This window comes from Pelomonas sp. Root1217, from assembly GCF_001425705.1.
Taxonomy (GTDB): domain Bacteria; phylum Pseudomonadota; class Gammaproteobacteria; order Burkholderiales; family Burkholderiaceae_C; genus Pelomonas.
The window spans coordinates 514,741-558,988 of the sequence record NZ_LMDC01000027.1 but is presented as its reverse complement, the minus strand read 5'-3'; the positions used below and the strand labels follow the sequence as shown (position 1 = coordinate 558,988).

Sequence of the window (44,248 nt, the reverse complement as noted above, 5' to 3'; positions counted from 1 at the left end):
CGTTGGCCAGAGCCACCGCCGCCGTCGAGACGCCGGGCTGGCGCGCCAGCTCGATGACTCGTGCCTTGAACTCTGCCGAGTGCCGGCGCCAACTCCGCCCGGCCGGTGTCGTCGGTTCCCCTGTGCTCAAGTCTGAAGTGCCCATATGTCCACGCATGTCGTCGTGGACACAAGCATCCAAGTCCGCCTACCGGACATCAAGGTGACTTGGGCGGACGCATACAGAAGTGACACGAAATCCTCGCGAGGGTCGGCAAAATCTTGTTGACCTTACCGTCGCGTGTGTAGTCTGGGTTCTTGAGTACGTCGGCGCGAAGCGTTGCGTAGCGCTGCTGGTCTGCGGTGATGCCGGCAAACGTCACCAGTTCGACAATCATCCGCAGCTGTAGCCACAGCATCTCGTTGTCGAGTTCGGTGCGCAGGCTTCGTGGCTTCGTTGCGCTGACGATCAGGTCGATCGCGGCGAACCGCACCGAGATCTCTTGCATCTGCCGCTGGTACCGGAAGTCAGCCTCATTCATCTCACGATGGTATCGACGGCTCTTGACAGTGCGATCCACAGCATCACCCAGTACGAAGCTGCATCCGGGACTCGGCTTCTTTTCCTCAGTGTTGCCGCATGGAGCCTTGGCCTCAATAAACCTCGACAGGACATCGGGCGCAGTCGCTGACTTGCCGATTCCGCCTCCTGTTGACGTCGTACGGACGCCGGCGTCTACCCGCCAGCAAGCTGCCGCGGCTGGCGTCCAAATGCCAGCTCTCAGCCTATCCTGCACTCACCAATGAACCCAGTATTGGGCTGATCCAAGGCCTTCACGCCGCTGGATTCAGGGCCCGAATCCAGCACAGTCAACGGCGCGCTCAGCGCCGAATATGGGTCCAGGCGGGTCAAGGTGAATCGCCTCCGGGTCCAGACCGGGTCGAAGTGAATAGGAAGTGGGTCGAAAGCGGGTCAGAAGTGAATCCAGGTGAACCGAACCCGAACCAAACGAGCCGCGAGCGCGTCCAGGATGTCATCGATGGCCGCGCGGAAGAGGCTTCGTCGCCCGCCCGCCTTCAGCCGAAGCAACCACCAGGCCAACGGTCGCGCAAGGCGCGGCGGTTCGCCGACGAGATCCAGCGGCTCCACGCGGAGGGCTACTCCCTCGACAGCATTCGCGAGTCGCTGGCGGACGCCGGCATCGTGGTCAGCTGGAGCACGGTCCAGCGGGAAGCAGCGCGGCATGCGCATGGGCTGCCTCCCAGAGACGTCGCGAAGCCGCAGCCGGACCTGCCGGCGTCGGCTGTGCGCCGGCCCGTCGACGCCTCTGCCCAGGCGGTTGCGCCGAGTGCCGCAGCACTGCGTCAGTCCGGCAAAGAGGTCGCCCAGGCGTTCTTCGAGGCCCACAACTCCAACCCGCTCCTTCGAAAGGACAAGCGATGAAAGTAGCTGTGATCAACTTCTCCGGCAACGTCGGCAAGTCCACCGTGGCCAAGCACCTGCTGAAGCCAAGGATTCCCGACGCCGAGGTCATCACGATCGAGAGCATCAACGCCGACGAAGGCGAGGAGCAGGCGCTGCGCGGGCGGCAGTTCGCAGAGCTGCAGGAGTATCTGCAAATCACGGACAACGTCATCGTCGACATTGGCGCCAGCAACGTCGAAGAGCTGCTTTCCTCGATGAAGCGCTACCGAGGGAGCCACGGCGACTTCGACCACTTCATCGTGCCGACCGTCGCCGCGCTCAAGCAGCAGCAGGACACCATCGCCACCCTCGTCGAGCTTGCTCAGCTCGGTGTGCCGGCGTGCAAGGTCCGAGTGCTGTTCAACATGGTGGAGGACGGCGAGGATCTTGCGCAGGTATTCGACGCGATCCTCTCCTTCCTTGTCGCGCACCCGGTGGCCCAGGCGGATCCGGCCTGCCGCATTGGCGCCAATGAGATCTACGGCCGCATCAGGCGAACCGGCGTGGAACTGTCCGCGTTGCTGGCCGACGAGACCGACTACAAGGCGCTGATTGCGGCCGCCAAAGGTCAGGCAGAGAAGATCAGGTTGGCGCAACGGCTGGCCGCTCGCAGGCTGGCCGCCGGCGTCGTCCCAGAGCTCGACGACTGCTTCGCTGCGTTGCGCCTGGATGACCGGCCGAGGACGTCTGCAGCAGTGTGAGACGGAAGGACGCGATGAGCCAGCCATCCAGCGCACGCGAAGCGCTGATCGCCGAACTGATGGGCGAGGTTTCCACGCTGCTGGACCGCGTGGACGCATTGGTCCCCGCGCTGAACGCGACTTGCGATGCGCTCACTCGCGCCTGCGCGGACACGGACGCGAGGGCCGCCCACGCGGAAAGCAGCATCGCTGCACTCACCGAGGCAGCGAAGACGCAAGCCGTCCGACACATCGCGCGCCGAACGCAGGAACTGGCACGGCGCACGGCCGAAACCCAGACCAGCGCCATGCAAGTGGCGGCGCAGCAGGTGTTCCGAACCGAGCTGGCGCGTGCTGTCGGGCAGCTCAAGCTCCTGTTCGGATTCAGAAGCCAGTGGTGGGCCCATGCAGTAACTGCCGCGAGCTCATCCCTGATAACTGCCGCGTTGACGAGGTACCTCTTGACGCCGTGATCACGGCTCGCAACCGAACCTAGCCCAGCGCCGAATCGATCCTGAGGCCCAACTCGCTCGCTAGGAGGATCGCCGCCTTGGTGCCGGAGTCAGCTCTGCCGGTGCCAACGTAACGCTGCGCGACCCGAAGCGCTAGCCGAAGTTGCTGGGTCGCTTCGCTCACCTCGGTAGATGCTCGATTCAACGAGACTGTCAGCCGCAAAATCTGCGTGAGGCGATCAATTTCCGCCAAGTACAACAGAAGCTGCCGCTGCCAGGGTTTCGAAGATGGCAAAGAGTCGAGCACTGCCTGAACCAGCTCGGTGAGATCAGTGATGGCCTTGGCGACCTTCTCCGCCTTCAGCGCGGCCTCATCTTTGATGGTCTCCATGGCCGGCAGGATAAAACATAGTCAGGCGCATACGACTGCTTTCCCCCACGGCGCCGCAGCGTCCGCGGCCGATGTGCCAGCTCCGCCTGGCGCAGCGCCTGCAGAGAAGGCGCACCACGCATCCCATCAGCAGCGGCGGCCTCGCGGCCGGCGTGACACGAAGCGGAGCGGCTGGCGCGACGGTCGAGCCGCTGCGATCAATTCAGAAGGGGCCCGGCTTCGGGCGTGGCGGGTGACCGAGGTGGCGATCTGGCCGGCAAGGCGCGCAGCGCAGCTCATCAGCGCCGGCCTGTTCGCCAAGCGGGCCTTTCACGCGCCGCGTGAAGGCAAAAGGCCTGCGTCCCTCGATCACGGGCGGGCCGCATCCCACAGCAATTGCAGATGTCCGAAGCCAGCTCAAAACGTCGTCAGGTATGACCGAACTCAGTGTGTACTTCGCGAATTGGCGAAGGATCCCGGCTCAGGCCGGCACGGTATAGCGCCTGCGCTTGATGGTCACCACCGGCGCTGTGGAGGGAGCGGGCGGGCTTGTCGCACACTGAGCACGGCCCTGCAGCCGCGCCGGCCGCACACGGCCAAGCGCAGCTTTAACGTGATGTGGGTTGAGCAGCTCGATGACGTCGCCATTGACCTTCACGTAGCTGCCGTCCTGACACCGTACGAGCGCGCCAATCTCCAGCCCTCGCCTCACGACGCCGACGAGCGCGCCGCCCGCAGGCAACTGAGGCACATACAAAGCCGGGTTGGCCGTCAAGGAAACGCTCAGCCGGCGGGAGGTCTTGCTCATGGAATGGCAGCGATTGCCGCGCGTTGCACAACAACTCCATTGGTGGTCGTTGCGACCAGGTCGAACTGCCAAGCCGCCACAGCGTCCTCACTGTTTCGGGACATGTCGCGCGAGCCATTCGAGGCCAGCCTGATCGTCGTGCAGCAGGCACATCTCTTTCAGCCACGCGTGAGTGCGGCGTCGCTCGAGCCATCCGATGAGCAAGATCCCGAGCGGAAATCCGAGCGACATCCCCTGCATAAATCCTTGTTGCTCGTCTTGAAGCACCGGGATCCATCCACCGGCAATGGCAATGAACAAGAAGAGGCTCAAGCCGATCAAGACAGCACGGAGGCCCCCGGCACGCGTCCAGGCCCAAGCAATTGCAGCTCCAGCAGCACCTCCCAAGAGCCAATTGGGACTGCCGACCAAATGAAAATTCAGGGCCGCAAGCACCACCGGCCATCCGGTCGCAAACGCCGCGGCGAGGGCGATATTGCGCAGCAGGCCCGCCCTAGGAAGCCGCATTGTCGACCCCATTCAGAACCGGCATGCGCGCACGTGTTTCAACACTGCTTGGTGGCTGAGCCATGGGATCAGGTCCATGAAGGATCTCCTTCACGATTGGCCAACTCAATGGTAGTCATCTTCAAGTTGATGACGAACAGCCAAGACGGTCACCGTCGCCGCGTCCTCGATCTCGAACAGCACGACGTAGCCGCGCCGACCGAATGGAATCAACAGTTCACGTAAGAACGGGTCTGAGCCAGCCTTGCGATAGATGAACGGCGCCCGGCAAAGGCTTCTGAAGCCGTCGTCGATTGCCGCCCGGGCTCGCTCGGCGTCGTCCAGTTCCTCGACCGTCGTCGAGCGGTCCAACAGGTAGTCGTACAGCCGGGTTAGATCGTCGCGAGCCGCCGCTGTGAAGCGCACCTCATAGCTCACGGACGAGCCTTCTTGGCGCCCTTCTGGCCGAGAGCGGCGCGTGCCTTCTCCAGTCTTTCGGAAAGGTCGGCGAGGACCACATCGGCAGAAATGTAGACACCCGTACGCTTGGCCTCCTCGCGTGACGCCAGGCCGCGGGCGATGAACTCCGCCCGTGTCCGGCGACGCTCGATGGTCTCGCGGACAGCGCCTTCGATAAAGCTGGAGAGCGTCTCGCCCTCTTGCAGCACGCCCTCGGCGGCCTCGCGCAGTTCCGGATCGACACGTAGGGAAGGGAAAGTGGCGGATTTCATGGGGAAGGTCCCATGCGTTGCAGTTGCGACGCATCATACTGCTCCGTTCCCTGCACACCAGAAGCGGGGTTACTCGACGCCGCGGCCTGGACGCAAGGCGAACCCGAGACGGACCCACTCACGTCGGATCGCCGTGCGAGTGGCAGCCTCGACTTCAGATTGCGCCGCCGCCGGCAGGTGCAGGTCGACCAGGATGCGATCCATGAACCGACCCTTTGCTTCTTTGAGCAGCAGCGCCACGATGCCAACTACACCAATGACGGGGCCCGCCCAGGTGGCCATGATTCGCAGCACCGGTCCCATTTCAACAGTGTCGTAGTCGAGAGGAACCAGAACAGGGAACGCCAAAAAGAAGACGACGTACGCCAGTGCTGACAACAGAACCATCCTCTGCTCTCGCACGACCTGCAGACGTTCCACAAAATAGCCGGATACCTGCGCAAGCTGCAGCTGACTGAGGCCGAGCCCTTCGACGCTGCGCGGCAACCCAGCCCTTCGAGCTCGGATCGACATTTCTGGTGACTTGTTCATTGAGTTTGCAGGGGGGTCGAGGCGGTCGCCCGCGCCGAATATTAGGGCGGCTTGTTCGGCCGCTCCGTTGACGGACCGGGTCTTGCCAGTTTCCTGAGACGTTGATGATCCTGAGGTGGACATAAGGCACTCCGTCGGAGGTTGACGAGGCCGCCCTTCCGGAACTGATGCTCGTTGCTGCGGCCATGATTCGCGCGCTGGATTCAGTGCCGAATCCAGCGCACTGTGCGTCGCTCAAGCCTTGAGCCGGCGCATCTCCTCCGCGAGCATCCAGAGTGCACGGTTGAGGCTCACACCTCGGTCGATGCTTTGCACCGGCCGTGTGTGCATGCGGCGCCCTTGGGCATTGCGCCCCGGCTGCCCGCCGCGAATCACGTTCTCCTGCACGCGCTGGAATGTGGACCAGAGGCTCGCGCCCAGATCTTCGGGTCGCCGGGCCTGGATGAGCTGCTCGGCCGTCACCGGCGGCGGCCGATGTACACCGCCCTCCCCGTCCTGACCTTCACCGAAACGCAGCGCGAGGGCCGATGTGGCAAACGCAACCTGCTCGCGCGGCTGAAGCTGCAAAGCCTTCATGGCCTCGGCGTGTTCCTCCACGGTGTTGAACTCCTCGAGGATGCGGACCGCGCCTTCGATGACCTCGCCCTGAATGTCGCCCCGGTGCGGAACGCGGATGTCTTTGACGACGTCTCCGACGACAAGCCCGTTGCAGCAGATGAAGCGGAACTATGTCCCGCGCCAAACTATGTCCAGTAGCAGGCCTTTTCCCCAGATGCACCTGAAGAACGTTGGACATAGTGTCAGGTCCGAGGGGCATCAACGTAGCGAACCAACGTTCCCATGGGAAACCGAGCCGGCTTGGGCGGCCTCAAGACATCGACGGTGCAGGTAAGTCGGCCAGGCAACAGTGAAAAGTCACAGCAAGCCAAGTGCCGGGCCCTCTTAGCATGCAAGAGGCGACCGCGAGGCGCCGGCCCGCACGTTCATCACGTTGGCCAATGACTACGGAGGCTTCATGAAATTTGGCTGCTGCTTGATCGCCGTTCTGACGGCGGTCCTCTCGTTCAACGGGTCAGCGTACGCTGTTGAATGCAAGACCCAGATTGATATTCCGCAGCGCCTACTCGACAGCCGTTTGACCCTGCTGGGCGAGCTTCATGGAACGAGCCAAATTCCTGACTTCGTTGGCGCCTACGTGTGCAACTTGGCGTCAAGGGTACGGAGCGTTGCTCTGGCGCTTGAGTACGAGGAGGAAGAGCAGCCGCTGATCGACGCCTATTTGGCAAGCGACGGCGGGATCAAGGCACGACGAGCGTTGCTTGGCAAGGGCAGGTGGGCGGTGCCGACTCAAGAACAAGATGGGCGGACTAGCAAAGCTATGTTCGCCCTGCTTGAAGGAGTTCGCCAGTACAACCAAGCCGCGCCTGATCGAACTATCAAGGTCCGCGCTATTTCCGGCCCAGACGATGCATCCATGAGCCGCAACGTTCGAGCGCTGACGTTAGAAAACCAGTCCGCTCACATCGTCGCGTTGACCGGAGAACTTCATGCGAGCAACGGAAAGGGGAATGTCTTCGATCCTGCCGCAGAGCCTATGGGCTACCTGCTTCGAGACCTCCGGCCGATATCGCTAGTGGCCGAATACGACGAAGGTATGGCTTGGAACTGCATGGGAGCCGGCCAGTGTGCGCCCCACTTGTCGTTGAGCATGCAGATAGAGCGTGGCGCGCGATTCTCGATCTCGATGCGCCCGCCGTCTGAGCGCCCAGGGTTCGATGGGAGCTTCTACGTTGGGAAAATCGAGGCATCAATGCCTGCAGATTGAAAGCGGTGAAGGCGTACCGACTTGCTCGCCGCCACGCCCTGTGGTTGCCCATTGTGGCGTTGCATGCAGCGATACTTCTTTTAGCGCCACGAGAACGCCAGCCCGAGCCCCGACCAACCGTGGTCATCGCCGTGCGCCTGATCGTGCCGCCGCCGACACGAAACGAACCGTCTCGGCCACCCATGGCCGCACCGCCATTCGCCCCCGTCGTGCGCGAAGCGCGGCGTCGTGAGATTGCGGTACCGGTTCAGGCCGCCACCGCGATCTCATCCACTACGGCACCGACCGAACCGGCCATTGATGAAGCGCCCGCGCTCCCGAAACTTGCGCCCGTCCCCTTGCTGCACAGCGACGCTACGCGCCGCGCCATCCGGGAGGCCGCCCGTCAACCGCTGTTGTCCGAGCGGGCGGCTTCAGCGTCGCAAGATCTCGGCCGCGAGAACGCCCAGTTACGGCTGGGCCGTGAGATCCAGCAGGCCGGCACCACGGACTGCCTCAAGGGCGACTTCCTCGGCGGAGGTGGAGGCCTACTGAGCTTGCCGTTTTGGATGTTGGCCGAGGCCCGTGGCAAATGCAAACGCTGACCAGCGCACCCAGGGTCGTAGGGAGTAGGTAGAGCGGTCGCGTTGGCCGCTCATCTTGCGACTTCGATTTCCCATGGGAAACTACGTAAGCCTTCCAGGAGCGCTAATGGCGGACACTTTCGAAAATTTTGTTCAGAGCGGCCGCTTGCAAAAGAACTTTGACGACGCCGTTCAAAAAGCTGCCGCCGAGGCTAGACGGCGAGGTCTGCGGGGCCCAGTCAAGCCTGCGCTGCCGGAGTCAACTGTTCCCACAGCCGACACGGATCCCTCGGCAGAGCCAAGCTAGCGGCGTCTGTGAGTGGCCGTGGCGACGACTGTTGCGCGAGCCACGGCACGGTGGCTTGCCTCTTGATTGCAGCGCTTCGGGAACGGCCCTAACGGCAGCATCGTTCGTGAGGCCGGCCGGTAAGTCTCACTGTGGTCCTGCTATAGACCCTTGAGAAACATCAGCAGCTTGTCATCGGGCCGATACCGCCCCGGCTTGCTGTCGGGCGGCGTGGTCTTCGCGAGCACCTTCTCCTTCATCTCCAGGTTTGCATCAAGGTAGATCTGTGTCGTCTCGATCGACTCGTGCCCGAGCCAGAGCGCGATGACCGACTGCTCGACTCCTTCGTGCAGCAGGTCCATGGCCGTCGTATGTCGGAGCACATGCGGTGACACCCGTTTGCGCGCCAGAGACGTGCAGTGCGTACCTGCTGCGGCGACATGCTTGGCCATGAGGTAGTGCACGCCGTGCGGGCTGAGCGGACCTCCGCGCGCGTTAGGAAACACCGGCTGACTCGGCGCCAGGGTCGGCTCTCCCAGCCATGCGCCCAAAACTGCGCGCGTGGCCTTGCTCAAAGGCGTGCAGCGCTCCTTGCGCCCCTTGCCGATGACGCGCACGTGTGAGCCAGTACCTAGTTGCACGTCGTCCCGGCGAAGTCCGATCAGCTCTGACAGCCGCAGCCCAGTCTGTACCGCCAGCAGCATTAGCGCGTGGTCGCGGCGGCCGGACCATGTGCATTGATCCGGCGCCGCCAGCAGCGCGTCGACCTCGGCCCGAGTCAAGAAGCCCACCAACGCGCGGTCAAACTTCTTCGCTGGAATGGCCAGCACACGGGCAATTTGCGCAGCGTGCGTCGGCGCTTCGTAGGAGGCGTAGCGAAAGAACGAATGCACCGCCGTCAGCCGGAGATTGCGGGTGCGCGCCGTGACCCCGCGAACTGCCTCCAGATCGTCAAGAAAGGCGGCTACCAGCGGTGCATCGATGTCCTCAAGCGTGAGCGATGAAGGCGCCTTGCGCAAGCGCTTGTGAGTGAATTGCAGGAGCATCCTGAAGGTGTCACGGTACGAGGCGATCGTGTGCGCGCTGGCCTGGCGTTGATTCATCAGGCGTTGCGTGAAGAACGCCTCCAGCAGCGCGGCGAAGCTGGCCCGGCGCGTCATGGCGCCACCTCCCATCGCCGCTCCAGGCGCGACATCGCCCCCGCCATCAGCTCCGGCCACGCGCTCAAGTACCAGTACGTGTCCTGCACGCGCGCGTGACCGATGTAGGTCGACAACACCGGCAGCAAGCGCGCGGCGTCCTCGCCCGCTTGATACCACTGCGTCAGCACGCGAACCGCGAAGCGGTGGCGCAGGTCGTGGATACGGGGCCCGTGGCTGGCATGCGGTCCTCGCAGGCCGATCTGACGCGACAGTGCGTAAAAGGTCCGGTGCACCTGAGCCTGATCCAGGCGGTTGCCGGTGGTCGAAACGAAAACGTAGGGCGAGATCCCCTGGTGACCGAAAGCCTCACGCCTGCGCAGGTAGTGCGCGAGTACCTGGCCAGTCGTGGCATGCAACGGAACCAGCCGCGTCTTACCCAACTTGGCGCCGCGGATTGTCAAGAGCGACTGGTCGAGGTCTACATCTGCGACATGCAGGCTCAGCGCCTCCGAGATGCGGATACCGGTCGCGCTCAACAGACCGAACAGGCAGTGGAACACCCACGGGCGCAGCGGCGTCGAGTGCCAGGTGGTAGGCAGCATCAACGCGGCATCGAGCAGCCGCTGGACTTCATCGTCCGAGTAGAGATACGGCCGAGCCCGGGTGGAGCGGTGGGGCAGCAGGCCCGGCGGCGGAACTTCGGTCAGGGCGTCGGTAGCGCTGCGATGACGAGCGAAGCCGCGCACATAACCCAGCCGCCGAGCCCATTCGGCCGGCTGAACCGAGGCAGACTGCTGCGCCCATGCGAGCGCCAGCGTACTGGTGATGTACGTGCTGCCGTGTTCCTCAACGAAGGCAACGAAGCGCGGCAGCTGCAGCGCGGCGTCCTTCAACTTGAAGCCCAGGCTCCGGCGAAGATCAAGATACTCGGGTAGAGAGTCGCGCAGCGTATTCATGACGCGCTCCCGGGCCACGGCAGCGCCAGCAGACGCAGCGCCGCGATATCCACCTTGGCGTAGATCGACGTGGATACCGCATCGCGGTGGCGCAACACCTCGCCAATCTCGGGCAGCGACGCGCCTCCCTTCAGCATGTGCACCGCCAGGGCATGTCGAAACTGGTGCGCTCCCTTATGCGGCGCATCGACACCAGCGCGTTCTAAGGCATTGCCGACGATCGAGCCGATACCGTCGGAGCCATGCAAGAGGCCTCTGATCGGTGCGCGAACGCGCAGGAACAGGTGGCGGTCGGCACTCTGTGGCCGGCCGTGCTGAAGGTACGCCGCGATAGCCTCGCCGACGTCAACCGGCAACGGCATCAAGCACTCGCGGCCGTTCTTGCCATGCACTCGTAGGCGACCAGCATCCCAGTCGATGTCGTCCAGCATTAGGGTGAGGACTTCGCCACCGCGCAACCCCAGGCGCGCCAACAGCAGCAAAACCGCCCGATCACGCTTGCCAACAGTGGTGCCGGGGTCGCAGCTGTTGATCGCGCTACGCGCGTGATCGGCCCCAATGGCTCTCGGCAGCGGTGGCGTTGTGCTCCATAACGCCACTGCGGGAACAGCTTGTGTCAGCGCCGCGTTGATCTCGCCGCAATACTCTCCCCAGCGAAGAAAAGCACGGAGCGCCGTGACGAGATGCTTGAGCCTGTGCGGTCGCGTGCGACGTGGCTGGCCTTGCAAGAAGCGGATGACGTCAGTGGCGCGCAGCGCGCCGAGGTCCACGCGCTCGTTACCGAAGCGGTCGACGAGGAATTCGCGCACGGCCGCGCGGTAGCCGCTTGTCGTGCTGGCAGCCAGGCCGCGGTCTCCAAGCAGGAACCCCTCGAAGTCGGCGAGCAGCGCGTCGGCGGGGAGCGTGTCTACCGCTGGCATGGCGCAAAGCCCGTGCGCTTGCAGGTAGCGCAGGAGCTGTTGCAGTGCCGGCGCCTCATGGCGGCGCGGTGTACTCCGACAGTCGCTGCGAGGCCGATAGTCGCGACGCGTGAACTGCTCGATGTGCGCTTCGGACAGATCCGTTAGCCGGACACCTTCCTGGCCGAGCCAGGCGTCGAACGCAGCGGCGTGCCAAGCCTTGGCACGTAGGGAGATAACGGTGTAGCGCTGTTCAACTAACGATGCGATGAACGCTGAGAGATGCGGCGACAGAGGCCCTGTCGCCGTTTGCGCGAGCGCCATCGCTCCTTCGAGAGTAGGTTCCAAGATGCTCTCCTTGCGGGCAAGATGCCCGGCAAGGAGGATTGCTATGTCCAGCAGTGCTGTCGAGTGGCCTCGGAGGAATCAGGAGAAAAGTCGACAGCGGGACATAGTTCGACGCAGGACATAGTTCCGCCTATGTCCAGCTGTACATAGGCGGAACATACCCGCCAGCATCTGGTACGAGCTGGCGCCGTCGTGGCTGTTGATCAGGATGATTTCGTGGGCCTCCGGCCGCGCCTGAACCTGTGAGGCATGGCGCATGCGGATCATGTGCTTCGTGAACTCGGCCTTTCCCTCGACGCGGCTTGAGCCCTGCGCGACCATGAAGGGCTCGAACCCTTCCTTGCGCAGGCCGCGCAGCACGTCGATGGTCGGGATGTAGCTGTACCGGTCGGAACGGCTGGTGTGCTTGCCCTGCGCAAAGATGGACGGCGCCGCTGCGCGCATCTGCTCTTCGGTAAGCGGCTCATCGCCGCGAACAACGCGGGTGGTGCCACCGGCGAACCGTGTTGCAAGCGTGGGATGGTTGTGCATGATGATTCCTTCGATCGTTGGATGGCGATGAAGGGCGGGCAAGGTGTCGCGTGCCCGCCCGGTCCAGGTCAGGCCTCGGCACGTGCCGGACGCTTTGCGGTGCGGGGCTTGGCTTCGGGTCCGGCTGCTTCCTGCGAACCTCCACGTCGCGCCTCGCTTTCGGCACGGCTGTCCAGGTAGTCGATTTCCTCGACCGTGAAGCCCCATGCGTAGACGGTCTCTCCGTCTCTCTCGTAGTTGTTGTTGCGCAGGCGCCCAACGATGTTCACGTGCGACCCACGCACCAGATAGTTGGCGGCGTTTTCGGCCTGGGCGCCCCACAGCGTCCACTGGATCGCGGTCGCCTCCTGCTCGCGCGCGTCCCCCGACCCGCGCACGTTGTTGCTGATCGCCGTCACCGTCGCCTTGGCGAGGCGCCCGTCCTTGCCCGAGACGTATTCGAGCTTGACCGCACCCGCGAGGTGAGCATTGCGCTGGATGACTTGAACGTTGGCCATGATGATCTCCTTGCGAGAGATACCAGCCGGAGCCCTCTTGAGCGTCCTGAAAACTGATCCTCTCGCTCGGACTTCCTCGCTCCCGCCCACGGGCGGGCGGGGGGTGGGCATGGCCCCTTCCGGCGGGAAGGGGTTGGGGATGGGACCGGGTTTGAACGCAGCCGAAGCAGTGCGCCGGTTTCCCGGCCCACCGCATTGAAGATCCCCCCACAAGTCCCCCTCGCCCCAGCACGGGGGCTTCATGGGGGGAGCGCGGTGGGACGACCGGCGCACAGGCTGCCTCACCACGGGCGTCGCAGCGCCGCAGCCGATGTGCCAGCTCGCCTGGCGCAGCGGTTGCAGCGAAGTCGCCCGCATCCACCGAGCAGCGGCGGCCCTGCGGCCGGCGTGACACCAAGCGCAGCGACTGGCGCGACGGTCGAGCTGTTGCGAGCACTCGTCGGCAATTTGCGGCCCGGCTCCGGGCATGGCGGGTGCGCGGGGTGGCGATCTGGCCGGACTCGTGCGAAGCGCAGCCGATCAGGACCGGCCTGTTCGCCAAGCAGGCCCGTTCACGCGCAGCGTGAAGGAACAGGCCCGCGATCCCTGCGCACGGGAGGGCCGCGCCGACAAGACTAGCGTGCGACGCACGCCACGCTGTCGCGCAGCGGAGCGGTGCGCAATGGACCATCGCTACGGCGCGCGAGTACCTGACGTCCCTGCAGGTAAACCCCTGGGCGGCGTACTGGAAAAGCAAGCAGAGCCTGACCAAGGCGCTGAAACTTCTGAAAAGCGCCTAGGCTCGGACTGGGTGCCAGGCGATGCTGCGCCGCAGCATCAAAAATCGCCCGGCCAAGATGTAACGGAGCATCAAAGGCGCATGCACACGGTGGCATATTGAGGCGTCAGCCCGGGAGACGCCATGAGCCCCAGCCCGCTCTTGCAAGCGAACCGTCGCGTTCAATCCGCCCAGCGAATCTATAACCTAGCGTTTGAGCGGATGCGTCCGGGCGATGCCGCCTCATTCGCCAGGTTGAGCAGAGCGTCTTTCGTTCTCGGCATGGCGAGAGAGCGGTATGTGCAGCTTGCAAAGCGGCGCACGCTAGGCGCTCGTCCAGGCTAAGCGGCTATAAACGACGACGTTTCGAAGGTCAATGCGGCGAGGGTGCAAGCCTATGAGCTGAACGTCGATGTGATCGACATCCCGGCGAACATCTCGTACACGGACTTCGGTCAGCTCTTCAAGGACGCGAAGGCCGGCGGCAAGGAGTTCAAGAACCCATAGCGGCCAGTGAGCCTCCGCTCCGTCAGCTCGCTGACAGCTGGATAGGCCGTTACGACGCCATCGCCTGCTGCTGGCGGTAGCGCGAGGGCGAGCAGGCCATGACGCGTTTGAAGGCCTTGCTGAAGGCGCTATCGGAGTCATAGCCCAGGCGCTCGGCGACGGACGAGACGCTGCAGTCGGCCTGCCGCAGCTCGCGCGCAGCGAGCAACATGCGCCAGCGCAGCACATATTCGAGCGGCCCCATGCCCATGGCCTGCTTGAAGCGCTGGGCGAAGGTCGATCGCGATACCGCGGCTAGCCGGGCCAGGGTCTCGACCGTCCAGCGCCGCTCGGGGTTGGTATGGATGGCCTGCACCGCCGGCCGCAGAGTGTCGTCGCCCAGCACGCGCAACCAGCCGGGGCCCATCGGCTCCGCCGTGAGGTAGAGCCGCAGGAACTGGACGAGCATCAGGTGGGCAAGGTTCTGCACCACCAGCGCCGTACCGGGCGATGGTTGCGACATCTCCTCGCCCAGCCGCTGCAGCGACCACTGCAGCACCTCCGCCTGCGGCGTGCTGCCCGGCAGCAGAGCCAGCGGCGGCAGGCTGCCGAGCAACAGGCTCAGGTCATCGCGGAAGTCGAAGCGTCCGCCGATGAGGAAGAACTCGTCGCCCGCCCCCAGTTCCAGCACGTTGTTCGTCGCGCCGGCGAACACGCCCGGCCCGTCGAGCGGCGTCACGTCGGGGTGGCTGGCCAGGGTGTAACCCGAGCGTCGGGTGATCAGGTAGCAGTCGCCGGCCCGCACTTCGCGCCAGCCCGGTACACCGTCGACGGCCAGCCAGCAGGCCCCCTGGAGCACGGCATGGAACTTGAAACCCTCGGGCGGCGGAAAGCGCACCGCCCAGCTCCCGGCCGCCTTCACGCCCGCGAAGAAGGAGTGCTCGGTGTTTAACAGCGACAGCACCTGGGACAGGGGATCCATGGAGAAGGTCCGGACGATCGCGACAGAAAACCAGACTCTAAGTCATTCAATCGTCCAGCGGACGTGTCGAGAATCTGCACCAACGAAAAGGAGCTGCCCCATGGACCGCCGACATGCCTTGCAAACCCTGATGCTTTCCTGCGGCCTTGTCTCGGCCGGCTGCGCGCCCACCCGGGGCACGCTGCCCGATGCCCGGCTGCGCGTGATGACGGTGAACGGCTGGATCAACGCCGCCGACCTCGGCGTGACGCTGGCGCACGAGCACCTGTTCGCCGACCTGCGGCCGCACAAAGAGCAGGCCGCCCAGCCGCTGGCCACCGACCTCGACGAAGCCGTGCAGGTGCTGCTGCCCCACCTGCAGCAGATCGCCAGCCGCGGCTGCCGCAGCCTGGTGGAGTGCACGGCCACCAATCTCGGCCGGCATCCGCGGCTGATCCGACGGCTGTCCCAGGCCAGCGGCCTGCACATGCTGACGGTGACCGGCGGCTACGCGGCGGCCGGCCGGCGCTTCGTGCCGCCCTACCTGATGGAGCAGTCGGCCGGGCAGCTCGCCGCGCGCTGGACGCGCGAGTGGAACGTGGGCATCGACGGCACCGACATCCGCCCCGGGCTCATCAAGATCGGCGTGGACGAAGGGCCGATCGAAGGCCTGGAGCTCAAGCTGCTGCAGGCGGCTCTGCAGACCCACCTCGACACGGGCCTCACCATCGCCTGCCACATCGGCGCCTGGGTCGAGAAACACACCGAGGCCGGCCGCTCGGCGCTGCAGCAGCTCGGCGCCATCCGCCAGGCCGGTGTGAGCCCGTCGGCGTGGATCTGGGTGCATTCGCAGCATGAGGACGATCTGCAGCACCATGTCTCGATCGCGCGTCAGGGCGGCTGGATCTCCTTCGACGACTTCCGCGTCGAACGGCTGGCGCTCTACGTCGAGCGGCTGCAGACGATGCGCCGCGAAGGCGTGCTGCACCGCGTGCTCGTGTCGCAGGACGCCGGCTGGTACACGGCCGGCCAGCCGCGCGGCGGCACGATCGTGCCTTACGAACCGCTGTTCACGTCGCTGCTGCCGGCGCTGCGCGCGGCGGGCTTCGGCGAGGCCGATATCGACACCCTGATGGTGACCAACCCGGCGCAGGCTTTTGCCGTACGGCTCAGGACGGGTTAGCCCGGTCGCTTGCTCTCAACGGGCATGCCGCGATCCGGACCGCTCGTGTATCGGCACACCGATGTCTGTGTCGCCAGGTCGAGGAGTTGCTACCTCACCGGCGGACGCCCCAATGAGGCAGAACGCCAGCAGGGCATCTATTGTTCTTGCCAAATAGAGTCGTAAACGCCCCTCATTGCCTGACAAGGACCTAGACGGTGTCGAACAAGGCATTGCGCTCGCAAGTGTCGTAAACGGCACTCTAGGCCCGTCTGCAAGCTGCTCCCAAACGTCGGCGGCCTGGGCGACCTCAGGAGCGCGGCACCGCCTTATTCGCCAGGTAGCCGGCATGGCTGATGCCCAACAGCGCGATGGTGCTGTCGTCCAGTGCGGGGAAGTCGGTGATGCCGTCGGGCTGGGCATACTTGAAGGTGCGCCACAGCGCAAAGGCGTAGGCCGCGACGATGGCAATCGTGAAGAACAGCATCTGCACCTTGGCCAGGTCGACGTGGGCGCCGTTGCTGGTCTCGTCGCCGGTCACCATGTCGCCCCAACGGGCCATCTTCGGATCGCTATTGCCCAGCAGCTGTCCCTCGACCCTGTCGCCGCCGGGCAGGCCCGCGCGCGCCAGCTCGATTTGTGTCGCGCCCAGCGCCATGGCGTCCGGGGCCTTGTCCTTCTTCGGCGCCAGCAGCAGGGGCGTGCCCACGAGAGAGGTGGTGCTGATGCCCATGGCGAGCCACAGCTCCTTGGGCACGCCAATGGCCAGCGGCTCATCCACGCCGATGTAGATGTTGTAGAACGCGGCCGTCAGGTAAGCCGATACCAAGACCAGCGTCCACACAATCATCTGGAACCGCGCGAGGCTCATCACGTTGCGCTCGTTGATCAGGATGCCGTGCCAGCGCCCGATGATGGACTTGCCGGCGATGGCGGCGAAGATCGTCATCAGCACCGCAACTCCCACCCATGTGGGCCGGTAGCTGTGCTGCGAGACGCCCCACCAGCCGATGACCGGAATGGCGATCAGCGAAAGAATGGCAGCACCGGTAAATGCCCTGGACATAAGACCTCCCCTGCGCCGCGACGGCGCCGTTCATTGACCCGCGACAGGCGCGCTCTTGCCGTCGAGCAGCTCGGTCACGCTCTTCCACAGCGGCTCGTTGTCCACGATGAAGAACAACCCTCCCCGGCCGTTCTGACTGCTGCCGCATTTCGGGTCGGACAGCGAGCCCTGCTGGTTCATGTCGCCGAAGATGACGAAGCGATGCTCACCTGACGTCGACACCCCCACCTTGGCGTGGTTGAAGTCGGGGCCTCCGCCGCCCTTGAGCCCAAAGCCCGTGCCTTTCCAGCTCCCGGAGGTGGCGATCTCCACTGCGCCGGGCTTAGGCAGGCTCGCGTCCCAACAGTCAATGGGCGTGTTGGTCTTGGTGGAGGCGATGGCCGGGTTGGCCCACCAGGTCGCAACGCGCAGCGACACGCTGTCTAATTGCGACGAAACGAGCTGCCAGGGTGGCACCAGCAGCTTGGATGGCTTGGACAGCACGCCCACGCCTGAGGAGAGCTGTGTCTTGAAGACCTTGGTGCTCTTGGACTTGACACCCAGCTCCTTGACGGCGTCTTGGATGTCCTGAGGGCCACCATTGTTCACGAGCTGAGCATTGCTCGGGGCCGTCACGACGCTGGCATTGCCCAGTGCTCGCAACACCTGCAAGACGTCTGCCGCGGTCAACTTCACGGAGAAGAAGGACTGGCTGACAAGGATGTTGTCGGGGCGCGGGATGCAGCCGAGCGTGTTGCCGCTCGTGCGCGCTGGCGTCAGCCGCCCTGCCCCCGGCCACGAGGGCGTCGTGACCTGGATGAGCACGCCGCTGCCGCTGGCGTCCCAAGCCATCACCCCCTTGGAGTGCCCCCACGGCGCCGAGCACGAGTCGCTGCAGCCGGGGAGGTCGGGATCGCCGTAGAACTGGTCGTTCCAGACGACGTAGAAGTGCTTGCCGTTGACGATCTCGCCAAAGGTGGCCCCCAACGGGTCGGCGCCCGTTTCGCCCACACAGGTGCTGCCCATCGCCAGCTTGGGCTGGGCGTTGCTCGCGAAGACGAAGGTCTGCCCGCGCGTGTAGCTTTGCGCCTCGGCGCCGAAGGGGCACTGCATTTGCGCGCCCGCCGGGCATTGCGGAAAGGACTTGGCGTTGAACTTGAAGACAAACCACCAGTCCACCGGCTTGCCGTCCTGCACCATCGGCGCGGGCGCGGCGGCGGACTGGGCCTGCGCCGGCGTCGCGGCGCCAAGAAACAGCGCAGCCAACGCGACGACCAGTGTCAAAGTCCTCCTGATCGGAACCTGTTCGAACGGCACGGGACCCTCCAAGGCATGCGCCATACAGGCTGGGCCACCTCTCCTCAGGGTGGAACGGCGGCCGGAGACTTCAGCCGCGGCTGACGGACGCTAACAGCGTGGCCGCGCAGAACCACCCTCAATGTTGTGGGTGCGACAGCTTTGCGAAGGCGACGCTGCGAATGCCCAACTCCGCCGCCTAACCAGGCCGCCGAACCTTGCTGTCCAACGCGAAGGCTGGCCGCATCGTGGCAGAGCCCACCGACGGGGCCCATCGACACATGCACTGTCAACGCATTGCGGGTGCACTAGGCGCTCAGGCACGCATGATGCTGCTCAGCTCGGGCAAGGGCGTACGCCACATCCTCAACCAGCCGGGCAAGCCGACGCAGAATGCCTACATCGAGAGCTTCAACGGCGAGTTCGCGACGAGTGCCTGAACGAGCGCTGGTTCCAGAGCCTGAAGCAGGCCCGCATCGAGATTGCGCGCTGGCGCACTGACTGCACCGAGGTGCGGCCACACAGCAGTTGCGGGCGCATGCCACCAGCGAAGTTCGCAGCGCTACATCGCGTGCCCTTTTAGTCCGGCTGCGGCAGATCCTTCGAGCTTCCCCACTCTCGCATCCTCCGAAGCGCCGCATGGTGGAGCTGCGACACACGGCCCTTTGTGAGGTCCATGTCGAGTGCAATTTCTTCGAAGGTGTGAAGCTGAAAGTAGTGGGTGAACACGACGCGTCGCTCCGATGCTGGCAAACGCTCGACGAAGTGAACGAGTTGGCTTTGGATTTGCATCTGCTCACGGTGTGCATAGGTCGCGTCGGGCGCCGCGGGCTCCTCTCCTGCAATGTCATCGCCTGCTTCTTCCTCATCGGATTCCGCAATGATGGATCTAACGGGAGGCGTGGTCATGGCCGCGAGTTTCTGCTGCTTGCCCAGTTTGCTCGATTGGGGCAAAGCCCGATTTGGGCTAGTGCAACCTGCCGGCCTACTTACTGCTCTTTCCGGTCTGTCCTGCTCGGGAATTCCGAGACAGTAATTCCGAGCAGGTCAGTTGAGCCTCCTCGGAAGCCGGGGCGATTCAAGTTCCGCGCTGAGTGCCTGAACGAACACCCGTTCCAGAGCCTGAAGCAGGCCCGCGTCGAGATCGCACGCTGGCGTAGTCCCTTCTTCAATGATGGTGAGACAGCCGATACAAGGCGTCGGCATCAGTCTTGCAACTGGCGAACGTCGAATGAGGTCTCTTCCCACTCTGCCCAGCTGGAGTCGCGGACTTCGACGCCGGCCAGGAATGCCTCTGCATTGCGCCCATCAGCGGGCAGGCTTGTCGCCGTCGCGCGGCGGATGGCATCGCGGAGCTGGAGGACCGAGGCCTGAGCGAGAGTGGCTAGTTGCATGTGCATGACGGCTCCTGTTTCGATGCCGCCAGTCTCTGGGCCGGTCGCGCCGGGGGATATCGCCCTTTAGGGGTGTCTAAGGGGGATATGGCGAACCGCATCCCCCTGGATCCCCCCAAAAGGGGGAGACACCTCCTTCAGCCCCCCTCCTCACCAGGGGCTGTTCTGCAGCGGTTGCCGTCTTCGGCGGTCAGCCGCCGAGTTCACGCTGCCTCGCATGAAGCAGTCGCTGGCGCACCCGGCCGATTGAGGGCTTCAACGACTGGTGTTGAGGGGGGCTGGGGCGTCCGACCTGGAGCCCGGTGTTGTCGCCGTCGACTCGCGCCGGAATGTCCGCTGCTCGAAGAGTTGGCATGGCGCTGTTGCCCCGTTGCAGCCGCGTGCCCAAGCGAAGCAAGGGTCAGCAACGTGCCCAAAGCGGAAGCTCGCGATCGACGACGAAGGACGGCGCCGCAGCGATTGCGTTCATACCAGACCCACACGCTGGTAACGGGTACTTGCCAGCAAGCAGCCGTCAACGTTGCTGGGGCCAGCTCCGCTCGATGCCCAGTAAACAGGGCAAGGCCGGGGTCGCATCAAAGTTCTGCTCCATGATCTCGGCTCAGCGCTTGAGTCCGACGCTGGAGCGCTCGAATTGCTCTACACGCTCATTCGCGCCCGAACTCAGGCCGACGCCGAAAACCGGAGCTCCACGCGCAGCCCCTGGCCATCGGCACCCCGGGACAGACGCAGCGCGACGCCATGGCGTTCCGCCACGGCCTTGACAATTGCCAGGCCCAGACCACTGCCCGGCTGAGGCTGGTCGGGCACGCGGAAGAAGCGATCGAAGACCCGCGCGTGGAGCGCCTCGGGGATGCCGGGGCCACCGTCCTCGATCCACAGCAGCACGTCCGCGGCCTGCTCGATGAGGCCCAGCTCCACGCTAGAACCCGCAGGGGAGTATTTGATTGCGTTCTCGACGAGGTTGTCGATCAGCGACGTCAAGCCTCCTCGCTCGCCGTCGATCATGGCTTCGGTGTGGGCGCGAAGTTCGAGCTCAATGCGGCCGGCCCGCGCCAGGCCGCTCAGCGCGGCCAGCCGCTCTTGCACCAGCTCGGCCAGGCTGAGGCGGACACGGGCGCCGTGCAGGCGGGCGGCATCACTGCGCATCAAACCCAGTAGTTGGGCCACGAGACGGCTCGCGCGCGCGCTGCTGCGCACGAGGCCATCGAGCAACTCCTGGTCGCGCGGGTTGTCACGATGACTGCGCAGCGCCTCGACATTGATGCGCATGGCCGCCAACGGGGTGCGCAGTTCATGCGCCGCGTCGGCAATGAAGCTGCGCTCTCGCTCCATGCTTGCAGCGACGCGCGCCAGCAGCTGGTTCACCGCGCCAGACAGCGGGCGCAGTTCGCGGTAGCCGCTACCGAACTGCAGGGGTGCTAGGTCGTCCGGGCCGCGGCCCGCGATCTCCGCGGAGAAACGCTGCCACGGCCGCAGTGCGAGGCGCACCGACAGCCACGCCGGTAGCACCAGGAATGGCAGGCTGATCAGCAGTGGCAGGATCAGGATGCCGCGCGAGCCGAGTGCGAAGATGATCTTCACCGTGTGCCCGGAGCGGATCAGCGTCACGCGCGCATCCGACACCTTCGAGGCCTGGCTGTAGGTGCGCCAGGGCGTGCCATCAATATCCAGCCGCTCCAGCTGGCGCAGCTTGTGCGTGCGCAGTGCTCCCGGCTCCCCCGGCGAGGCGTAGACCAGCCGCTCGCCCTTCCACACGACCATGGTCTGGCGCAGGGCTGGGTCGTCTTCCTCGTTGTTCTCCCGGCGCTGGAAGACGTCGATGCGCAGCAGCGCCTCGGCCAGCTTGTCGGGCTGGTCGGCGAGCGCGTCGACCACAGCCAGGATCATGTCCGCACGGGGGCTGGCCAGCGCGGGTTCAAGGATCTCGTCATAGCGCGCCGTATCGTGGATCAAATAGGCAAAGGCCGCGCCCCACAACAGCAACACCAGCGCCATCTGCGCCAGCACCAGCCGGCCCACCAGGGACGAGAACAGCATCACGCGAAGGCGGGACAGCATCAGCTCGGAACCCCTGCGGGGTCGCTGCGGTCAATGACATAGCCGACTCCACGCACCGTGCGGATGTAGCCCGGCCCGATCTTGCGACGCAGGTTGGAAATGTGCACATCTAGCACATTGCTCTCGTTGTTCAGACCGCCAGGAAGCACTTGCTCTTCGAGCATCCGTCGCGTCAGTACGCGGTCGGCGCGCTTGGTCAACAGGCTCAACAGGTCGAACTCGCTGCGCGACAGCTCCACGGCCTTGCCGTCGACGGTGACCCGCATGGTCGCGACGTGCAGTACCAGCTTGCGGATCTCCAGCGTCTCACCAGCCATGCCGTAGCTGCGGCGCGCCAGCGCACGCACGCGCGACACCAGCTCGGCCAGCGCGAAGGGCTTGACGAGGTAGTCGTCCGCCCCGCGGTCCAGCCCGGCGAGCCTGTCGGCCAATGCATCGCGGGCGGTGAGGATCAGCACCGGCGTCGTTTCTGCATCGCGGCGCAGACGCGCCAGCAGCGTCAGACCGTCGCCATCGGGCAGGCCAAGGTCTAGCAGCACCAAGTCGAACGGCCGGCTGTCGAGCGCCTGCAGCGCGTCGCCCAGGCGCCTGACCCAGAGCACTGACAGCCCCTGGTCTTCCAGCGCGATACGCACGCCGTTGCCCAGCTCAAGATCGTCTTCTACCAACAGGATGTTCATGTCAGGAATTTGACCGGCGCCACATGAAGAAAGCCTGAACCGCCGGGCGGATGGTGCCCGTTCATCAAGTCTTCAGGAAGGCTTTGGCTTCGGTTCATCTGCGATTTCGACACTGCATTGGCGCCGAAACACAGCTCGGCCGTCGGCACCGAATGCGAAGCACGGCCAGCCGGCCCACCTTCATCCGCTTCGACAACTCACAGGAAACCACCATGAACCGCCTCCAATTCGCCGCGCCCCTGCTCAGCATGCTCGCCATCTCCTCCGCCTGGGCTGCCAACGTGGATGCCGCGCAGGCCACCGGCCCCTATGTGGGCGGTGCCATCGGCCGAACCTCGTTCTCCGCAAGGAATCTGGGCCTGCCCAAGATTGCGAGCGACGAATCCGCTCAGGCGAGCAAAGTCTATGGTGGCTACCGGTTCAGTGACCTGGTCGGCGTCGAGGCCGGCTATGTCCGGCTTGGCTCAGCCATCGAGACGTTGACCGTGGGCAACCAGGCAGTGTCGCAGCGCGTGACGGCGCGCAGCCTCTACGTGGCCGCCACAAGCCGCCTGCCGCTCTCGACCGACTTCGCGCTGACGGGCAAGGCCGGCGTCTCCTTCGGCAAGTCCAGCAGTGCCAACCTGTTGCCGGCCTCAGCCGACATGACAGGCTCCAAGCGCTCCTTCATGTGGGGAATCGGTGCCGAATACCAGCTGACGGATGCGATCGCACTGACGGCGGACTTCGACCACTTTGGGCAGTTGTCGAACAAGGTGCGCGCGAATCTTTTCAGCGCGGGCGTCCGCTATCGCTTCTGAGCAATTGGCTTGCATCGCCGCGGCACCAGCGCCGTCCGGCCGTGTGTCAAGGCAGTGCGCCGCTCTCCTGGCACACCGCAAAGACGCACCGGCACCGGACCGGGAACGACTCAGATCAGCCTCAGCCGACGGCGCGCCAGAAAGAGGCGGTTGTGCAGCGGCTGTCGTCACTAGCGGTCGAAGGCTGGGCTCACGGTGCTCCGTATGAAGCGGTCTCGATATGAGCACTACGTCCCTGGCGTCAGATCACGTCCAGTTCGTCATTTAGGCCAGTTCCGGGTCGGATGGGTCGAGCGATCAGGCCGAGGGCCGCGTGAAAATCTGGTTCACCGGCCGCCTTAAACCAGCTGCGAGGCGGGCAGCTGGCCATCAACATTGGTGTTCCCTCAATTGCGGGTGACGGAGCCAGCGTCAGCACCGTCGCGCTGCCAAAGGCAGCCGCCAGAGTGGTTGCAAACGCGAGCATCTGGCAGTGCACACACACCGGGCGGGTGCGAAGTGGCGTCCGCTCGGCATTCATGACTGCTTCCCCGTGTTCACATCGCTCTCCCGACCACCCGCCGGGAGCTGCCGCTCAGCTTCAGGTCCGTCGAGACGGTTACATGGCGCGGTCTTTGCACTTTTGGTGAGCTCTAAGGAGCGCCCCATTGCCAGCAGCGAAGCCCCGAGCATCAGCGCTCGGAATGCGTTGCGATGACTGGCTGAATCTCGATTCGTCTTGTTCAATCGCATCACCTTTTTCAGCGCCATGAATGCGGCGCTCAGGTGAGATTTCGCCTTGTGCGTACCGATCCAGTGTTTCGAACCATCGGCTGCTTGTTGCCGTTGAAACGCGAAGCACCAAACTGACCGTGCTGAGGGTGGAATCGGATAGAGGCACAACGTCATCCTGACCCATCGCGTGCGTTTCATCTGAAATCTCGCGGCCATTGCGCGCAACGCGCATATCACCAGCCGAAACCATAGTGGCGTCACTGCGGCTGTACCGCAGATGCCCGGAAGTACCGACGGCAAGACTAGGACCCTTCGAGCCTCGGCGCCGGTGTCATCCCATCTTCAATTGCGGCCGCTCACGCCGCGGAGGTTTCCCATGTTCAAGAAGTCACTTCTAGGCGCCATCATTTCCATGGGCCTCGCAGCTTGTGGCGGCAGTCCCGGCATTCCCAATGTCGACCTGTGCAATGGCGACCCCAAGTGCAGCAGCCCTGCCTCCAGTGATATCGACGTCGCCGCGCTTTCCATCGACGAGATCAGGGCCGGCTACATCACCGGGCGATTCACGTCAGAGGAAGTGACTCGCGCCTATTTGCGTCGCATCGAGGCGTATGACCCTTCGTACAACGCCTTCACGACGCTGTCCAGTGACGCTCTCGTGCAGGCACGAGCTATCGATCAGCGGCGCGCTCGTGGCGAAGTCCTCGGCCCGTTGGCGGGCGTGCCCGTGGTGGTCAAGGAGTCTATGGACGTGCGAGGCATGCCCTCCACCGCCGGGTGGGCTGCGATGAGCAAGCGCAAGGGCGGCATGGACTTCTTCCCGATCGACCACGCGGTGGTGGTGCAACGGCTCGTCGATGCTGGAGCGATCATCATCGGCAAGACCAACATTCCTGCCTTCAGCGACGACGGCACGCGCGCCAACACGAGCTGGGCGGGCCCGACCTACAACGCCATCGACCGCAACCTTGCACCCGGAGCCAGCAGCAGCGGCACTGCCACGGCGGTAGCTGCAGGTTTTGCCACCGCCGGCCTGGCCGAGGAGACGGGAGGCTCGATCCAGAATCCGTCAGCGGCACAGAGTCTGGTGGGCATCAAGCCAACCTTCGCACTTGTACCGACTGCGGGCGTCGTGCCTCTGGCCGGCAGCACGCGCGACGTGGTGGGCCCGATTGCGCAGAGCGTGCGCGACGCCGCGCTGGTCCTTGACGCGCTGGCCGGTTACTCGGCCCGTGATCCCAAGACCAGTGCTTCGGATAGCCATATTCCGGCTCAGGGCTACACAAGCTTGCTGAACGTCCAAGCGCTGAAGGGCAAACGCATCGGACTGTACGGGCCGGGATGGAACACGGCCAACCTGTCGCCTGAAACCGAAGCCCTGTACCGCAAAGCGATCCAGGAGCTCATGGCACGCGGCGCCACCGTCGTCACCGACCCGTTCGAACGCAGCGGCTTTGCCGAACTGGCGCTGGCTGGTGAACCCTACGACTACCGGGGCACCGAATCAGCAGCGTATGACCTCAACAACTACCTCAAGGGGCTCGGTGTGCCCTCACTGGCAGCGCTGAAGAACCAGGTCCATGCCTCGCCCTTCGATGCGGGCGGAACCCTATCTTGGTACGTCGACGCGCTACCGACGCTGAAGGCTTCCCTGGCGCAACCCGACCAGGCACCGCCGCTGGAGCCCTTCTTCGCGCTGCGCGCCCGGTATCTGCAGGTCTTCAACGGCGTAATGGCCGCCCAGCAACTGGACGCCATGGTCGTTCCACAAGCCTTGGAATCACTGCCTGCGCTTTTCAGCGACAAGGTGATCGCGGAGACCTCAATCTCGGCACTGGACGTCGCCGGCCTGCCCGGCGTCACCGTGCCGGCTGGGCAGTATGCGAACAAGGCACCGTTCAGCCTGCTGTTTGTCGGGCGCGCGTGGGACGAGGCGAGTCTGCTGGCGCTGGCCTATGACTACGAGCAGGCCACCAAGCACCGCGTCAAACCCACCTTGCTCGCCAAGTGAATTTGCAGGAGCCCTGTCGTCCAGGTTGCGGCCGCAAACCTCGCGCCCGGGAACGGCCGCAGCCCGCAAGCGCATGAGCGAAAACGTCAACATCGAGATCGAGATGCTGCGCACGTTCGCGTCGCTGGTCGAATTGCGCAGCTTCACCTTGGTCGCATCTGTGACCGGGCGCTCCCAGTCGGCGGTGAGCCAGCAGCTCAAGCGCCTGGAAGAGATGCTCGGTCAGCAACTGCTGCGGCGCTCCGCACGCGGGGTCAAGCTGACCGAGCAGGGACGGATCCTGCACGAGTACGCGGTCGAAACCATCAACCGCAATGACAGGATCTTCCGCGACTTCCGATCGGCGCTCGGGCTGGGCCCGAGCTTGCGGCTGGGGCTCGACGAGCATGTGCTGTCGCGGGAGGTCGGCGTGCTGGCCCATTTTGGCAAGGCCAGCCTGGCTGCCGGCTCGATGAGCGTGACCCAGGCCAGCACCGAGGAGCTTCTGCGGGCGTTTTCGGGCGGCCAGCTGGATGTGGTGATCGGCGTGGCGACAGGCAGCGTTGCCGGTGCCGTCGATCTGTGCCGGGTGCCGCTTTCGTGGGTGGCTTCGCCACGCTTCAGAATCGCACCGCACGCCGTGATCCCACTGGTAGCCCCCATGGGGTCGCACCCGCTTCGCAATGCTGCAGTCAAGGCGCTGGACCAGGCGAAACAACCATGGGAGCTGCGCTACGTGGCCAACAGTGCCACGGCCTTGCAGGCTGGCATCGTTGGCGGACACGGCATCGGGCTGCTGCCCAGCGCCATGCTCGACGAGCGACTGGTCGCGCCGCCTGACCTGACCCACTTGCCAAGCCCCGGTGCCCTTCATGCCTTCGCGCTAATGCAACGCGGCGCCGGGTTTGAAGGCCTTGTCGAAGAGGTCCGCAGCCACCTGCTGGACCTCTTTATGGTCGAGGCCTAGTTCACTTTGGCACGAGCGGCGCTCGCCGAGGCGGTCTGGCCCAGCTGCACGGCCAACACGCCATGGCTGCCAACGCTGAGGCCGCCGTTGGGTGCCAGGCTGAACACGGTCTCATTGGCGCTCGGGCTCAGCGTGACGGTCCAACTCGTGCCCGGGTTCAGCCCCGACACCATCACGCGCTGCACGCCGCTGGGCAGCCGCACGGCCGTACCGGCGACGGGCGGCACGCCAAGGTCGGTCGTGAAGAGCACGGCCGTCGTGCCGACCACCACTCCTGTTAGGTCGGTGCCGGCATGGCTTTGCAAGCGCACCGTCGGTGCGGCTGTGGCGTTGGCGTCAAAGGCCTGCAGAACATGCAGGAAGAGTTGGTTGCGCGGGTTGACGGTGTCCTCCACCCGCAGGCGGTAGCCGCCTGTCCAACTGGTCTTGTCGGCCGACATCGGGTCGAGGCTGGCCTTCCACATCTGGTCAGATAGGGGCAGTACCGGGCCCTCGACGGCCACGCGCGTCGTCTGGCTCTGCGGCAGCAGCGTGCGAACCTCCAGTCGCTGCCCACCCGGCGTGTTGGCGTAGACCCGGTCGCCCATCACCTGCGGCGCCGCATTGCCGCTGGGCAGCATCATCATGAAGCGCTTGAAGCGGTTGTCGGTGCTGGTGCGGGCACGGTCGAACACGACAAGGGCATCGGGCTGAATCCAGAGCATGCTGCGGCTGGCGTGCGTCACCTCCTTGGCATTGCCACTGCGAGCGTTGTAGAGATTGGTCGCATCGCCGTTGACGGCCATGAAGCCATCCCCCGAGCCCGCGCTGAGGATGCGCGGGTCGCCATCGTGCATGCCGAGGATGAACTGGCTGCCACGGGCCAGAAAGGGCGCGTGGTAACTGCCCACTGCAGCCGCAGGATTGTTCTGGATCACCAGCGTGTTCTTGAACTCCGACAGCGCAGCGCCCGATCCGTAGGCCGACAACTCCTTGGTGATCCACTCACCCTTTCGCCAGAAGTCAAAGCCATTGCCATCGCCATGCTGGTGGTCGATGGTGTTGTAGCCGAGCTTGAAGTCCAGCATGCGAACTTCGGCCGCATCGTTCCAGCTGGTGCGACCTTGGAAGCGCCCAACCCCACTGTTCAGTTGAGCCAGAGGGAGGTTGGAACGCGGATCGGAGGGCACGGCCTGAGTAGGATCGAAGGTGAGGAAGTAGAAGATCGAGCGAACGATGTTGTCGTCGTTGTTGGCGCTGGCAACCAGGCGCGACGGGTGGTTGGGTGGCGCGGTGTACTGCAGCCACTTCGCAGCGTTCAGCTCCGCGCTGTTGCCGAGATAGCGTGCCGCCAGCGCCAGCGGGCCCATCACGCGCATCGGGTCCTGAAGATAGAGCTGCTCGGCGTCGCCAAACCACGAGGGCTGATAGGCTTCACCGTAAGGCGTCTTGACCTTTTGCGTCGTCAGGCTGTGAAAGAAGCTGGGCAGCACGCGGCTGAACAGCGGATGGTTGCGCAATTGCACCTTCTCGCCGTAGAGTTGGGTGTTGTCCATGCCCGAGGTATGGATGGCCAGCATCAGCCCGTAATAGAAGCCAATGGACTCGCCGTACTCCATGCCCTCGGGGCTGATGCCGCCCGAGCCATCGCCACGGTAGGCCGCGTCGCTCATGTAGAGGTAAGTGCCCGTGGCCTCATGCATGTAGTCGCGCAGAGCACCGTTACTGTCGCCTGCAACAGCCGGGTCGGCGCGGTCGTCGGCCGCATCGATGACATTGGCCATCATGAACATGTTCCGACCGTGGGCCATGAAGTAGTTGTTCATCGAATAGCGCAGTGCCTGGCGGCGCGGGTCACCCAGGTCCAGAAGGGCCGGACTGTTGCGGCGCGCGGCGCCCGCCGGCAGGCTGCCAGGGTTGGTGTGAAAGTAGGTGGCAGACGGGTAGCCGTCGCGGTCCTCGGCACACCAGCGCAGGAAGACGCGACGGACCTTCTGCTTCTCGGCAGCGCTTAGCGTTGGGTAAATCCAATCCACTGCCAGTGGGAAGGACTCACCGCTCCAACGGCCGCGGTCCGAGGATGCGAAGCTGTCGCTGCGGAACTTGCCGCTGCCGACACCCTTGTCGGCTTCGTCGATGACGGAGAAGAGCGCGCGCCGGGCAGTCTGCACCCAGCGCGCATTGCGGGTGGGGTCGGTATCCACCAGACTCATGAACGCCAGCAGTGCCGCATAGGACTCCGTGGCATAAGGTGTGTAGGTCGACCCACCGTTGTCCTGCCCGGGCACCGTCCCGTTCTCGACACGGTTCGCGGCAGTAGTGGCCAGTTGCATCAGGCCGCCGGAGTTCGCCGTGCCGAACATGGGGTTGGACGCCGTCGCCCAGCTGCGCAGCCGGGCCAGATCGTCCTGGCGTAGCCACAGGCGCGGATGGCCGCTGACGGGGGTGCTGTTCGATGCTGCGTTGACCCGCAGCTCGGCGGTGTTGCTCAGTACACGCGTGATGCCATCGGACACGAGGACATCGAACTGGGCACGGTCATCGCTGCTGGTCGTGCTCACTTGCAACTGCGCGCTGACTGCGCCGGGAATCGGCGTGCCATTGCGCCGCCATTGATACGCCAGAGTCGGACCCAGCGCTTTGACCGAGAAGGTCGCCGTGGTTCCTGCCGTCGTCGTGACAGGAACTGGCTGAGTCGCAATCTGAACGTAGGCGATAGCCTGACTGGGCGTCGGCGCTGGCGATGGCACTGGGGTCGGCGCCGGCACTGGACTAGGTGCGGGGGTAGGAGAGGGAGCAGGCGTCGGTGCCGGCGCAGGCGACGGACTCGGCGTTGGTGTGGGCGCGGGCGCAGGGCTGCCCGCCGCCACCACACGGATGCTCAAGGCCTCGCTCTTGGCCGCGCCAGCTCCGGTGGCCTCGACCTGTACGGCCTGCTCGCTGCCCAACATTGAAGCGGTTAGGGTCACGGTGGCCAGGAGCTTCGTTGCCGATACGCGAACTACGGTTGCGCGCTGGCTGCCGACCCAGGCCACGGAGTTTTCGCTGAACGAATCGCCGTTCAACGTCAGAGTGACCGCGCCGACCGATGCTTTCATCGGTGTCACCGACCAAAGCCTGGGAGGTGTCTGCGTGACCGTCGCCACGGCCTTGCCGGAAACGTCGGGCTTAGCGGTGCTGGTGGCTTTCACCTCGATCGCGTTCAGCGTCGGCACTGCCTTTGGTGCCGTGTAGAGCCCCCCCGCTGAGATCGTCCCGACCTGCGAGTTGCCACCCGGCACACCGTTCACGCTCCAGTTGATCGTCGCGGGCGTGATTGGTACATACGCACTGAACTGGCGGGTCTGACCTACCGGCACATTGCCGCTGCTGTACACCACGATGCTCTGTGCCATCGCCAACGAACTCAAACCAAATGCGGCTGCCATGCCCTTGAGCAGGGCTGAGCCCAGTTGGCTTAGTGGCTCTTGTTTGCGAAATCGCATGTCTCACGCTCCAGTGCAAAGGAACCTGGTACAGCGCAATTGGCATGCCGATGGCATCGGCCGATCTGCCTTTTTCTTGGGCAAGCTAATAGCCACCGGGTATCACGCGATCCGAATTCGCCAACTTGATGCAAGCATTTGAATAGCTCATGACCATCGGCGAGCGCTCAAGCCGAGTTGACAAGAAACGTCATCCTCATGGCCGCAAAAGTGACGAGATCAGCAAGGTCTGACAAAAACTGGCAACGCAGCCACCGGCCATCGCTGTTATGACCTGACGAATCACCCGGGCGAATACATGCAGTTGCCGGGCGCTGAACCACTTGGCGGCGAGGCCAGAAGCTGTTTCACTCGCCCGTTTCGGTCACTAGCCGCGCCGCTGCGATGCCGCAGGGCTGCGTAGAAGCGGTCGTCCAAACATGCAAATTCTTCCCTCCCTCGGTCGTCTTCAGAAACCTCTTCTCGCGCTTTCGATCCTTTACTTCGCCGCGAGCCTCGGGCACTTCGCGCACAACGCGGAATTCATCTGTGAATACCCGAAGCTGCCACAGTGGCTGACGAGCGCGAAGGTTTATGGGGCGTGGCTGGCGATCACCTCTGTGGGCGCTCTCGGCTACGTCCTGCTGAAGAAGTCGTTCTTGTCCCTGGGTCTTGCGGTGCTGGCCGTCTATGCCGCCATCGGCTTTGATGGCCTGGGGCACTACGCCGTCGCACCGATGCAATTCCATACGCTCGGCGCCAACATCACGATTCTCAGCGAGGTTGCCGCAGCGGCCCTGCTTCTGTCGGCGACGCTGCTTGCGTTGACGCTGCATCTGAGCGGTGTGCGCAAAGACCAGCGTGCGAGCGACCTACCCGCGAACTGTTCGTCGTGAACGAGCCCTCAATCACTCGTCGCGCGGCTTCTATCAAGGACGTGCCGTTCTTGTTGAAGCTGAGACATCAAACGATGGATGAACACCTGGCTGCATCGGGCATCACCGTCGACGAGGCCGAGCACCTGGCGCGTGTGATGTATCGGTTTGAGTCCAGTGAGTTGCTGCTCGTCGGCAATGAAGCCGTTGGCCTGCTGAAGCTGGCGCGCGAAGGGCAGGAGTGGGAACTCATTCAAGTGCAGCTGGTGCCGAGGCTGCAACGACAGGGGCTTGGCGCCGGGATTCTCCGGGAGGTGATCGCCGAAGCTGAGGTGGCAGGCGCAGCCCTCTCGCTCAGCGTCCTCAAGGCAAACCCAGCGCGATCCTTGTACGAGCACCTCGGCTTCGTCGTCGAAGGCGAGGACGGCCATGAGTACTTCATGCGCCGACTGGCCCGACCATAGCTAGGCCATGGCCAGGAGCAGGTAGAACGCGAGCGCAGACGCCACAAATGTGCAGGGCGTGGCCAAGTGCATGTGTCGACGCATGGTCATTCCTCTTTCACGGGCGGGTTGGTGTCCGCAGCAGCGTGCCGAAATCGTTCGCCGCTTTGCTCAGCGCGAGCTGAGCAGGAGCGAGTTTGCTGAAGCGCGACTTGAACTCTGACAACGGAGCAAAGTGCCCCAGAGTCAGCGCCGCCAATTGCTCGCCCGTAGTCGCGTCGATCGCCTCCATCTCCACCGAGGCGCCGCCGCGATCCAGCGGAACGATGAATACCAGTGCAGATACGGCGTTGAGCGCCGGCGACACCGTCTCGACTCGCGTGATGGCGGCGCGCAGGATCGCAGGACGCCCCAGGGGCGAGCTTGGCAGCTCGCGCAGCTGGGTGGCGAGTTCCTCGTTCAGATGGCGCAGCAGCAGGCCACGCTCTTCATCGCTGACGTCCCCGCTTGAGGCCATGTGCCACTCGACCGCACCGATGGACACCTGGCTTGGATCAATGGCGATGGCCGACCGACTACGGGTTGAGCCGCCGTCGGGGTCAGGCGTCAGCCCCGAATAGTCGCTCAGGAAGTTTCCATGAGCGGTGACCATTACCGTGCTGCAGGCGCTGATGCAGGCCAGGCAGGCGACCGAAAGGAAGCGCTGAAGGGCATTCATGACCTGCTCCAAGATTCCGACCCCGGCGACGTGCGTTCCAATGACCTTTCGGCGACAAACGACTCGATCTGGCCGCGGGTCAGTCCGATATCTCTCAGTTGCTGGCAGTCAAGCTGCGACAGGATCTGCACGTCTTTTCTGTTGCGCTGCGCGTTGGCGCGGGCCGTCGCCCATCTGAAATAGGCGTCGACGATCAGCGAGCAAATCTCGGCAATCTGCAGTGGAGCCGTCTGCTGGGTGACTCGCATCGGCGAGTAATTTCGATTTGAGACCATGAGGTCCTCCGGCAAATGTGTTGAGCGCTTCGCGCCAGATTGGCTATGCGAGGTGTCGCTAGGGCCGATAGACCGGGCCTTAAAGCCGGCTCAGCGCAACGACACTTGATCCCGGCAGCGACGCCAAGTCGGCCGCCCCCGGTGCGGGGGCATCGGCCCCAGGGCCGGCCGCCAGTGCCTTGTAGACGGCCAACTCGCCAAGGCGCTGCTGGCGCAGTGCCTCCACCTCGTCGAGCTGGGCCTGAAAGAGCTGACGCTCGGCATCCAGTTCGTCGAGCCGGCTGAGTCCGCCTGCTGCACGAGACACGTGCGCCAATTCAAGCGTTCGGTTCAGCGCCTTGACGCGACGCCGGCTGGCATCCAGGCTCTGCTGGCGAATCTCGAGCGACTGCATCGCTTCGCGGGCCTCGGCCATGGCTTTCAAGACGGCCTGGCCGTGACGAGCGCGCTGCGCCTGCACGCGCGCTTCTGCCTGCTCAACACGGGCCTCTGTCCGGCCGCCATCGAAGAGGCTTTGCGTGAGGCTGCCGGCGAGCGCCCAGGCCATCCCCGTTGCGCTGAACAGCTGGCCCAGTTCACGCACATCCGAACCCAGGCGACCGCTCAATTGCAGCGACGGCAGGCGCGCAGCCTGGCTTTCCTTGACGTTGGCGGTGCTGGCAGCAAGCAGATGAGCCTCCTGGATCACATCCGGCCGCCGCGCCAGAAACTCACCGAGCTCCCCAGCGGGCAGACGCGGCGCCAGGGCGGACGAGCCCTCCAGTGCAGGCGTGAAGGCCGAGAGTTCGCCGTCGCCGACCAGCAGGGTGAGCGCCGTTCCCAGCTGCAGATGCTGGCGGTGAAGCTGGGCGAGCGTGGCTTCGGCGGCGGCAAGTTCGACCTCGACGCGTCTGACCTCGAACTCGGCACCCGCACCGGCATTCAGCTCGACGCCGCGCAGTTCGAGCGCCCGCTGGCGACCTTCGACCACCGACGCGGCGATCTGCCGCTGACGCTCCAGCGCGGCCAGTCCAAGATGCAACTCCGCCACCTGGGTGCTCACGCTCCACGCGAGCGCCTTGCGCGCCCACAGCTCCGCGCCGAGCCGCGCACGGGCCGATTCGTTGGCGGCGCCGACCCTGCCCCAGAGGTCGACCTCGTAGCGCATTTCCAGGCCGACGCTGTACTGCGTCATCGCACCGATGCCCTGCACAGGCGCCGTGTCGGTCGAGGCGCGCGCACGTGAGGCATCGCTCGCCAGCAGCACGGAGGGCAGGCGGGCGCCCCCGGCCTCCCGCAGGATCGCGTGTGCCTCACGAATGCGCGCGGCTGCCACGCCCAGGTCGGCATTGCGCTGCAGCGCCCGCTCGATTCGCTGGCTCAGTCGCGCGTCGCCAAGTTCGCTCCACCAGGCCTCGATGGGCCAGAGTGCGGACGATGGTGTCGCGGCATGCACAGCCGCGCGGTCTGGCGCCAGCGGGCCGCTCGCGCAGCCACCACCCAGCACTGCGGCAGAGAATGCCGCACAAACGGCCAGCGCTCTAGCCCCTGTGCGGACCACCGGTTGATTCGGCTTGTTCAATCGCGTCACCTTTTACCGCGCCATCGAGCGGGCGCTCAGGTGACATTTCGCCTGCTGCGGATTGCGCCTAGGTTTCGAGCTCCCGGCCTCGGGTTGCGATTGAAACGCAGCGCATCACCGGATCACACCGACCTCTGCATCGAACAGATAGCCTTCCCCGCGCTGCGTCAGGATGAAAGTCGGATGGCTCGGGTCCGGCTCGATCTTGCGACGCAGGCGCAGGATCTGCACGTCGATGGATCGACCATAGACCTCGGCGTTGTGCAGCCGTGAGAGATCCAGCAGTTGGTCCCGGTTCAGCGTGCGACGCGGTGCACTGAGAAATGCCACCAGCAGGCTGAACTCACCGTTCGTCAGTTCCACCGAACCGCCTTGAGGGTCCTTCAGGCGCCGAAGTCCGACGTTCAGCTCCCAGCCGCCGAAGCGGTATCCACGCGCCCGGTTCATCAGGTCGGCCACGCTGGCGCTGGCCTGCGCTCGGCGAAGCAGGGCACGGACGCGCGCCAGGAGTTCACGCGTCGAGAACGGCTTGGTGAGATAGTCGTCGGCCCCAAGTTCCAGTCCCATCACGCGATCAGCCTCCTCGGCGCGCCCCGTCAACATCAGGATGGGAATGGTGCTCGAGTACTCGCGCAAGCGCCGCGCGATCTGCATGCCGTCTTCGCCTGGTAGTCGCACGTCGAGAACCACCAGGTCCACCGTTTCCCTTTCGATCAGGCTGAACAGCTCGGCGCCGGTGGCGAATGCGCGCACTCTCAGCTCGTTGTCGCCAAGGTATTCGCTCAGCAGATCGCGCAGCGTAGGATCGTCGTCGACAGCTGCAATCAGGGGCTTGGGATCAGACATCCGATCACTCCTCGTCCCGCCTGGGGATATTGGCAAGATGGGGTCCCTGGGCTCGCAGGGCCTGGGCAAGCGCTGCGCCGAGTTCGGCCGCCATCAGAGGCTTGTTGAGCACCTGAACGATACCCAGCTCTCGCGCCCTCACCTGCAGCGCGGGCGTCACAAATCCGCTCATCATGACGACCTTCAGATCGGGTGCAAGCTCCCGCACCCGTTCCACCAACTGGGTGCCCGTCATGCCGGGCATGGCCTCGTCGCTGAGCAGCAGATCAAAGCGCCCAGGATTGTGTCGCAGCGCCTCCAGTGCCGACTCGGGCGACATGAAGCCGACCGGCTCGTAGCCCAGCTCGGCGAGCGCCTCCTCCGCGAGGCCGACGAGCGATTCCTCGTCGTCCACCACCATCACGCACTCGCCTTTCCCAAGCTCCACAACCACCGCGCGCGGCGTTGGGCGCACCACGCGCTCGCCCCGCACCGGGAGGTAGACCGTGAAGCAGCTGCCCTCGCCCAAGGTACTGCGCACATCGATGCCGCCATCCAGATCGCTGACGATCCCGTGCACCATGGACAGGCCCAGGCCGGTGCCCACACCCACCTCTTTCGTGGTGAAGAAGGGGTCGAAAATGCGCGACAGCAGCTCGGGCGACATGCCGGCACCGCGGTCCTCGACCGAGAGCTTGAGATACCTGCCGGGCTCCAGGCGCGTCGTGCTGACGGCGCAGGCCTCCTCGATCGTCACCAGTTCCAGCTCGACATTGATCGTCCCGGCCGATTTCATCGCCTGGGCCGCGTTGAGGCACAGATTCATGACCACCTGGTGGATCTGTGTCGGGTCTCCCAAAACGCCGGCGTCGCCCGCGGCGAGCCGGCTGTGCACTTGCACGCCGGCCGGCAGCGTCGCCTGCAGCGCATCCAGCGCTTCCTGCACGACCGATTCGACATGTACCGGCACCCGCTGGCCCATGCCGCTGCGACTGAAGGCCAGGATGCGCTCGACCAGTGACTTGGCGCGCAGCGCGGCTGCCAGCGATGCGTCGATGTGGCGGCGCAGCGCGCTCCCTGGCTGGGCCTCCTTCTGCGCCATCTCCCCGTAACCCAGGATGCCGGCCAGGATGTTGTTGAAGTCGTGCGCAATGCCGCCCGCCAAGGTGCCGATGGCCTCCATCTTCTGCGCCTGACGCAGCTGCTCCTCCAGGTGCTGTCGCGCCAGCTCGGCCCGCTTGCGCTCCGTGATGTCGACGGTGACGCCAGCAATGCGAAGACCTTCGCCACCGACATCCTCGAAGCGCTGCGCGCGCATCTGGATCCACCGCTCGCCCTGCGGCGTCACCACGCGCAGTTCGTAGTCCGCTCGCTCGACGCTGCCACTGATGAGCTCGGCACTTCGCATGCGCACTTGCTCGAGATCCTCGGGCGCAAGGCGGGCCGCCCTGAAGAACGCCTCCCGCGTGCTGACGGGATGGTCGGCGGGCAGGCCGAATAGCTCGCTGAACTTGTCCGACACGAACATCTCGTCCGAGGCGGTGTTCCACACCCAGTGGCCGCCCCGGGAGCCGGCCATCGCCAACGCGTAGTGCTCCTCGCTGCGTTGCAATGCCTCCTGGGCGCGCTTGCGCTGGTCCACGTCGATCACCGACCCCGCCAGGCGCGCCGGGCGGCCGTCCGCGCTGCGCGTGCATAGCGCCCGCACATGCACCCAGTGATAGCCTTCGCCTTCGCCGCACACGCGGTACTCGAGCTCGAAATAGGGGCTGGTGCCATGCAGGTGGTCCGCCAGCCTTTGCCTGAATCGAGGCTGATCTGCGGCGTGGACCGCCAACGCGCGGCGCAGCTCGCCGATGGACTGAAGCTCAGGCTGAAGGGGCAGCCCCAGCAGCTCGCGGGCGCGGGTCGAGACAAAGGCCGTGCCGTTGGGGATGTCCCAGTCCCACAGGCCCATGTCGGACCCCGCGGCGGCCAGCGAATAGCGCTGCTGCGAGACCTGCAACTCGCGCTGGGCCCGCTGGGCCCGCGCCAGTTGCCGAAGCCCCGCCCACAGGAGGCCTGCGGCGAACAGGCACAGCACCAGCGTTCGCAGGGCGGTCGCCTTCGCACCTTCGATCCAGGGCGTCATCGCCACGTCGTAGTCCTTGGAGACGGCCACGATCAACGGGTAGCCCGGCACGGCACGAACGGCGGCGAAGTGGTCTGCCCCGTCGACTGGGCTGGGCAATCGAGTGAATGCGGCATCGACCTTTGAGCCCGGTGGCAGCAGCCGGTCCACCACGTCGATCCGCTTGCCCAGGCTCTCCGGCACGGCGGGTTGGCGGGCCAGCAGCCAACCGTTGCGGTGGATCAACGCCACGCGGGTTCCCTGGGCGCCGTAGCCGTCACGGTAGAAGTTCTGGAAGTAGTCGACCCGCGCGGGCGCGCCGACGACGCCAAGAAAGTTTCCTGCGGCGTCTTCCAGCCGCAGGCCGATCGGGAACACCCACCGGCCGGTGCCGGGTATGGGTCGCACCTGATCGATCAGCAACTCGCTGCCGGGGCGCACGCGCAGCAGCGAGAAAGGTGTCTGCGCGGACACGTTCATGCTGCGCGTCACGCTGGGCGGCATGTGCGAGGCCAACTTGACGCCGCCTGTCGAATCCACCAGGACGAGCCCTTCCGACTGCACCAGACCGTCCATGCGCTTGCGCAGCAGCGCTGGCAACACGTCTTCGTCCTGCATCAGGGCCGGCTGTTCACGGACACGCTCGGCGAGATCGCGCAGCACCACCTCGATGGCCTGCACGCTGCGCGCGGTCTGCTCGGCAATGACTCGCGCCTGGGCCGAGAGCTCCTGTTCAGTGCTGCGCAGAGCCGCGTGATAGCCCTGCCAGATCTCATAGCCAGCTTGCAAGGCCAGCGCGGCGATCACGAGGCCGCCGCTCCAGGCCAGCCGACGCACGGAAGGCTGGAACAGCCGACGTGCGATCTTGCTCATGTGCCAAGGACCTCCATGACCGTTCGCATCAGCACCTCCTCGGTCAGCGGCGTGGCTAGGACGGCTGCGACGCCCAGCTCATTGGCGACGGCACCTCGCGCCGGCACGGTGGGGAACAGCGTCGGCGACAGCAGGATCACGGGCGCACCCGGCCAGCGCACGGAGATGCGGTCCAACCACTGACGCTCATCGCGACGCGGGAAGGCGCACTCGGCGAACAGCAGGTCCGGCGGTGCTTCGCTGGCGGGCGCCAGAACCTCCAGCCCCACCTGCGAGAGCCAAAGGGTGAGCAGTTCGGCCGTGTCGCGCCCGACGTCGACGAAGCGGACCTTGCCCTCGCCGAAAGGCCGGGTGGGAGAGCGAGCTTGGGTTTGGGTGAATGACACGGTACCGCGGAGATGGAGAGGGAATGTCAGTCTGGCAGCGCAGTTTGGCAAAGCCGTTGCCAACCTGCCGCCTTCAATTTCAGTTGCAACCAGGCCATGCCAGGCGCTCTCGGCACGTCGGGCATCCAGTATCTGCGGCTCCGGCTCCACCTTGCGCGCGCTCACATTTCAACTGCAACGGACGCGCCCTCCCTACAGGCACAGCGCCTTGGGCGCCTTGCGTTTCATCGGAAACCTGGGAACGCCGACCTGAAACCGGCCGGTTGCAGGCGGCGACTGCAATCGCTCCACGCTTTCAGTCATCCCCCTTTCCAAAGCAGACCCTTAGGGACTCCTCATGAACCGGAAAATCGCTCGCCCAGTCGCTGTTGTCCTGGTCCTGACCGCCGCCGCAGGCTACGCCTGGTGGCATCACCGCCCCGCCGAGACTGCACCGACGCGGCTGTACGGCAACGTGGACATCCGGGAGGTGGAGCTGGCCTTCCGCCAGGGCGGCCGGATTGCGCGACTGGCCGTCGACGAGGGCCGCAGCGTGCGGCAAGGCGAGCAGGTCGCCGAACTCGACGCCCAGCCCTATCGCGATGGCCTGAAGGCCGCGCAGGCCCAGCGGGCCCAGGCGCTGGCCGAGCTCGCCAAGCTGCGCCAAGGCAGCCGCTGGCAGGAAGTCGCGCAGGCGCAGCAGGCCGTCTACCAGGCAGAAGCCCTGGCGTCCCAGGCCGACCGCGAACGGCAGCGGCAATCGGTGCTGCAGGCGCAGGGCGCCACGACCGAACGCGCCGTCGAAGCCGCCCAGAGCGCCCGTGACCAGAGCCTCGCGGCACTGGTGGCGGCCCGGCAGGTCTTGTCCCTTCGGCGCGAAGGCTCGCGCCGCGAGGACATCCAGGCGGCAGAGGCAAAGCTGGCGTCCGCGGAGGCCCAACTTGCGCAGGCCGAGACGGCCTTCGCCGACGCTCGGCTGCTCGCGCCGTCTGACGGCGTGATCTCGGCGCGGGTGCGCGAGGCCGGCAGCATGGTGACCGCCGGCGCCACCGTCTACACGCTGTCGCTGCAGGACCCGGTCTATGTGCGCGCGTATGTCAGCCAGACGCAGTTGACCCAGTTCCAACCCGGCAGCGCCGTGGTCGTCAGCGTTGACGGCAGCCAGAAGCGCTTCCAGGGCACGGTGGGCTTCATCTCGCCCAAGGCCGAGTTCACGCCGAAGTCGGTCGAGACCGCCGAGTTGCGCACTGAGCTGGTCTACCGGCTGCGCATTGCCGTTCCGGGTGCCGCCCAGGTCCTGCGCCAGGGCATGCCGGTCACCGTCGAACTCGGCACTCCCTCCGCGCTTTGAGAGGCATGGCCATGCACGACGCCCCGAGTGTGGTGATTGACGGTGTGGTCAAGCGCTTCGGCGATACGGCCGCGCTGCAGGGGCTGAGCGCGGCCATTCGCCCCGGCCGCCTGACCGGGCTGGTCGGGCCGGACGGCGCAGGCAAGACCACGCTGATGCGTTTGATGGCCGGGCTGCTGCAGCCCGACGAAGGCCGCATCACCGTGATGGGCCGCGACACGCGGCGCGACACTGCCGAGATCCCGCTGCTCACCGGCTACATGCCGCAGCGCTTCGGGCTCTACGAAGATTTGTCCGTGATGGAGAACCTGCGCCTGTACGCCCGGCTGCGTTCGCTCCCGCCCGCACAGATGCCGCAGGTGTTCGAGCAGCTGCTGGCGTTCACGCGGCTCGGGCCGTTCACTGCGCGTCTGGCCGGCAAGTTGTCCGGTGGCATGAAGCAGAAGCTGGGCTTGGCCTGTGCGCTGATGGCGCGGCCCCAGGTGCTGCTGCTGGACGAGCCGGGCGTTGGCGTGGACCCGGTGAGCCGGCAGGACCTTTGGCGCATGGTGGATGCGCTCACCGGCGAAGGCATGGCCGTCGTCTGGTCCACCGCCTACCTGGACGAAGCCGAGCAGTGCGAGCAGGTGCTGCTGCTCGACGGCGGCCGTCTGGCATTCGACGGGCCGCCCGCTGCGCTGACCGCAACTCTGGCCAACCGCAGCGTGCTGGTTGACCCGCCCGCGGGTCGCGACCGGCGCCAGCTGCTGGCCGATCTGCTGGCCCGGCCCGAAGTCAGCGACGGCGTGATCCACGGCCAGGCCCTGCGCCTGGTGCTGCGGGAAGGTGCGGCACAGAAGGGCTTGCAAGATGCCGAAGTGATGCAGGGCGCCCATCTGCGCCAGGTCGCGCCGCGCTTCGAGGATGCCTTCGTCGATCTGCTCGGCGGAGGCCCGGGCGGGCGCTCGGCCATTGCCGAACGCATGGAGGCTGTGCAGCTCGACAGCCCAGTCGTCGTCGCCTGCCAGGACCTGACCCGGCGCTTTGGCGAGTTCACCGCGACGGATCGAGTCAGCTTCGAAGTCCGGCAGGGCGAGATCTTCGGGCTGCTGGGTCCCAACGGGGCCGGCAAGTCCACGACGTTCAAGATGCTGTGTGGCCTGCTCAAGCCCAGCAGCGGCAGCGCCCGCGTTGTCGGTCTCGACCTGGCGCAGGCGGCCAGCGCCGCCAAGAACCGCCTCGGCTACATGGCACAGAAGTTCTCGCTCTACGGCCTGCTGTCCGTGCGCCAGAACCTGGAGTTCTCGGCGGGCGTCTACGGGCTGACGGGATCGCTCAGGCGCGAGCGCATCGACGAGATGGTCGAGGCGTTCGAGCTGCAGCGCTTTCTTGACACCGCGCCCGATTCGCTGTCGCTCGGCCACAAGCAGCGCCTGGCGCTGGCCTGTGCGCTGATGCACCGCCCGCCCGTGCTGTTCCTCGACGAGCCGACCTCTGGCGTCGACCCGATCACGCGGCGCGAGTTCTGGACGCACATCAACGGCCTGGTGCGCAAGGGCGTCACCGTCATGGTCACCACCCACTTCATGGACGAGGCCGAGTACTGCGACCGCGTCGCGCTGATGTACCGCTCGCAGCTGATCGCGCTGGACACGCCCGATGCGCTCAAGCGCCGCGTTGCGAAGGATGACGCGCACCAGCCGACCATGGAAGAGGCCTTCATCGACCTGATCAACCGCTTCGATGAACAAGACCGAAAGGCCAGCGCATGAACCCCACCCGCCTCTACGCCCTGGTCGTCAAGGAAGGCCTGCAGGTCCTGCGTGACCCTTCCACGCTGCTCGTCGCCTTCGTCCTGCCCGTGGTGCTGCTCTTCCTGTTCGCGTATGCGGTGTCGCTGGACATTCGCCGGATCCCCGTGGGCATCGCGCTGGAGAGCGACTCACGGGCCGCGCAGGAGCTGGCCACGGCATTTTCGGGCAGCCGGTTCTTCAGTGTCGTGCCGGCGCGCGACAGCCGGGAACTGCAGGCCGCGCTGGTCAGTGGGCGCATCCGCGGATACGTCGTGATTCCGGCCAACCTGGATCGCCGACTGTTGCAGGCGGGCCGTGAGCCGCTGGTCGAGGTCATGACCGACGGGTCGCAGCCCAACACGGCGGCCTTTGTCGGCAACTACGCGCAGGGCGTGGTCAGCAACTGGCTGGTCGAACGAGGGCTAGCGGCGCCCGGCGACATCCGCTTGGTGCCACGCTTCTGGTTCAACGCCGAGCTGGAGAGCCGCCGCGCCCTGGTGCCCGGCGCCCTCGCCATCGTGATGACGATGATCGGAACGCTGCTGACCGCGCTGGTCGTGGCGCGCGAGTGGGAGCGCGGCACGATGGAGGGCCTGCTGTCGACGCCGGCCAGTGTCGTCGAGATCCTGGTCGGCAAGCTGCTGCCCTACTTCGGCCTGGGCCTGCTGGCGACGCTGATCGGCGCCGGGCTGAGCGTGACCCTGTTCGGCGTGCCGCTGCGCGGCTCGTGGGCCGCCCTGATGCTGACCTCTGCTGTCTTCCTGGTTCCTGCCCTGGGCCAGGGCTTGCTGATCTCGGCCGTGACCAAGAACCAGTTCGTCGCGGCGCAGGTGGCCCTGCTCACCGGCTTCCTGCCGGCGCTGCTGCTGTCAGGTTTTTTGTTCGAGATCTCCTCCATGCCCGAGCCCATCCAATGGCTCACACGACTGGTGCCGGCCCGCTACTTCAACGCGGCCCTGCAGACCCTCTTCCTGGCTGGTGATGTCTGGCCTTTGCTGCTGCGCCAACTGGCGGCCATGGCCGCGATTGGATTGTTCTTCTTCGCCGTCGCTTGCGCCAAGACGCGCAAGAGCCTGGAGGTGTCGTGATGTCTACCCATCAAGGTCATGTCGGCGCCGTTCTGGCCCGGATGCGCGCCCAGATCATCAAGGAGCTGCTGTGCGTGCTGCGAGACCCGAAAAGCCGCATGGTGCTGATCGTCCCGCCGCTGATGCAGCTCTTGGTCTTCGCCTTCGCAGCGACACTGGAGGTCAAGCAGATCGACATCGCCGTCTATAACCGTGACGGCGGGCGCGCCGGGCAGGAGCTGGTGCAGCAGCTGGCCGCCTCGCAGCTGGTGCGCAGCATCCACGCCGCACAGAGCGAAGCACAGATCGCGGCGCTGCTGGACCGCCAGCAGGTTGTCGCCGCGCTCGTCATTCCTGAAGGCTTCTCGCGCGAACAGGCCGCCGGGCACATCGCCACGGCCCAGGTGCTGCTGGACGGTCGCCGGGCCAATGCGACGCAGGTGGCGCTGGGCTATCTGCAGGCCATCGCAACACGCAGCGGCGCAACCCTGGCCGGGCTGGCGCCGGTAGAGCCGGTCGCATTGCGGCATGGGTTCAATCCCAACCTGGTCTACCGCTGGTTCATCGTGCCCAGCCTGGTCGGCATCCTGGTCACCTTCATCACGCTGCTGATCACCGCGCTGTCGATTGCGCGGGAACGCGAGCTCGGTACCTTCGACCAGTTGCTGGTGTCGCCTTGCACGCCCGCGGAGATCGTCATTGCCAAGATGGTGCCCGCCTTCCTGGTGGGCACCGGTCTGTCCCTCGCGATGGTGGCGGCGGCGGTCTGGGGTTTTCGCATCCCGTTCACCGGATCGATCCTTTTGATGTTCGCCTGTCTGCTGCTGTTCATCCTGTCCATGGTCGGCACCGGGCTGATGATCTCGTCGGTCTGCTCGACTCAACAGCAGGCCATCCTGGGCACGTTTGCGGTGGGCGTGCCGGCGGTGCTGATGTCCGGCTTCGCGACGCCGGTCGAGAACATGCCGCAGGTCCTGCGCTGGATGGCCGAAGCACTGCCGCTGAAGCACCTGTTGATCATTCTGCGCGGCAGCTTCCTCAAGAGCATGCCCGTGGCCGATCTGCTGGCCAACGCTTGGCCCATGGCCTGCATCGCCGCCGTCACACTCACCCTCGCCATGCTTTTCGTGCGGAGCAAACTGCAATGACGACCCTTCATTTTTTCTGTGGCAAGGCAGGCGCCGGCAAGTCGACCGTCGCCGCAAGGCTGGCCCAGGCAGACCGATTGGTGCTGCTGTCCGAGGACGTCTGGCTCTCCCGGCTCTACGGTGATGAGCTGAAGACGTTCGATGACTACATCAGGCTGTCCGGGAAGCTGAAGTCCGTGATCGGCCCGCTCACCGTCGACCTGCTGAACGCCGGCCAGTCCGTCGTGCTGGACTTCCAGGCCAACACCAGGGCTGGTCGGGCCTGGTTCAGCGCCCTGCTCGCGCAGACCCAGGCCGAGCATGTGCTGCACTTCCTCGAGACGCCAGATCCAGTCTGCCTGCAGCGCATCGCCAAGCGCAACATCGAGCGTCCGGAAGGTTCGCATGCCTTGACGGAGGCCGAGTTCGTCCACATCTCCTCGTACTTCGAGGCGCCGCAAGCAACGGAAGGATTCAATGTTCGTGTTGAGCAGGACGAGCACGATCCGGGCGAGCTTCCACCCACCCATCCCGGCATGGGGAGCTGAGCGGTGAGGGGCCGTTCGAGCTTGTGGTCCACG

Annotated in this window: 45 protein-coding genes and 3 pseudogenes (1 of these 48 cut by a window edge); 20 read left to right on the top strand and 28 right to left on the bottom strand. The window is 65.3% G+C overall.

Going from position 1 to position 44,248, the window contains the following annotated elements; all coding sequences use genetic code 11:
* Window positions 1–197: 197 nt before the first annotated feature.
* Window positions 198–521: a hypothetical protein gene (locus ASC95_RS20175; RefSeq protein WP_057299474.1), complete on the bottom strand. Its 324-nt coding sequence runs from the start codon at window positions 519–521 to the stop codon at window positions 198–200.
* 437 nt (window positions 522–958) lie between these two features.
* Here ASC95_RS20175 and ASC95_RS20170 point away from each other — a divergent pair, with 437 nt between their 5' ends.
* From ASC95_RS20170 to ASC95_RS20160, 3 genes are read left to right on the top strand one after another with little or no spacing between them, the layout of a single operon-like run.
* On the top strand, window positions 959–1,423 hold the full coding sequence (locus tag ASC95_RS20170) for a hypothetical protein (RefSeq protein WP_057299473.1): 465 nt from the start codon (window positions 959–961) through the stop codon (window positions 1,421–1,423).
* A gap of 44 nt (window positions 1,424–1,467) precedes the next feature.
* Window positions 1,468–2,145 carry a StbB family protein gene (gene stbB / locus ASC95_RS20165; protein WP_235537986.1) on the top strand — a complete coding sequence of 226 codons (678 nt, stop codon included), beginning with the start codon at window positions 1,468–1,470 and terminating at the stop codon, window positions 2,143–2,145.
* 14 nt (window positions 2,146–2,159) lie between these two features.
* Entirely contained in the window at window positions 2,160–2,597 is a 438-nt protein-coding gene (locus tag ASC95_RS20160; RefSeq protein WP_082567970.1) for a hypothetical protein, read from the top strand.
* Window positions 2,598–2,616: 19 nt separating this feature from the next.
* On the opposite strand, the gene ASC95_RS20155 is transcribed toward ASC95_RS20160, so the two are convergent.
* The 7 genes from ASC95_RS20155 to ASC95_RS20125 all read right to left on the bottom strand — a co-directional run bounded on the left by ASC95_RS20155 (window position 2,617) and on the right by ASC95_RS20125 (window position 6,219).
* The gene (locus ASC95_RS20155) at window positions 2,617–2,967 is read right to left on the bottom strand and encodes a hypothetical protein (RefSeq protein WP_057299470.1); all 351 of its coding nucleotides are present in this window, start codon (window positions 2,965–2,967) and stop codon (window positions 2,617–2,619) included.
* A gap of 460 nt (window positions 2,968–3,427) precedes the next feature.
* Window positions 3,428–3,754 carry a hypothetical protein gene (locus ASC95_RS20150; protein ID WP_057299469.1) on the bottom strand — a complete coding sequence of 109 codons (327 nt, stop codon included), beginning with the start codon at window positions 3,752–3,754 and terminating at the stop codon, window positions 3,428–3,430.
* An 87-nt stretch (window positions 3,755–3,841) separates the two neighbouring features.
* Complete coding sequence (locus tag ASC95_RS30855) at window positions 3,842–4,054, bottom strand: hypothetical protein (RefSeq protein WP_157256420.1); 213 nt, start codon at window positions 4,052–4,054, stop codon at window positions 3,842–3,844.
* Between the two features lie 312 nt (window positions 4,055–4,366).
* Entirely contained in the window at window positions 4,367–4,678 is a 312-nt protein-coding gene (locus ASC95_RS20140) for a type II toxin-antitoxin system RelE/ParE family toxin (RefSeq protein ID WP_057299467.1), read from the bottom strand.
* Window positions 4,675–4,971, bottom strand: coding sequence for a YlcI/YnfO family protein (locus ASC95_RS20135; RefSeq protein ID WP_057299466.1), 297 nt, complete (start codon window positions 4,969–4,971; stop codon window positions 4,675–4,677). Before ASC95_RS20135 ends, ASC95_RS20140 begins: the two co-directional genes overlap by 4 nt.
* Window positions 4,972–5,040: 69 nt before the next feature.
* Window positions 5,041–5,625: a hypothetical protein gene (locus ASC95_RS20130; RefSeq protein WP_235537985.1), complete on the bottom strand. Its 585-nt coding sequence runs from the start codon at window positions 5,623–5,625 to the stop codon at window positions 5,041–5,043.
* 111 nt (window positions 5,626–5,736) lie between these two features.
* Window positions 5,737–6,219, bottom strand: a complete 483-nt coding sequence (locus ASC95_RS20125) for a DUF932 domain-containing protein (RefSeq protein ID WP_082567958.1) — start codon at window positions 6,217–6,219, stop codon at window positions 5,737–5,739.
* 298 nt (window positions 6,220–6,517) lie between these two features.
* Between ASC95_RS20125 and ASC95_RS20120 the strand changes: the two genes are divergently transcribed.
* Together ASC95_RS20120 and ASC95_RS20115 are read left to right on the top strand one after the other, a co-directional pair.
* Window positions 6,518–7,327 carry a hypothetical protein gene (locus ASC95_RS20120; protein ID WP_162250818.1) on the top strand — a complete coding sequence of 270 codons (810 nt, stop codon included), beginning with the start codon at window positions 6,518–6,520 and terminating at the stop codon, window positions 7,325–7,327.
* 119 nt (window positions 7,328–7,446) lie between these two features.
* Window positions 7,447–7,911, top strand: a complete 465-nt coding sequence (locus ASC95_RS20115) for a hypothetical protein (protein ID WP_157256417.1) — start codon at window positions 7,447–7,449, stop codon at window positions 7,909–7,911.
* A gap of 426 nt (window positions 7,912–8,337) precedes the next feature.
* Here the strand turns inward: ASC95_RS20115 and ASC95_RS20110 are convergent, their stop codons facing one another.
* From ASC95_RS20110 to ASC95_RS20085, 6 genes and pseudogenes are all read right to left on the bottom strand, one after another.
* Entirely contained in the window at window positions 8,338–9,336 is a 999-nt protein-coding gene (locus ASC95_RS20110; protein ID WP_057299521.1) for a site-specific integrase, read from the bottom strand.
* Complete coding sequence (locus tag ASC95_RS20105) at window positions 9,333–10,274, bottom strand: tyrosine-type recombinase/integrase (RefSeq protein WP_057299520.1); 942 nt, start codon at window positions 10,272–10,274, stop codon at window positions 9,333–9,335. The genes ASC95_RS20110 and ASC95_RS20105 overlap by 4 nt, the downstream gene beginning before the upstream one ends.
* Window positions 10,271–11,521, bottom strand: a complete 1,251-nt coding sequence (locus ASC95_RS20100) for a tyrosine-type recombinase/integrase (protein WP_157256416.1) — start codon at window positions 11,519–11,521, stop codon at window positions 10,271–10,273. Before ASC95_RS20100 ends, ASC95_RS20105 begins: the two co-directional genes overlap by 4 nt.
* Before the next feature lie 135 nt (window positions 11,522–11,656).
* Window positions 11,657–12,052: pseudogene (locus ASC95_RS20095) on the bottom strand (DUF932 domain-containing protein); the annotation flags it as partial.
* Window positions 12,053–12,120: 68 nt separating this feature from the next.
* Window positions 12,121–12,549 carry a single-stranded DNA-binding protein gene (locus ASC95_RS20090; RefSeq protein ID WP_057299461.1) on the bottom strand — a complete coding sequence of 143 codons (429 nt, stop codon included), beginning with the start codon at window positions 12,547–12,549 and terminating at the stop codon, window positions 12,121–12,123.
* A gap of 1,313 nt (window positions 12,550–13,862) precedes the next feature.
* Window positions 13,863–14,774: an AraC family transcriptional regulator gene (locus tag ASC95_RS20085; RefSeq protein WP_057299460.1), complete on the bottom strand. Its 912-nt coding sequence runs from the start codon at window positions 14,772–14,774 to the stop codon at window positions 13,863–13,865.
* Window positions 14,775–14,874: 100 nt separating this feature from the next.
* On the opposite strand from ASC95_RS20085, the gene ASC95_RS20080 reads away from it, so the two are divergent.
* On the top strand, window positions 14,875–15,936 hold the full coding sequence (locus tag ASC95_RS20080; RefSeq protein ID WP_057299459.1) for a phosphotriesterase: 1,062 nt from the start codon (window positions 14,875–14,877) through the stop codon (window positions 15,934–15,936).
* A gap of 289 nt (window positions 15,937–16,225) precedes the next feature.
* Here ASC95_RS20080 and ASC95_RS20075 read toward each other — a convergent pair whose 3' ends face one another.
* Together ASC95_RS20075 and ASC95_RS20070 are read right to left on the bottom strand one after the other, a co-directional pair.
* Window positions 16,226–16,981 (bottom strand): hypothetical protein, encoded by a 756-nt coding sequence (locus ASC95_RS20075; protein WP_057299458.1) that lies wholly within the window; start codon window positions 16,979–16,981, stop codon window positions 16,226–16,228.
* Between the two features lie 30 nt (window positions 16,982–17,011).
* Entirely contained in the window at window positions 17,012–18,244 is a 1,233-nt protein-coding gene (locus ASC95_RS20070; protein WP_162250817.1) for a deoxyribonuclease II family protein, read from the bottom strand.
* Between the two features lie 362 nt (window positions 18,245–18,606).
* On the opposite strand from ASC95_RS20070, the pseudogene ASC95_RS30850 reads away from it, so the two are divergent.
* A pseudogene (locus ASC95_RS30850) lies at window positions 18,607–18,839 on the top strand (transposase); the annotation flags it as partial.
* On the opposite strand, the gene ASC95_RS20065 reads toward ASC95_RS30850, so the two are convergent.
* Window positions 18,836–19,165 carry a sigma factor-like helix-turn-helix DNA-binding protein gene (locus tag ASC95_RS20065; protein ID WP_057299456.1) on the bottom strand — a complete coding sequence of 110 codons (330 nt, stop codon included), beginning with the start codon at window positions 19,163–19,165 and terminating at the stop codon, window positions 18,836–18,838. The pseudogene ASC95_RS30850 and the gene ASC95_RS20065 sit on opposite strands and share 4 nt — an antisense overlap.
* On the opposite strand from ASC95_RS20065, the pseudogene ASC95_RS32575 reads away from it, so the two are divergent.
* Window positions 19,058–19,423, top strand: a pseudogene (locus ASC95_RS32575) (hypothetical protein); the annotation flags it as partial. The gene ASC95_RS20065 and the pseudogene ASC95_RS32575 overlap by 108 nt on opposite strands.
* Window positions 19,424–19,461: 38 nt before the next feature.
* Here the strand turns inward: ASC95_RS32575 and ASC95_RS20060 are convergent.
* From ASC95_RS20060 to ASC95_RS20050, 3 genes are all read right to left on the bottom strand, one after another.
* Window positions 19,462–19,650 carry a hypothetical protein gene (locus ASC95_RS20060; RefSeq protein ID WP_235537984.1) on the bottom strand — a complete coding sequence of 63 codons (189 nt, stop codon included), beginning with the start codon at window positions 19,648–19,650 and terminating at the stop codon, window positions 19,462–19,464.
* A gap of 663 nt (window positions 19,651–20,313) precedes the next feature.
* Window positions 20,314–21,711 (bottom strand): ATP-binding protein, encoded by a 1,398-nt coding sequence (locus tag ASC95_RS20055; protein WP_057299454.1) that lies wholly within the window; start codon window positions 21,709–21,711, stop codon window positions 20,314–20,316.
* Window positions 21,711–22,391 (bottom strand): response regulator, encoded by a 681-nt coding sequence (locus ASC95_RS20050; protein WP_057299453.1) that lies wholly within the window; start codon window positions 22,389–22,391, stop codon window positions 21,711–21,713. The genes ASC95_RS20055 and ASC95_RS20050 overlap by 1 nt, the downstream gene beginning before the upstream one ends.
* Before the next feature lie 50 nt (window positions 22,392–22,441).
* On the opposite strand from ASC95_RS20050, the gene ASC95_RS20045 reads away from it, so the two are divergent.
* A complete protein-coding gene (locus ASC95_RS20045; protein ID WP_082567954.1) occupies window positions 22,442–23,191 on the top strand; it encodes a porin family protein in 750 nt (249 codons plus the stop codon).
* Window positions 23,192–23,707: 516 nt separating this feature from the next.
* On the opposite strand, the gene ASC95_RS30845 is transcribed toward ASC95_RS20045, so the two are convergent.
* Entirely contained in the window at window positions 23,708–24,103 is a 396-nt protein-coding gene (locus tag ASC95_RS30845) for a hypothetical protein (protein WP_157256415.1), read from the bottom strand.
* 178 nt (window positions 24,104–24,281) lie between these two features.
* Between ASC95_RS30845 and ASC95_RS20040 the strand changes: the two genes are divergently transcribed.
* Both ASC95_RS20040 and ASC95_RS20035 read left to right on the top strand, forming a co-directional pair.
* Window positions 24,282–25,916: an amidase gene (locus tag ASC95_RS20040; protein WP_235537983.1), complete on the top strand. Its 1,635-nt coding sequence runs from the start codon at window positions 24,282–24,284 to the stop codon at window positions 25,914–25,916.
* Window positions 25,917–25,989: 73 nt separating this feature from the next.
* Window positions 25,990–26,862, top strand: coding sequence for a LysR family transcriptional regulator (locus ASC95_RS20035; protein WP_057299451.1), 873 nt, complete (start codon window positions 25,990–25,992; stop codon window positions 26,860–26,862).
* Here ASC95_RS20035 and ASC95_RS20030 read toward each other — a convergent pair.
* Window positions 26,859–29,402, bottom strand: coding sequence for a hypothetical protein (locus ASC95_RS20030; protein WP_157256414.1), 2,544 nt, complete (start codon window positions 29,400–29,402; stop codon window positions 26,859–26,861). The genes ASC95_RS20035 and ASC95_RS20030 overlap by 4 nt on opposite strands.
* A 316-nt stretch (window positions 29,403–29,718) precedes the next feature.
* Here ASC95_RS20030 and ASC95_RS20025 point away from each other — a divergent pair, with 316 nt between their 5' ends.
* From ASC95_RS20025 to ASC95_RS20015, 3 genes are all read left to right on the top strand, one after another.
* Window positions 29,719–30,075 carry a hypothetical protein gene (locus ASC95_RS20025; RefSeq protein WP_157256413.1) on the top strand — a complete coding sequence of 119 codons (357 nt, stop codon included), beginning with the start codon at window positions 29,719–29,721 and terminating at the stop codon, window positions 30,073–30,075.
* 670 nt (window positions 30,076–30,745) lie between these two features.
* Window positions 30,746–31,201 (top strand): hypothetical protein, encoded by a 456-nt coding sequence (locus ASC95_RS20020; protein ID WP_057299448.1) that lies wholly within the window; start codon window positions 30,746–30,748, stop codon window positions 31,199–31,201.
* A gap of 74 nt (window positions 31,202–31,275) precedes the next feature.
* A complete protein-coding gene (locus ASC95_RS20015; protein WP_082567968.1) occupies window positions 31,276–31,644 on the top strand; it encodes an N-acetyltransferase in 369 nt (122 codons plus the stop codon).
* 97 nt (window positions 31,645–31,741) lie between these two features.
* Here ASC95_RS20015 and ASC95_RS20010 read toward each other — a convergent pair whose 3' ends face one another.
* From ASC95_RS20010 to ASC95_RS19985, 6 genes are all read right to left on the bottom strand, one after another.
* Window positions 31,742–32,341 carry a DUF3313 domain-containing protein gene (locus ASC95_RS20010; protein ID WP_057299447.1) on the bottom strand — a complete coding sequence of 200 codons (600 nt, stop codon included), beginning with the start codon at window positions 32,339–32,341 and terminating at the stop codon, window positions 31,742–31,744.
* Window positions 32,338–32,616, bottom strand: a complete 279-nt coding sequence (locus ASC95_RS20005) for a DUF1127 domain-containing protein (protein ID WP_157256412.1) — start codon at window positions 32,614–32,616, stop codon at window positions 32,338–32,340. Before ASC95_RS20005 ends, ASC95_RS20010 begins: the two co-directional genes overlap by 4 nt.
* 79 nt (window positions 32,617–32,695) lie before the next feature.
* Window positions 32,696–34,102, bottom strand: coding sequence for an efflux transporter outer membrane subunit (locus tag ASC95_RS20000; RefSeq protein ID WP_057299445.1), 1,407 nt, complete (start codon window positions 34,100–34,102; stop codon window positions 32,696–32,698).
* 189 nt (window positions 34,103–34,291) lie between these two features.
* On the bottom strand, window positions 34,292–35,023 hold the full coding sequence (locus tag ASC95_RS19995; RefSeq protein ID WP_057299444.1) for a response regulator: 732 nt from the start codon (window positions 35,021–35,023) through the stop codon (window positions 34,292–34,294).
* A gap of 4 nt (window positions 35,024–35,027) precedes the next feature.
* Complete coding sequence (locus tag ASC95_RS19990; RefSeq protein ID WP_057299443.1) at window positions 35,028–37,985, bottom strand: ATP-binding protein; 2,958 nt, start codon at window positions 37,983–37,985, stop codon at window positions 35,028–35,030.
* Window positions 37,982–38,371, bottom strand: a complete 390-nt coding sequence (locus ASC95_RS19985; protein WP_057299442.1) for a hypothetical protein — start codon at window positions 38,369–38,371, stop codon at window positions 37,982–37,984. The genes ASC95_RS19990 and ASC95_RS19985 overlap by 4 nt, the downstream gene beginning before the upstream one ends.
* A gap of 337 nt (window positions 38,372–38,708) precedes the next feature.
* On the opposite strand from ASC95_RS19985, the gene hlyD reads away from it, so the two are divergent.
* The 6 genes in view from hlyD to ASC95_RS19955 are tightly spaced (at most 21 nt apart) and all read left to right on the top strand, a layout consistent with a single transcriptional unit that may run on beyond the window.
* On the top strand, window positions 38,709–39,701 hold the full coding sequence (gene hlyD / locus ASC95_RS19980) for a secretion protein HlyD (RefSeq protein WP_057299441.1): 993 nt from the start codon (window positions 38,709–38,711) through the stop codon (window positions 39,699–39,701).
* Window positions 39,702–39,712: 11 nt separating this feature from the next.
* Window positions 39,713–41,452: an ATP-binding cassette domain-containing protein gene (locus ASC95_RS19975; RefSeq protein ID WP_235537982.1), complete on the top strand. Its 1,740-nt coding sequence runs from the start codon at window positions 39,713–39,715 to the stop codon at window positions 41,450–41,452.
* Complete coding sequence (locus ASC95_RS19970; protein WP_057299439.1) at window positions 41,449–42,561, top strand: ABC transporter permease; 1,113 nt, start codon at window positions 41,449–41,451, stop codon at window positions 42,559–42,561. Before ASC95_RS19975 ends, ASC95_RS19970 begins: the two co-directional genes overlap by 4 nt.
* On the top strand, window positions 42,561–43,688 hold the full coding sequence (locus ASC95_RS19965) for an ABC transporter permease (RefSeq protein WP_057299438.1): 1,128 nt from the start codon (window positions 42,561–42,563) through the stop codon (window positions 43,686–43,688). The genes ASC95_RS19970 and ASC95_RS19965 overlap by 1 nt, the downstream gene beginning before the upstream one ends.
* Complete coding sequence (locus tag ASC95_RS19960) at window positions 43,685–44,215, top strand: ATP-binding protein (RefSeq protein WP_057299437.1); 531 nt, start codon at window positions 43,685–43,687, stop codon at window positions 44,213–44,215. Before ASC95_RS19965 ends, ASC95_RS19960 begins: the two co-directional genes overlap by 4 nt.
* A 21-nt stretch (window positions 44,216–44,236) precedes the next feature.
* A protein-coding gene (locus ASC95_RS19955; protein WP_235537981.1) for a DUF4124 domain-containing protein crosses the window boundary here: on the top strand, window positions 44,237–44,248 show its start. Its footprint extends 594 nt past the window's final position; the window shows 12 of its 606 coding nt (coding positions 1–12); the start codon lies at window positions 44,237–44,239; its stop codon lies beyond the right edge, outside the window.

Excerpts from the sequence above, each read along its gene's own strand:
- ASC95_RS20105 (WP_057299520.1), bottom strand. The coding sequence starts at position 10,274 with ATGAATACGCTGCGCGACTCTCTACCCGAGTATCTTGATCTTCGCCGG.
- ASC95_RS20090 (WP_057299461.1), bottom strand. The coding sequence starts at position 12,549 with ATGGCCAACGTTCAAGTCATCCAGCGCAATGCTCACCTCGCGGGTGCG.
- ASC95_RS20060 (WP_235537984.1), bottom strand. The coding sequence starts at position 19,650 with ATGCAACTAGCCACTCTCGCTCAGGCCTCGGTCCTCCAGCTCCGCGAT.
- ASC95_RS20010 (WP_057299447.1), bottom strand. The coding sequence starts at position 32,341 with ATGAATGCCCTTCAGCGCTTCCTTTCGGTCGCCTGCCTGGCCTGCATC.
- ASC95_RS20085 (WP_057299460.1), bottom strand. The coding sequence starts at position 14,774 with ATGGATCCCCTGTCCCAGGTGCTGTCGCTGTTAAACACCGAGCACTCC.
- ASC95_RS20135 (WP_057299466.1), bottom strand. The coding sequence starts at position 4,971 with ATGAAATCCGCCACTTTCCCTTCCCTACGTGTCGATCCGGAACTGCGC.
- ASC95_RS20025 (WP_157256413.1), top strand. The coding sequence starts at position 29,719 with ATGCTCAAGGCCTCGCTCTTGGCCGCGCCAGCTCCGGTGGCCTCGACC.
- ASC95_RS19960 (WP_057299437.1), top strand. The coding sequence starts at position 43,685 with ATGACGACCCTTCATTTTTTCTGTGGCAAGGCAGGCGCCGGCAAGTCG.
- ASC95_RS20120 (WP_162250818.1), top strand. The coding sequence starts at position 6,518 with ATGAAATTTGGCTGCTGCTTGATCGCCGTTCTGACGGCGGTCCTCTCG.
- ASC95_RS20130 (WP_235537985.1), bottom strand. The coding sequence starts at position 5,625 with ATGTCCACCTCAGGATCATCAACGTCTCAGGAAACTGGCAAGACCCGG.
- ASC95_RS20020 (WP_057299448.1), top strand. The coding sequence starts at position 30,746 with ATGCAAATTCTTCCCTCCCTCGGTCGTCTTCAGAAACCTCTTCTCGCG.
- ASC95_RS20035 (WP_057299451.1), top strand. The coding sequence starts at position 25,990 with ATGAGCGAAAACGTCAACATCGAGATCGAGATGCTGCGCACGTTCGCG.
- ASC95_RS20015 (WP_082567968.1), top strand. The coding sequence starts at position 31,276 with ATGGATGAACACCTGGCTGCATCGGGCATCACCGTCGACGAGGCCGAG.
- ASC95_RS19990 (WP_057299443.1), bottom strand. The coding sequence starts at position 37,985 with ATGAGCAAGATCGCACGTCGGCTGTTCCAGCCTTCCGTGCGTCGGCTG.
- ASC95_RS20075 (WP_057299458.1), bottom strand. The coding sequence starts at position 16,981 with ATGTCCAGGGCATTTACCGGTGCTGCCATTCTTTCGCTGATCGCCATT.
- ASC95_RS20005 (WP_157256412.1), bottom strand. The coding sequence starts at position 32,616 with ATGGTCTCAAATCGAAATTACTCGCCGATGCGAGTCACCCAGCAGACG.
- ASC95_RS20160 (WP_082567970.1), top strand. The coding sequence starts at position 2,160 with ATGAGCCAGCCATCCAGCGCACGCGAAGCGCTGATCGCCGAACTGATG.
- ASC95_RS19975 (WP_235537982.1), top strand. The coding sequence starts at position 39,713 with ATGCACGACGCCCCGAGTGTGGTGATTGACGGTGTGGTCAAGCGCTTC.
- ASC95_RS19995 (WP_057299444.1), bottom strand. The coding sequence starts at position 35,023 with ATGTCTGATCCCAAGCCCCTGATTGCAGCTGTCGACGACGATCCTACG.
- ASC95_RS20055 (WP_057299454.1), bottom strand. The coding sequence starts at position 21,711 with ATGCTGTCCCGCCTTCGCGTGATGCTGTTCTCGTCCCTGGTGGGCCGG.
- ASC95_RS30845 (WP_157256415.1), bottom strand. The coding sequence starts at position 24,103 with ATGAAACGCACGCGATGGGTCAGGATGACGTTGTGCCTCTATCCGATT.
- ASC95_RS19970 (WP_057299439.1), top strand. The coding sequence starts at position 41,449 with ATGAACCCCACCCGCCTCTACGCCCTGGTCGTCAAGGAAGGCCTGCAG.
- ASC95_RS20080 (WP_057299459.1), top strand. The coding sequence starts at position 14,875 with ATGGACCGCCGACATGCCTTGCAAACCCTGATGCTTTCCTGCGGCCTT.
- ASC95_RS19965 (WP_057299438.1), top strand. The coding sequence starts at position 42,561 with ATGTCTACCCATCAAGGTCATGTCGGCGCCGTTCTGGCCCGGATGCGC.
- ASC95_RS20175 (WP_057299474.1), bottom strand. The coding sequence starts at position 521 with ATGAATGAGGCTGACTTCCGGTACCAGCGGCAGATGCAAGAGATCTCG.
- ASC95_RS20150 (WP_057299469.1), bottom strand. The coding sequence starts at position 3,754 with ATGAGCAAGACCTCCCGCCGGCTGAGCGTTTCCTTGACGGCCAACCCG.
- ASC95_RS20040 (WP_235537983.1), top strand. The coding sequence starts at position 24,282 with ATGTTCAAGAAGTCACTTCTAGGCGCCATCATTTCCATGGGCCTCGCA.
- ASC95_RS20045 (WP_082567954.1), top strand. The coding sequence starts at position 22,442 with ATGGTGCCCGTTCATCAAGTCTTCAGGAAGGCTTTGGCTTCGGTTCAT.
- ASC95_RS20065 (WP_057299456.1), bottom strand. The coding sequence starts at position 19,165 with ATGACCACGCCTCCCGTTAGATCCATCATTGCGGAATCCGATGAGGAA.
- ASC95_RS20110 (WP_057299521.1), bottom strand. The coding sequence starts at position 9,336 with ATGACGCGCCGGGCCAGCTTCGCCGCGCTGCTGGAGGCGTTCTTCACG.
- ASC95_RS20155 (WP_057299470.1), bottom strand. The coding sequence starts at position 2,967 with ATGGAGACCATCAAAGATGAGGCCGCGCTGAAGGCGGAGAAGGTCGCC.
- hlyD (WP_057299441.1), top strand. The coding sequence starts at position 38,709 with ATGAACCGGAAAATCGCTCGCCCAGTCGCTGTTGTCCTGGTCCTGACC.
- ASC95_RS20050 (WP_057299453.1), bottom strand. The coding sequence starts at position 22,391 with ATGAACATCCTGTTGGTAGAAGACGATCTTGAGCTGGGCAACGGCGTG.